This window comes from Rhodohalobacter sp. (genome assembly GCF_034521535.1).
Taxonomy (GTDB): domain Bacteria; phylum Bacteroidota; class Rhodothermia; order Balneolales; family Balneolaceae; genus Rhodohalobacter.
Genome location: NZ_JAXHMF010000006.1, coordinates 980,415 through 1,031,423 on the forward strand (window position 1 = coordinate 980,415; position 51,009 = coordinate 1,031,423).

Annotated in this window: 57 protein-coding genes and 2 pseudogenes (1 of these 59 cut by a window edge); 26 read left to right on the forward strand and 33 right to left on the reverse strand. The window is 41.5% G+C overall.

What is annotated here, in order from left to right; genetic code table 11:
- The 3 genes from U5K35_RS16540 to U5K35_RS16550 form a co-directional block, all read left to right on the forward strand.
- On the forward strand, positions 1 to 873 hold the 3' portion of the coding sequence (locus tag U5K35_RS16540; protein ID WP_322572612.1) for a Na(+)/H(+) antiporter subunit D. It extends 846 nt beyond the left edge of the window; the window shows 873 of its 1,719 coding nt (coding positions 847–1,719); its start codon lies beyond the left edge, outside the window; it ends in the stop codon at positions 871 to 873.
- A gap of 163 nt (positions 874 to 1,036) precedes the next feature.
- Positions 1,037 to 3,829, forward strand: coding sequence for a phosphoenolpyruvate carboxylase (ppc, locus tag U5K35_RS16545; protein WP_322572613.1), 2,793 nt, complete (start codon positions 1,037 to 1,039; stop codon positions 3,827 to 3,829).
- 206 nt (positions 3,830 to 4,035) lie between these two features.
- A complete protein-coding gene (locus U5K35_RS16550) occupies positions 4,036 to 4,254 on the forward strand; it encodes a cold shock domain-containing protein (RefSeq protein WP_322572614.1) in 219 nt (72 codons plus the stop codon).
- Positions 4,255 to 4,377: 123 nt separating this feature from the next.
- Here the strand turns inward: U5K35_RS16550 and U5K35_RS16555 are convergent, their stop codons facing one another.
- Together U5K35_RS16555 and dat are read right to left on the reverse strand one after the other, a co-directional pair.
- Positions 4,378 to 4,815, reverse strand: coding sequence for a TraR/DksA family transcriptional regulator (locus U5K35_RS16555; RefSeq protein ID WP_322572615.1), 438 nt, complete (start codon positions 4,813 to 4,815; stop codon positions 4,378 to 4,380).
- Between the two features lie 313 nt (positions 4,816 to 5,128).
- Positions 5,129 to 5,977: a D-amino-acid transaminase gene (gene dat, locus U5K35_RS16560; protein ID WP_322572616.1), complete on the reverse strand. Its 849-nt coding sequence runs from the start codon at positions 5,975 to 5,977 to the stop codon at positions 5,129 to 5,131.
- Between the two features lie 210 nt (positions 5,978 to 6,187).
- Here dat and U5K35_RS16565 point away from each other — a divergent pair, with 210 nt between their 5' ends.
- From U5K35_RS16565 to U5K35_RS16600, 8 genes and pseudogenes are all read left to right on the forward strand, one after another.
- The gene (locus tag U5K35_RS16565; RefSeq protein ID WP_322572617.1) at positions 6,188 to 6,640 is read left to right on the forward strand and encodes an SRPBCC domain-containing protein; all 453 of its coding nucleotides are present in this window, start codon (positions 6,188 to 6,190) and stop codon (positions 6,638 to 6,640) included.
- A 47-nt stretch (positions 6,641 to 6,687) separates the two neighbouring features.
- Positions 6,688 to 7,332, forward strand: coding sequence for a Crp/Fnr family transcriptional regulator (locus tag U5K35_RS16570; RefSeq protein ID WP_322572618.1), 645 nt, complete (start codon positions 6,688 to 6,690; stop codon positions 7,330 to 7,332).
- 139 nt (positions 7,333 to 7,471) lie between these two features.
- Positions 7,472 to 7,717 carry a hypothetical protein gene (locus tag U5K35_RS16575; RefSeq protein ID WP_322572619.1) on the forward strand — a complete coding sequence of 82 codons (246 nt, stop codon included), beginning with the start codon at positions 7,472 to 7,474 and terminating at the stop codon, positions 7,715 to 7,717.
- A 96-nt stretch (positions 7,718 to 7,813) separates the two neighbouring features.
- Positions 7,814 to 8,161: pseudogene (trxA, locus tag U5K35_RS16580) on the forward strand (thioredoxin); the annotation flags it as partial.
- The gene (locus U5K35_RS16585) at positions 8,148 to 8,603 is read left to right on the forward strand and encodes an OsmC family protein (RefSeq protein WP_322572621.1); all 456 of its coding nucleotides are present in this window, start codon (positions 8,148 to 8,150) and stop codon (positions 8,601 to 8,603) included. The pseudogene trxA and the gene U5K35_RS16585, both read left to right, overlap by 14 nt.
- A gap of 391 nt (positions 8,604 to 8,994) precedes the next feature.
- Positions 8,995 to 10,113 (forward strand): trans-sulfuration enzyme family protein, encoded by a 1,119-nt coding sequence (locus U5K35_RS16590; protein ID WP_322572622.1) that lies wholly within the window; start codon positions 8,995 to 8,997, stop codon positions 10,111 to 10,113.
- Between the two features lie 82 nt (positions 10,114 to 10,195).
- A complete protein-coding gene (locus tag U5K35_RS16595) occupies positions 10,196 to 10,639 on the forward strand; it encodes a hypothetical protein (RefSeq protein ID WP_322572623.1) in 444 nt (147 codons plus the stop codon).
- Positions 10,640 to 11,049: 410 nt separating this feature from the next.
- A complete protein-coding gene (locus U5K35_RS16600) occupies positions 11,050 to 11,211 on the forward strand; it encodes a hypothetical protein (protein WP_322572624.1) in 162 nt (53 codons plus the stop codon).
- 42 nt (positions 11,212 to 11,253) lie between these two features.
- Here the strand turns inward: U5K35_RS16600 and U5K35_RS16605 are convergent, their stop codons facing one another.
- On the reverse strand, positions 11,254 to 12,240 hold the full coding sequence (locus U5K35_RS16605) for an L-lactate dehydrogenase (protein WP_322572625.1): 987 nt from the start codon (positions 12,238 to 12,240) through the stop codon (positions 11,254 to 11,256).
- Positions 12,241 to 12,414: 174 nt separating this feature from the next.
- On the opposite strand from U5K35_RS16605, the gene U5K35_RS16610 reads away from it, so the two are divergent.
- Positions 12,415 to 12,579 carry a hypothetical protein gene (locus U5K35_RS16610; RefSeq protein WP_322572626.1) on the forward strand — a complete coding sequence of 55 codons (165 nt, stop codon included), beginning with the start codon at positions 12,415 to 12,417 and terminating at the stop codon, positions 12,577 to 12,579.
- Positions 12,580 to 12,712: 133 nt separating this feature from the next.
- On the forward strand, positions 12,713 to 13,063 hold the full coding sequence (locus tag U5K35_RS16615) for a DoxX family protein (RefSeq protein ID WP_322572627.1): 351 nt from the start codon (positions 12,713 to 12,715) through the stop codon (positions 13,061 to 13,063).
- Positions 13,064 to 13,481: 418 nt separating this feature from the next.
- On the opposite strand, the gene U5K35_RS16620 is transcribed toward U5K35_RS16615, so the two are convergent.
- Together U5K35_RS16620 and U5K35_RS16625 are read right to left on the reverse strand one after the other, a co-directional pair.
- Positions 13,482 to 13,844 carry a DoxX family protein gene (locus tag U5K35_RS16620; RefSeq protein ID WP_322572628.1) on the reverse strand — a complete coding sequence of 121 codons (363 nt, stop codon included), beginning with the start codon at positions 13,842 to 13,844 and terminating at the stop codon, positions 13,482 to 13,484.
- Between the two features lie 131 nt (positions 13,845 to 13,975).
- Positions 13,976 to 14,560: a pyridoxamine 5'-phosphate oxidase family protein gene (locus U5K35_RS16625; RefSeq protein ID WP_322572629.1), complete on the reverse strand. Its 585-nt coding sequence runs from the start codon at positions 14,558 to 14,560 to the stop codon at positions 13,976 to 13,978.
- 199 nt (positions 14,561 to 14,759) lie between these two features.
- Between U5K35_RS16625 and U5K35_RS16630 the strand changes: the two genes are divergently transcribed.
- The 5 genes from U5K35_RS16630 (at position 14,760) to U5K35_RS16650 (ending at position 18,476) form a co-directional block, all read left to right on the forward strand.
- The gene (locus U5K35_RS16630; RefSeq protein ID WP_322572630.1) at positions 14,760 to 15,275 is read left to right on the forward strand and encodes a DUF427 domain-containing protein; all 516 of its coding nucleotides are present in this window, start codon (positions 14,760 to 14,762) and stop codon (positions 15,273 to 15,275) included.
- 251 nt (positions 15,276 to 15,526) lie between these two features.
- Positions 15,527 to 15,919 (forward strand): hypothetical protein, encoded by a 393-nt coding sequence (locus U5K35_RS16635; RefSeq protein ID WP_322572631.1) that lies wholly within the window; start codon positions 15,527 to 15,529, stop codon positions 15,917 to 15,919.
- A 487-nt stretch (positions 15,920 to 16,406) separates the two neighbouring features.
- A complete protein-coding gene (locus U5K35_RS16640; RefSeq protein WP_322572632.1) occupies positions 16,407 to 17,495 on the forward strand; it encodes a PAS domain-containing sensor histidine kinase in 1,089 nt (362 codons plus the stop codon).
- Positions 17,496 to 17,967: 472 nt separating this feature from the next.
- Entirely contained in the window at positions 17,968 to 18,177 is a 210-nt protein-coding gene (locus U5K35_RS16645) for a hypothetical protein (protein ID WP_322572633.1), read from the forward strand.
- Entirely contained in the window at positions 18,177 to 18,476 is a 300-nt protein-coding gene (locus U5K35_RS16650; protein ID WP_322572634.1) for a type II toxin-antitoxin system RelE/ParE family toxin, read from the forward strand. The genes U5K35_RS16645 and U5K35_RS16650 overlap by 1 nt, the downstream gene beginning before the upstream one ends.
- A gap of 294 nt (positions 18,477 to 18,770) precedes the next feature.
- Here the strand turns inward: U5K35_RS16650 and U5K35_RS16655 are convergent, their stop codons facing one another.
- The 3 genes from U5K35_RS16655 to U5K35_RS16665 form a co-directional block, all read right to left on the reverse strand.
- A complete protein-coding gene (locus U5K35_RS16655) occupies positions 18,771 to 19,601 on the reverse strand; it encodes a nucleotidyl transferase AbiEii/AbiGii toxin family protein (protein WP_322572635.1) in 831 nt (276 codons plus the stop codon).
- The gene (locus U5K35_RS16660; protein WP_322572636.1) at positions 19,588 to 20,574 is read right to left on the reverse strand and encodes a type IV toxin-antitoxin system AbiEi family antitoxin; all 987 of its coding nucleotides are present in this window, start codon (positions 20,572 to 20,574) and stop codon (positions 19,588 to 19,590) included. The genes U5K35_RS16655 and U5K35_RS16660 overlap by 14 nt, the downstream gene beginning before the upstream one ends.
- A 341-nt stretch (positions 20,575 to 20,915) precedes the next feature.
- Positions 20,916 to 21,608 (reverse strand): hypothetical protein, encoded by a 693-nt coding sequence (locus tag U5K35_RS16665; RefSeq protein ID WP_322572637.1) that lies wholly within the window; start codon positions 21,606 to 21,608, stop codon positions 20,916 to 20,918.
- Positions 21,609 to 21,951: 343 nt separating this feature from the next.
- Here U5K35_RS16665 and U5K35_RS16670 point away from each other — a divergent pair, with 343 nt between their 5' ends.
- Genes U5K35_RS16670 through U5K35_RS16680 form a run of 3 tightly spaced genes read left to right on the forward strand, consistent with a single transcriptional unit; the run spans position 21,952 to position 23,430 of the window.
- Positions 21,952 to 22,173: a helix-turn-helix transcriptional regulator gene (locus U5K35_RS16670; protein WP_322572638.1), complete on the forward strand. Its 222-nt coding sequence runs from the start codon at positions 21,952 to 21,954 to the stop codon at positions 22,171 to 22,173.
- Positions 22,163 to 22,483, forward strand: a complete 321-nt coding sequence (locus tag U5K35_RS16675; RefSeq protein ID WP_322572639.1) for a HipA N-terminal domain-containing protein — start codon at positions 22,163 to 22,165, stop codon at positions 22,481 to 22,483. The genes U5K35_RS16670 and U5K35_RS16675 overlap by 11 nt, the downstream gene beginning before the upstream one ends.
- Entirely contained in the window at positions 22,480 to 23,430 is a 951-nt protein-coding gene (locus tag U5K35_RS16680) for a HipA domain-containing protein (RefSeq protein WP_322572640.1), read from the forward strand. Before U5K35_RS16675 ends, U5K35_RS16680 begins: the two co-directional genes overlap by 4 nt.
- A 234-nt stretch (positions 23,431 to 23,664) precedes the next feature.
- On the opposite strand, the gene U5K35_RS16685 is transcribed toward U5K35_RS16680, so the two are convergent.
- The gene (locus U5K35_RS16685; RefSeq protein WP_322572641.1) at positions 23,665 to 23,877 is read right to left on the reverse strand and encodes a hypothetical protein; all 213 of its coding nucleotides are present in this window, start codon (positions 23,875 to 23,877) and stop codon (positions 23,665 to 23,667) included.
- A gap of 44 nt (positions 23,878 to 23,921) precedes the next feature.
- Here U5K35_RS16685 and U5K35_RS16690 point away from each other — a divergent pair, with 44 nt between their 5' ends.
- Positions 23,922 to 24,380: a phosphatase PAP2 family protein gene (locus U5K35_RS16690; RefSeq protein ID WP_322572642.1), complete on the forward strand. Its 459-nt coding sequence runs from the start codon at positions 23,922 to 23,924 to the stop codon at positions 24,378 to 24,380.
- 212 nt (positions 24,381 to 24,592) lie between these two features.
- On the opposite strand, the gene U5K35_RS16695 is transcribed toward U5K35_RS16690, so the two are convergent.
- The 4 genes from U5K35_RS16695 to U5K35_RS16710 form a co-directional block, all read right to left on the reverse strand.
- On the reverse strand, positions 24,593 to 25,318 hold the full coding sequence (locus tag U5K35_RS16695; protein WP_322572643.1) for a hypothetical protein: 726 nt from the start codon (positions 25,316 to 25,318) through the stop codon (positions 24,593 to 24,595).
- Positions 25,275 to 25,517, reverse strand: coding sequence for a metallophosphoesterase (locus tag U5K35_RS16700; RefSeq protein WP_322572644.1), 243 nt, complete (start codon positions 25,515 to 25,517; stop codon positions 25,275 to 25,277). Before U5K35_RS16700 ends, U5K35_RS16695 begins: the two co-directional genes overlap by 44 nt.
- Before the next feature lie 96 nt (positions 25,518 to 25,613).
- On the reverse strand, positions 25,614 to 26,063 hold the full coding sequence (locus U5K35_RS16705; protein ID WP_322572645.1) for a type II toxin-antitoxin system VapC family toxin: 450 nt from the start codon (positions 26,061 to 26,063) through the stop codon (positions 25,614 to 25,616).
- Between the two features lie 8 nt (positions 26,064 to 26,071).
- Complete coding sequence (locus U5K35_RS16710) at positions 26,072 to 26,989, reverse strand: hypothetical protein (RefSeq protein WP_322572646.1); 918 nt, start codon at positions 26,987 to 26,989, stop codon at positions 26,072 to 26,074.
- Between the two features lie 785 nt (positions 26,990 to 27,774).
- On the opposite strand from U5K35_RS16710, the gene U5K35_RS16715 reads away from it, so the two are divergent.
- The gene (locus U5K35_RS16715; RefSeq protein ID WP_322572647.1) at positions 27,775 to 28,785 is read left to right on the forward strand and encodes a hypothetical protein; all 1,011 of its coding nucleotides are present in this window, start codon (positions 27,775 to 27,777) and stop codon (positions 28,783 to 28,785) included.
- A gap of 243 nt (positions 28,786 to 29,028) precedes the next feature.
- Here the strand turns inward: U5K35_RS16715 and U5K35_RS16720 are convergent, their stop codons facing one another.
- From U5K35_RS16720 to U5K35_RS16795, 16 genes and pseudogenes are all read right to left on the reverse strand, one after another.
- A complete protein-coding gene (locus tag U5K35_RS16720; RefSeq protein ID WP_322572648.1) occupies positions 29,029 to 29,712 on the reverse strand; it encodes a 50S ribosomal protein L7/L12 in 684 nt (227 codons plus the stop codon).
- A gap of 567 nt (positions 29,713 to 30,279) precedes the next feature.
- Positions 30,280 to 33,522, reverse strand: coding sequence for an SNF2-related protein (locus U5K35_RS16725; RefSeq protein WP_322572649.1), 3,243 nt, complete (start codon positions 33,520 to 33,522; stop codon positions 30,280 to 30,282).
- 64 nt (positions 33,523 to 33,586) lie between these two features.
- Positions 33,587 to 34,054 carry a Fic family protein gene (locus U5K35_RS16730; protein WP_322572650.1) on the reverse strand — a complete coding sequence of 156 codons (468 nt, stop codon included), beginning with the start codon at positions 34,052 to 34,054 and terminating at the stop codon, positions 33,587 to 33,589.
- A gap of 15 nt (positions 34,055 to 34,069) precedes the next feature.
- Positions 34,070 to 34,495, reverse strand: coding sequence for a helix-turn-helix domain-containing protein (locus U5K35_RS16735; RefSeq protein WP_322572651.1), 426 nt, complete (start codon positions 34,493 to 34,495; stop codon positions 34,070 to 34,072).
- 11 nt (positions 34,496 to 34,506) lie between these two features.
- Positions 34,507 to 34,851 carry a type II toxin-antitoxin system HigB family toxin gene (locus U5K35_RS16740; protein ID WP_322572652.1) on the reverse strand — a complete coding sequence of 115 codons (345 nt, stop codon included), beginning with the start codon at positions 34,849 to 34,851 and terminating at the stop codon, positions 34,507 to 34,509.
- 104 nt (positions 34,852 to 34,955) lie between these two features.
- Positions 34,956 to 36,539 carry a hypothetical protein gene (locus tag U5K35_RS16745; protein WP_322572653.1) on the reverse strand — a complete coding sequence of 528 codons (1,584 nt, stop codon included), beginning with the start codon at positions 36,537 to 36,539 and terminating at the stop codon, positions 34,956 to 34,958.
- Positions 36,479 to 36,859: a hypothetical protein gene (locus tag U5K35_RS16750; RefSeq protein WP_322572654.1), complete on the reverse strand. Its 381-nt coding sequence runs from the start codon at positions 36,857 to 36,859 to the stop codon at positions 36,479 to 36,481. The genes U5K35_RS16745 and U5K35_RS16750 overlap by 61 nt, the downstream gene beginning before the upstream one ends.
- A 21-nt stretch (positions 36,860 to 36,880) precedes the next feature.
- Positions 36,881 to 37,390 (reverse strand): ATP-binding protein, encoded by a 510-nt coding sequence (locus U5K35_RS16755; RefSeq protein WP_322572655.1) that lies wholly within the window; start codon positions 37,388 to 37,390, stop codon positions 36,881 to 36,883.
- The gene (locus tag U5K35_RS16760; RefSeq protein ID WP_322572656.1) at positions 37,387 to 37,824 is read right to left on the reverse strand and encodes a hypothetical protein; all 438 of its coding nucleotides are present in this window, start codon (positions 37,822 to 37,824) and stop codon (positions 37,387 to 37,389) included. The genes U5K35_RS16755 and U5K35_RS16760 overlap by 4 nt, the downstream gene beginning before the upstream one ends.
- Entirely contained in the window at positions 37,781 to 38,488 is a 708-nt protein-coding gene (locus tag U5K35_RS16765) for a DNA repair exonuclease (RefSeq protein ID WP_322572657.1), read from the reverse strand. The genes U5K35_RS16760 and U5K35_RS16765 overlap by 44 nt, the downstream gene beginning before the upstream one ends.
- A 1,668-nt stretch (positions 38,489 to 40,156) precedes the next feature.
- Positions 40,157 to 40,447, reverse strand: a complete 291-nt coding sequence (locus U5K35_RS16770) for a hypothetical protein (RefSeq protein ID WP_322572658.1) — start codon at positions 40,445 to 40,447, stop codon at positions 40,157 to 40,159.
- A gap of 298 nt (positions 40,448 to 40,745) precedes the next feature.
- Complete coding sequence (locus U5K35_RS16775; RefSeq protein ID WP_322572659.1) at positions 40,746 to 41,114, reverse strand: AAA family ATPase; 369 nt, start codon at positions 41,112 to 41,114, stop codon at positions 40,746 to 40,748.
- A 135-nt stretch (positions 41,115 to 41,249) separates the two neighbouring features.
- A complete protein-coding gene (locus tag U5K35_RS19830; protein WP_416221659.1) occupies positions 41,250 to 41,669 on the reverse strand; it encodes an ABC-three component system middle component 1 in 420 nt (139 codons plus the stop codon).
- A gap of 1,522 nt (positions 41,670 to 43,191) precedes the next feature.
- Positions 43,192 to 43,941 (reverse strand): DNA/RNA helicase domain-containing protein, encoded by a 750-nt coding sequence (locus U5K35_RS16780; RefSeq protein ID WP_322572660.1) that lies wholly within the window; start codon positions 43,939 to 43,941, stop codon positions 43,192 to 43,194.
- A gap of 53 nt (positions 43,942 to 43,994) precedes the next feature.
- Positions 43,995 to 45,071, reverse strand: a complete 1,077-nt coding sequence (locus U5K35_RS16785; protein WP_322572661.1) for a DNA/RNA helicase domain-containing protein — start codon at positions 45,069 to 45,071, stop codon at positions 43,995 to 43,997.
- A gap of 3 nt (positions 45,072 to 45,074) precedes the next feature.
- Positions 45,075 to 45,405 (reverse strand): annotated as a pseudogene (locus tag U5K35_RS16795) (nucleotide pyrophosphohydrolase).
- Between the two features lie 279 nt (positions 45,406 to 45,684).
- Between U5K35_RS16795 and U5K35_RS16800 the strand changes: the two are divergent.
- From U5K35_RS16800 to U5K35_RS16810, 3 genes are all read left to right on the forward strand, one after another.
- Positions 45,685 to 47,070, forward strand: a complete 1,386-nt coding sequence (locus tag U5K35_RS16800; protein ID WP_322572663.1) for a phage tail sheath family protein — start codon at positions 45,685 to 45,687, stop codon at positions 47,068 to 47,070.
- Positions 47,071 to 47,423: 353 nt separating this feature from the next.
- Positions 47,424 to 47,792: a hypothetical protein gene (locus tag U5K35_RS16805; protein ID WP_322572664.1), complete on the forward strand. Its 369-nt coding sequence runs from the start codon at positions 47,424 to 47,426 to the stop codon at positions 47,790 to 47,792.
- Between the two features lie 122 nt (positions 47,793 to 47,914).
- Entirely contained in the window at positions 47,915 to 48,391 is a 477-nt protein-coding gene (locus U5K35_RS16810; protein WP_322572665.1) for a DUF4174 domain-containing protein, read from the forward strand.
- A 133-nt stretch (positions 48,392 to 48,524) separates the two neighbouring features.
- Here U5K35_RS16810 and U5K35_RS16815 read toward each other — a convergent pair whose 3' ends face one another.
- From U5K35_RS16815 to U5K35_RS16830, 4 genes are all read right to left on the reverse strand, one after another.
- Positions 48,525 to 49,199, reverse strand: coding sequence for a Fic family protein (locus U5K35_RS16815; protein ID WP_322572666.1), 675 nt, complete (start codon positions 49,197 to 49,199; stop codon positions 48,525 to 48,527).
- Between the two features lie 2 nt (positions 49,200 to 49,201).
- Positions 49,202 to 49,747 carry a Panacea domain-containing protein gene (locus U5K35_RS16820; protein WP_322572667.1) on the reverse strand — a complete coding sequence of 182 codons (546 nt, stop codon included), beginning with the start codon at positions 49,745 to 49,747 and terminating at the stop codon, positions 49,202 to 49,204.
- Between the two features lie 382 nt (positions 49,748 to 50,129).
- Entirely contained in the window at positions 50,130 to 50,378 is a 249-nt protein-coding gene (locus tag U5K35_RS16825) for a GIY-YIG nuclease family protein (RefSeq protein WP_322572668.1), read from the reverse strand.
- Between the two features lie 230 nt (positions 50,379 to 50,608).
- The gene (locus U5K35_RS16830; protein WP_322572669.1) at positions 50,609 to 50,866 is read right to left on the reverse strand and encodes a GIY-YIG nuclease family protein; all 258 of its coding nucleotides are present in this window, start codon (positions 50,864 to 50,866) and stop codon (positions 50,609 to 50,611) included.
- Between the last annotated feature and the right edge of the window lie 143 nt (positions 50,867 to 51,009).

The following is a 51,009-nucleotide window of genomic DNA, read 5'->3' on the forward strand; positions in this document are numbered from 1 at the left end:
GGTGTAGGTATAGGTACTGAAATGGCGCTCAACGGAACCACGGCACACGCATTTAGTCACATACTCTATAAATCGCTGCTGTTTATGGGTGCCGGTGCCGTTCTTTATTCAACGGGTAAAAGCAAGCTCACAGAATTGGGAGGGTTTGCAAGTAAAATGAAGGTAGTTGTGTTCCTGTATATGATCGGGGCATTCTCTATTTCCGGATTCCCGCTTTTTAACGGATTTATCAGTAAATCGATGGTGATCAGTGCAGCGGGTGAAGCCCATTACGAGTGGGTATTGCTTCTTCTGCTTCTCGCCTCTGTAGGTACCTTCCTGCACACAGGCCTGAAACTTCCGTATTTTACATGGTTTGGTGAGTCAAAAAGTGAAATTACAGTGAAACCTGTTCCTTTCAACATGTTAATTGCCATGGGTATCGGGGCATTTTTCTGTACACTTTTCGGAGTATTTCCCGGACTTTTATACCAATATTTGCCTTACCCGGTAGACTACGATCCCTATACGGTTTATCACCTCGTAGAAACAGTTCAGATCTTGGTATTTACATTTATCGGATTCTGGATACTTCGGAAAAAACTGGAGGGAGATGCCAAAATCGCCCTTGACACTGATTGGTTTTACCGTAAACCGGCTACTTTAGTGAAAAAAGTTTTTGTCTATAATGTAGATAAAGCTTTCGGTGTTGCCGATACAATAATGTTGTCCATTTCAGAATATATAACCAAAAAATTCAAGAATCCGATGCTTTGGCTCAATCCGTTTACGGATCGGGAAAACCAGGCCTCTCGATACAGTCCTTCTATGGAAGTTGTTATGAGTTTTGTACTTTTTACAGTATTGGTGTTTTCGCTCTTCTACCTAACATGAGATTCATCGGTCCGGCACTGATCGTATAAATCAGTCGGACTGACAACAGTAAACAAATTGCTTTTTAAATTAAGACGATGAGAATTCTGATTTTTTGATCAGATCGTTGTGAAGGTTTAAAAAAAATCATTTAAATAATTAATCTGAAGGGAAGAGAATTTCTATGAGATGGAAAGAAACAATACATCACTACGCAAAAAAATCCAATATCAGTGAACCGCTTACGGACAAATTAACATCGCTGACGGCTCTCCTGGAAGATTACCTGGCTAATAATAATAAAGAACCGCTCCGCGAACTGGCTGCCAAACTACCGGATCAAGCCGCTTCCGCGCTCAATCAAAATGGAGGAAAAGAGAACAAGGAGCTGGTTGAAAAAATCAGCAGCCTATCTTCAGACGAAATCAGAGGTCTGCTCAGGCTTACCACTATCTTTTTCCACCTTGTCAACTCTCTTGAACAGCACGAGATTATCCGCATAAACCGGGAGCGATCCAAGACGATCGATATTGAAAATCCCAGATCTGAAAGCATAGCTGACGCCCTGCGGTATTTCAAGGAGAAAGAAATGAGCTACGAGGATGCCCTCGAGTTGTTTAAAAAGCTTGATATCCAGCCGACTGTTACAGCACATCCAACAGAGGCACGTCGCAGAAGTGTTCTCTACAAGCAGGAAAGTATTACTGCCAAGATTGACCAGCTTGAAAATGAAAACCTGACCCCGAACGAAAGAGATGCCTATCTGCATCAGGTAGTAAATGAGATTGCTCTTTTGATCTCAACCGATGAGGTTCGACCGGAACGCCTCACTGTAGAGGATGAAGTTGAAAACGGCTTGTTTTTCTTTTCAAATACTATTTGGGAAACCGTGCCAAGACTTTATGATGACATCCGTTCTGCTTTTTCCCAGCAATACGATAAAACCCCCGATCTTCCAATCGTTCTAAAGTATCGCTCCTGGATTGGCAGCGATCGTGACGGGAATCCGAACGTTACCCGCGATGTAACATGGAAAACATTAACCTACCATAGGCGTGTAGCGTTAAAGCTATATCTGAGAGATCTCAGAATGATTCGCCGATATTTATCAGTATCGAAAAACTTCGTTGAGGTACCGGATCAGCTGATAAAATCGCTTAAGAAAGATGAGAAAGAGGTTCCGCTAAGCGAGCAGTATAAACGGCCCTATAAGAACGAACCGTTTCGCAGAAAGATCACACACATCATGCACAGATTGCAAATCATGCTGGATGCACTGGATCAGCCTGAGCAAGAGGTACTGGAATCAGCAACGTACCAGGCTTCAGATTTTGTAAAAGATTTAGAGTTGATCGCCAATTCACTGAAAGAAGCCGGGCTTGAGGATGTTGCACGGTTTGGAGATTTCAATGATCTGATGATACGGGCTAAAACATTCGGGTTCCACATGGCCGCCCTGGATATTCGTCAGCACAGCGGCCGCCATGAGAGCGCCGTGAGTGAACTGCTTTCAGAGGCAAACGTTCATTCCGAGTACGCATCATTGGATGAGAAGGAAAAAGTTGATCTTCTTATGAGCGAGCTTCGAAATCCGCGACCGCTAGCTCCTGTGAATGCAAAACTGAGTGAACCTACCGAAGAGATTTTAAACGTCTTCCGGCTCATTACCACATTGAAAGAGCTGGACGAAAATGCGTTCGGCTGTTATATCATCAGTATGACGCACGGTGTGAGTGATATGCTGGAGGTGGTTCTTTTGGCCAAAGAGACCGGCCTCTGGAGAATGAAAAACGGCAAGATTGAAAGCGAAATTGATGTCGTACCTTTGTTTGAAACCATTGAGGATTTAGACATGGGCGCCGAGCAGATGCAGAACATTCTGTCAAATCCGATTTACAAAAAGCAGGTAAAAGCCAGAAACGATTTCCAGGAAATTATGCTCGGATATTCCGACAGTAACAAAGACGGCGGTTACTGGATGGCCAACTGGGCTCTGCAAAAAGCTCAATTGGAGCTGGGAGAAGTTCTTCGAAAGAATAACATAGACTTCAGGCTTTTCCACGGGCGCGGAGGCTCTGTGGGTCGTGGCGGTGGCCGATCCAATCGCGCAATATTGGGACTTCCATCCATCAGTAACAACGGACGCATCCGGTTTACCGAGCAGGGTGAAATTATCTCGTTCCGGTACTCTCTGCCGGAAATCACACGTCGCCACCTGGAACAGATTGTAAATGCAGTTGCCAGGGTTACAGCCGGTGAAGGTCAAAAGCCGATTGTTGAAGGTGATGAAACCGAGTCTATCATGAACAGGATAGCCGAAGGTTCAATGGAGGCGTATAGAGATTTAATCGACGACGAAGAGTTCTGGCCATGGTTTAAAAAAATCACACCGGTTGAGCACATCGGTAATTTGCCCATTGCATCCCGACCGGTTTCAAGGGGAGGTAAACAAGGCCTTCAGTTCGAAAACCTGAGAGCAATTCCCTGGGTATTCGGCTGGACTCAAGTCCGATACAACGTGCCGGGCTGGTACGGACTGGGTGCATCTCTAGAACCCATTCTGAAAGAAAAACCGGAAACCATTGATCTGCTTAAGAAGTGGTATAAAGAGTGGAGTTTTTTCGGAACTATCGTGGATAACGCACAGCGTGAAATTGCCCGCACGCACCCGCTCACTTCCCAGATGTACAGCGAGAGAGCTGATAAACGAATCCACGAACGGATTATCAAAGATTTTGAAAAGTCCAGGGAGATCATCCTTCAAATTACGGAACAGGATGAAATTCTTGACAGCAGAAAAGTGATACAAAACTCTATTGCTTTCAGAAATGTCTTTACCTACCCGTTGAACTTGATTCAGGTTGAGTTGCTGAACAGAAAAGATAAAGCCGATAGCGAAGAAGAACTGAATGAACTCAAACAGCTGCTGTTTCTAAGCATTAATGGCGTTGCAGCGGCCATGCAGAGCACGGGATGATCTAACTGTAAGGGAAGGCGTTAGAATGCCTTCCCTTATCCAAAAAATAATTTTCGCAGATAATAGACATTGGATAACAAAACTCTTATAATAGAGAACACAATATAACAACACCCGGTAAGCCTTTCTTAAGACTGACGCGTTAATTCAACTCTACTCTTCTGAAATACCCTTTATTGGGTGACTAATAATACCAATACAATACAATGACACAACAAGGAACAGTAAAGTGGTTTGATGCCGAAAAAGGATTTGGATTCATTAAGCCTAACGACGGAAGCAAAGATATTTTCGTACACAGAAACAACGTAAACAACCTAGCTCCTAACCAAGGTTTGGAAGATGGAGAAGAGGTCGAGTTTGACGTAGAAGAGACTCCTAAGGGACTCAGCGCTGTTGAAGTAAACAGCCTTACATACGAATAAGCGACAAATTTTCCGCTCAAACGGAAATAGTAAAAGCCCGTTCTGATTTTTCAGAACGGGCTTTTTTCTTTTGTACCCGGAACCCCTAACCGGGCACTTATCTCTCTAATCTTACCTTCTTAATTACGCAAAAGCGGCTCTCTTCTTATCCAATCCTTTTTTCTTAGCTTCAATCGTATATCTGGTATGCGGAGCAAACTCAAGGCGTCCCTTCTCGATTGGCTCTCCTGTAGCCCTGCAAATCCCATACGTTCCATTTTCGATACGCACCAGAGCTCTGTTCAGCTCATTGATGTATTTTCTATTTCTTTGAATCAGTCTGTACGTTAAGTCAAGACTCTCCTCTTTGCTGCCCAGGTCTCCCATGTGATGAGTCAGGGATGAGGCGTCATCATCATCTGATGAACGAATATCCTCTATCTGTCTTTGCAAATATTCCAGTTCGTCCTGTGATTCCTCTCTTTTTCTCAAAATAATCGCTTCAAAATATGAGAGTTCTTCAGGCGACAAAATGGTTTTAAGATCTTCAGTGGTTTGTGGGAATTTATTTAATGCTTCCATCGTCTCGAGGTTAATTTTTTCTGTTGTTATTTTGTTCTACCACAGAATAACCAGAAAACATATCCCCAAAAATAGGGGAACTCCCTATGGCTTATTGAGGAGATAGAGCACGGATCCCGGACTTTATGGGGAAGCGTACTACTCCAATTCATACAGTTTACTATAAATGATGAGACGATTATACCAAAAGCGGGGATAACGCAAAGAAATCGAGGTTTTCCTTGCTTCTTTATCGGTACCAGAAAATGTGTATTACACTTTTTGTAGCTACATTCGAAAGCTAACAAATTTATGAAAAGACGGATCCGTCAAATCATCCATAAAGACGGTTGTTGTACTCTTTTTGAATAGACCGCACTACTTCTCCCGGTTTACCGCTGCCTATTTTACGCCCGTCAACTTTTATGATCGGCTGAATATCAGTGGTGGTTCCCGTGAAAAAAAGTTCATCCATATCGTAGAGATCATCCTGCCGAACCGGTTCGGTAATCAGAGGTATGTTGTTTGAGTTTGCAATATCAATCACCACCCGGCGTGTAATTCCGTTCAGTATATAGTTTGATGCCGGAAAAGTGAAGAGTTTTCCATCTTTCACACCAAAAATATTCGCGTTTGGGCTCTCGGTTACCACTCCGTCCCGAATCATTATCGCACTGTTTGCCCCTGCCTCTTTTGCCTGCTGTTTGGCAAGTGTGTTCGGCAGCAGATTTATCGTTTTCAGATTGCATCGTGTCCATCGAACATCCGGAACCGTGATCACCTCCACTCCTCTTTCATGAAGTTCTTTGTGCGGTTTAAACGGTCCCGATGAAAGATAAATCGTTGGGGGCACTTCGGGATCCGGAAATGTGTGAGTTCGCGGAAAAGCGGCCCCGCGAGTGATCTGCAAGTATACCGTTGCCTCACCTTCTGTATGTCCGTTTCGTTTGATTAAATCGCGACTGATCTCAGGTATCGAGTGTCTGAGTTCATCATTCAGATTGATTTTCAATCCTTTCAATCCCTCATCCAGGCGGACCAGATGCTCTTCTTCCTGAAAAAATTTACCGTTTATAATACGAGTCACTTCATACACGCCATCACCAAATACAAATCCACGATCCGCAACAGAAACTGCCGCCTTTTTTTGTTCTAGAAATTCACCGTTTAAATATACCTGCATTTTCTGTTTTGATTGAGCTGTTAATATTTCCGGAGGATCGGGTTTTATGAATACGGTATGAGAGTAAGCCGTAAAATAAACTATTCACACCTCAATTCTGAAATGGAATTGTTAAAACGTGCTATCGATCTGTGATATCCTCGCAACAACTATCGATTCATCACGTAAATAGATGATGTTCTCATGAAATAATTTTTTACAAATTCACCCATGAAAGAGATTAAGACCATCATTCACATTCACGCCCCTGCCCATATTGTTTGGGATGTTTTGATGAATTTTCAAAACTACCCTCACTGGAATCCATTTATCCGGGAGATTGAAGGCCTCGCCGAAACCGGAAATCAGATCTCCGTAACCATGCTCCCACCCGATTTCGATAAACCGATGACCTTCAGCCCCAGTGTTCTTAAAAATGAGGATCAAAAAGAATTTCGGTGGAGTGGAAAACTTTTTATAAAGGGGTTATTTGACGGCGAACATTACTTTCTTCTTGAGAAACTTCCCAACGGCAGTACAGCTGTGGAGCATGGCGAATCATTTTCCGGCCTGATGGTCCCCTTTCTAAAAAGTACACTAAAGAAAACTGAACGGGGTTTTCAAGAGATGAATATTGCCTTAAAAGAGCAGTGTGAAGAAAAATTCCGCTCCGTTCAAAATTAGCTTAAGAATAGTGGTTGATGTTCGGATTCTCTGTTATCTTAGCAGGTATGATAAATGATACCCAATCCATCGATAAGCTAAAGAAAATTGCGGAGTTTGAAGCCTCTGAAGAATTTCTGACTGACCTGAGGCGCTATGGGCAAATCAGAAAAATGGAGCAGGGTGATGTTCTGTTTGAGGAGAACTCATCAATTCGCGCTATTCCCATCATACTCAAAGGAAGCGTGAAGATATATCAGTCCGACGATGATTTCAAAGAGCTTTTGCTTTACTACCTAAAAGAGGGCGACACCTGCATAATGTCTGTTTTGAACGGACTCTATAATGAGAACAATCAGCTTAAGGCAGTGGCAAACGAAAAAAGCGAGGTATTGCTGCTTCCTGTAGAAAAATTGGGGATTCTCACCAAAAAACATCCGGAGTGGATCGACTACATTTTCCGAATATATCACCAGCGATTTCAGGAGCTGCTGGATGTTGTAAATGCCGTAGCCTTCAAAAAAATGGACGAGCGTCTGCTTCGTTTTCTGAAAAAGAGATCTGAAGTAAGCGGAAAACGATCTATCAAAATTACGCATGAAGAGCTCGCCAACGAACTGGGAACAGCAAGGGTTGTCATCAGTCGCCTGCTAAAACAGATGGAGAGCAACAAACTGGTCAGGCTTAGTCGAAATAAAATCACACTTCTGTAACATTTGTAACTGAGTTTTGCATTTCTGCTCAGTAAATTTGTTTTGGATGACCCAGATACGGTTTACCCGGTAAGATTACCTTTACACGGCCGTTCTAATCTCTGTCTTCCAATTTCAAATAACCACAATATTACATTTTATGTTTTCAAATCTATCTGAGCAGTTATTTACAAACTGGCATCCGATGCGCTGGGTTGCCTTGGCATTTGGACTTGTATTGGGCTATAACTGGCTGATGCACGGTGCTTCACTTTCCGGCGTACTTTCAATCTTTTTTCTGTTTCAGGCCGTAACCAATACGGGATGCCTGGCCGGACAATGTGCGCCCCGTGCCGTCGCTTCGGATGAGGCGATTGAGGATGTAGAGTATGAAGAGATTAAGTAGCGTGATTTATAGTAAAGAGCTTAGACATTGACGTTCCCCTCCTTCGAAAGGAAGGGACTTTTATGGTAAACAAATTCAACTTACAGTAACCACAAAAAAAATAACAGAGACATGAGTACAGAAACAAAACAGATGACATTTAACGACATCATTAAAGGTGATACACCTGTTCTCGTAGATTTTTACGCCGACTGGTGCGGCCCTTGCAAAATGATGGGTCCGATTCTGAAGGATTTAAAGAAACGTCTTGGAGATAATATCAACATTATCAAAATTGATGCGGAGAAGAATCCACAGGCAGCTATCAAATACCAGGTACGCGGGGTTCCGTCACTGATCCTTTTCAAGAACGGACAAATTCTCTGGCAGCAATCCGGAGTGGTTCAGGCAGCTCAACTCGAACAAATTATCAACCAAAAAACAGCCGAGTATGAGCAGCAGTGAAGAGCATAGTTATGAGGTAAATATTGCCTGGAAAGAGGGACGAATCGGAACCATGGATTCCCCGGCACTTGATGACAAGCTGGACGTAGCCACACCTCCTGAGTTTCCCGGCGGCGTTGACGGAGTATGGTCGCCCGAGCATCTGTTTACCGCTTCGGTTAGCAGCTGTTTTCTAACATCCTTTACCGCTGTTGCTGAGTATTCAAAATTTGAGTTTGAGGATCTGAAGATCAACAGTTCAGGAAAAATGAGCCGGGATGAAAACGGCAAATTTGTGATGAGCGAGGTCACTATAAAAGCAACTCTGACGATCAGCGATGAGGCTAAAGAGAAAAAAGCGTATCGTTTATTGGAAAAAGCTGAAGAGATCTGTTTAATTACACGATCCATCAAGGCTGATGTGATAGTAGTGCCGGTTGTGAAGGTTGAAGTAGCTGCTTAGATATTATTCCCCTGACTATTCATCAAGAGGGTTGTGGTTATTGGATTGCAGGTTCATGACAGGGCCTGCAATTTTTTTATCCGTGGTTTATTATTTTAACAATAGATCTTTTGGGATTGCCACGGAAACACGGAATGGGATTTAATTTTCCGTGCTTCCGTGGCAACAGGGACAACTATTGACAGCACTGCTGACTTAATAATTGATTTGAAATACGGGATAAATATTTTCATTATCCCTGCTACTTCAAAGAGGAATTCATACATATTCACTATACTGATTTAAATAACGACACAAAAAATAATCATCCCCCTGTCCCCTTCTCCCTTCGCTAAAGCTATGGAAGACAGGTCAAAGGGGGAATTCATTTTCATTTTAAAAACTGATTACTATGCGATTCGAAACGAAAGCCATCCACGCGGGACTCGACATTCACAATCCTTCCAAATCGATTGTTCCGCCCATCTCTCCCAGTACCATTTATGAGATCAACGAGGAGGGCCGGGATGAATCGGATCTTCACTATACCAGGCTTGGAAATCCGAATCGGCTTCAGTTTGAACACCTAATCGCAACACTTGAAGGCGGCGAAGCCGCAGCGGCATTTTCATCCGGAATTGCGGCGGGTATGGCGGTTTTACAATCCTTGCATCCGGGCGATCACATCATCATTCCGGAAGACGTGTACGCGGGCAACCGAAAAATGGTCAATAAGATCATGACCGGATGGGGAATAGAATCGGACTTCATCGATATGACCGATTTAGAGAACATCGAAAAACATATCCGTTCCAACACAAAACTGATCTGGATTGAGACGCCATCCAATCCGCTGATGCGAATCACCGATATTGAGGCCGTTACTTCACTGGCTAAAGAGCACGGAATCCGAACCGTGGCCGATAATACCTGGCCCACACCGGTAAATCAACTGCCCCTTGAACTTGGAGTAGACTTAGTTCTGCACTCCACATCCAAATATTTTGGCGGACACAGCGATATCCTCGGCGGAGCTCTGGTTGCCAAAATAGACGATGATTGGTTCGAGCGTATCAAGCTGATTCAAAAAATGGGTGGGGCTGTTCCTTCGGCACAAGATTGCTGGATGCTGAGCCGCAGCACACGATCCCTTGCCTATAGAATGAAAGGCCATAATGAACACGCCGAAAAAGTAGCTCACTTTCTGAATGAACATCCAAAAGTTTCAAAAGTTATCTATCCGGGACTTCCCTCCCATCCGGGTCATGAAATTGCCAAGAAGCAGATGAAGGGTTTTGGCGGCATGGTTTCATTCCTGGTGGATGCAGACCAGAAAGAGAGCATTGCGGTAGTGGGACGATCCAAACTGATTAAGCGGGCAACAAGCCTGGGCGGTGTGGAAAGCACCTGGGAGCATCGTCAGAGCAGCGAAGGAGAAGGATCTGTGACTCCGGTAAACCTGATTCGAGTCAGCGTAGGACTGGAGCATCCTGATGATATTATTGAGGATATTGAGCAGGCGCTGGGATAAATTAAATTCTGATTCACTAAAGTGAATATTTAATTTATTTATAGACAACCAATTGGAATTATAACCATTCACCGCAATTGTCATGAACAAAGCATTAGCCGCACTTTGCGTCTTTCTTATCATACTCAGCGGTTTTCTCTGGGTAAAAATGACAACTCTTGAAAATCAGGTTAAAGAACTTCAGAAGCCTTCTCTTTACGAAACCATGACTTTGATGCAGTCTGTCGTACATAAAATTTCTTATGCCATCGATAATGAAAACGGAGAGCTGCTCGATTTCTATATTCATGAGCTGGAGGAGGCAACTGAAGAGATCATTGAAGCAAATTTGGTTTATCACGATCAGCCGGTTGGTCAGCTGACTGAGAAAATGCTTGAACCGACAATCGAAGTGTTGGAAGATGCCGTGGAATCAGGTGACTGGGATCGTGTTCAGGAAAGAAACCAGGTTATGATTCGGGCCTGCAATAACTGCCACACTTCAACCGGTTATTCATGGAGAGTAAAGAATCAGCTGCGGAAATAAGGGGAGAAATCAGAAATCCAGTTCTAATCAGGACGTTTTCAAATAGCACGAGACTAATTTCTGCTCTCAGATTTTTGCCACATGCTCAATTTCATCTAAAATTAATTGAAGCCAGTAATTTATAAATCCTCTTAATCGACTACGATTCAATAATTTAGCGACTGCAAAAAATTATAAATTATTTTCTGTGTATCTGTAAGGGTTCCTGTTTTCTCGTGCCTTATATGCAGAGAACCACGATACACAAATAATAAACAAGAGTACTTTTGAGAAGTGCTTGAGCACACTTCTCGACAACCATTTAGGGATTAAGGCTGAAAACCTTAATCCCTTTTTTTATTGTAATTGCATCCTATTTTTATCAGATAAAACTTGGACATACATCTCAATCGGGAAGTCGGAATTTGTCCATGGGCACATACAAGGCTGCATATCTTACGCTGATTCGCGAAAAGTTCGAAAGAGCAAAAATCGACATCTACTCTGTTCAAAGTGAAGACGGCAAAATTTCATATCGAAACAGAATCACGCTATATCAACTGAATTGGAGGAATTTTGTCCAAAAAATTTAGCAGTTTCCCTTTTACTTACGGGAAGCCTGATGTTGTAAGTGATTAATTTTTCAAGGCAGAATATTCTTTTTTCAATACATCAGCTGAATGGACCAATTTTTTCTGTTCTTCATCGGTCAGTTCCGTACCAATAATAGAGGCCACTCCGTCTTGTGAGATCAGGCATGGCGTAGCCAGACAGATGTCATTGATCTCGTACTCTCCCTCCAGATGATACGAAACCGTGAGTACCCGTCTCTGATTTTTCAGGATCGCACTGACGATCTGTACCAGTGCCAGACCAACACCAAAATTAGTGGCACCTTTGTAATCAATAATATGATACGCGGAGTCCCGAACTTCCAGTTCAATCTCCTTTTTCTTTTCCTGCCAGTTCTTAATGCCAAGCTGTTTGCTATATTCATCGAGTTGCACACCCGAAATGTTTGCCATCGACCAGGCGGCAAACTCACTGTCGCCATGCTCTCCCAGGATATAGGCGTGAATACTCCCTACGTAGACATCAAAGAATTCACTCAGCAGATATTTAAATCGTGAGCTGTCCAGTACCGTCCCGGACCCGATTACCCTGCTGCGATCCCAGCCCGAACGTTCCAGCGCAATTTTTGTCAAAATATCTACCGGATTGGTCACCACTACAATGGTAGCTTTAGAATTTTGGGCAGTAATCTGATCTACAATACCCTCAATTATGGCGCCGTTCTTTTTAAGCAAATCCAGGCGTGTTTCCCCTTTCTTCTGAGCAGCACCGGCTGTAATTACAATCACGTCGGCATCCGCATAATCCTCTTCAGTACCGGCGTATATATTTATGGTTGGATAAAACGGTAGACCGTGGGAAAGGTCCAGAACCTGTCCTTTACAAAGATCTTGATTGAGATCAACCAGGCATATCTCATCTGCCGAACCGTTTTGCGCCATTGCATATGCAAACGTTGCCCCTACTGCACCTGCTCCTACAATAACCACTTTTCGCGATCTCCAGGCTGTACTCTCTGTCTGATGGTCTCGATTATTTTGCTTTTTCATGATATAAATTCCACTAAAAAATTGTTCCTTAACATGTTATTAAAACTCTTTGTGCTGAGCCATCGTTCAAGCCTGTAAAGTCGGTTTTGTGTAAGGCATCATCTTACGCAGGCACTCCACAGCAAGTATGAATGTTGCCCCTTTCTAAACTGTTAATATAAATGAGCTGAAACATTGATAAAACACGAAATTGTCATGGAAGAGAAGAAAAAAGACAAGAACGAACAAGAGACTAAAAAAACTGAGCTCGATAAAGAACTTGATAAAACATTTCCGGCAAGCGATCCTCCGGCACATACCCGTCCCGGCCACAATCGCGATAAAGATGACAAAAAATAACCGAACGAAATCAACCCAAAGAAGCTTCTGCTGTCAACATCCGGCAACCTGCAAAAGAACATTGAATTCAGATTTTTAAAGGCCGGGACATAAAAAACATCACGCTTATCCAAACCTTCAAATCAAAAGACGCTTGACCGCTACATTCCAATTCGGAGTAATCCTGAACGCCATCTTTTTTCTGTTTTACGGATTTCAATCCCTGAACTCGCAGATGATGATTGATGAGTTTAAGCGATTCGGCATGACTGATTCGCAGCGAAAGCTTACAGGGACTTTGCAAATTGCAGGATCGGCGGGGCTGTTCGCTGGTTTGATGATGCCTGTCATCGGACTCTTGGCTGCAGCCGGATTTACCGCCATGATGCTGGTAGCCTTTATCGTTCGCATCAAAATCAAAGACAGCGTTCTTCAATCCCTTCCATCCATTATTTTCATGCTGATCAATGCGTGGCTGACGGTTGGGTTTTATAATCTTTGGTGAATTGGATTGTGTGCTAATTGACTGCTATTGATTTTCTCTTCCTGGTTTTTCGCGGGGATAAATCCCGCGCTCGTGTGTTGAACCCATGAATGGGTTTTATGGAGTCTAAAACAGAAACAGCACCTACTAAATCTGGTGTTGATAAGTGTTTAGATTCTGAGTATTTGTTTCTCGCAGATTTGCGCTGATTGAAACGCAGAGTTTCGCAGAGAAACTTTGTACAGCTTTGAGGCTTTGCGGTTTCGTGGAAATGATATCAGCAGCAAATACTTTTCATTCTTTTCAAACACATACTATCTCTCTACCTGTCTACCTGTGCGAGGCTAAGAAAGACAAGCCAATTTTGTCCCCTCCTTTGTAAGAAGGGGAAATCTTATAGCTTCCAAAAAAATTTTAGCTGTGCTTTTCTATTGCCAAATTATAGGAGAGCTATGACCAGAGAAAGTACCAGGAAGCTAAAAGCCGGGAGTGATTTTTTGAGCGGATCGCTGATTTTTATATGCATGGTTACGGCACCCAGCATCAGAAATGCGATTCCATAGGCGGCTACGGCCTCAAACTGCGGATAGTAGATGGAGGCTATGAGCAAAAGAGCCAGGGCAACTTTGGCTGTGCCAATCACATACATAAACCAAACCGGAAGACCGTAGTTTTTGAACTCTTCCCTAATATTATTCGCATCACCGCCTCTCCAATCCGTCGATTTTTTCGAACGAACAAGCCATACGTTGAGGATACTTAATCCAACAATGAGTTTTAACGCTATCATTAAATATTCCATGGTAAATGTCTTTTAAAATACATGGCGGTATTCAGTTACATTGGGCCCGACCAACCTATTTGTATTATATAACCTTTCTTCTTTCAAGACAACATCGATATTTGCCTGCAACCAATCTCTTCAACAATTTGCTAAGGTGCTATCCACCGGTTTTTCTCTTCTCCTTCACCAACAATTTTCTCTGCCCTGATATGTTCGACTCCATTCAGCTGCAGAAATTCCATCCGTTCTGCTTTGATTTTGATCAAACAAAAGTTAGGAGTACCCTCCAGATGCCAGTCAAAAGCCTTTTCCGGGCTCTCAATCTCAGTCCCCGGCGGAATAACGGAGGTATAAGAATGCGGACTCTTACTTCCCCGGTTTTCCCAGTTCCGCTTATACTCATCTCCCGCTTTTATGATTGAAGCACTTCCGTTGACCCTGAGCTGCAGCTTCTTTTTATCATCGTAGAACAGAAGACTCACGGAACCATTTTCCATCATCTCACTCACCTTTTCAGACCTGCTATCTGTATAAACGGTAAACTCTGATTCATCCGAAAAATCACGAAGCACAACCGTTCTCTGCTGTGGTAAATTCGTTTTATCGACGGTGGCCAGTGTCACATACCGATAAGAGTGACCGCCTCCCGATACAGCCTCCTTTACCTGCTCCATTACACGATCCCAGGCTTCTTTTAACGACATCTTTTCTGTTACGACTTCTTGTTTACTCAATGGTTTTCCGTTTTGATGAATTGGCTTTTAAAAATTTGAAACCAACAGATGATCTAGCTCTATTACAATAGAATCGTATACTAAGTTCAAAAAAATTGTTTCCTGATTCCGGACTTCAATATAATGCAGGTTTTTTTAAAACGCTTGATCGCTGATTGGGGTTTTAGAAATGAAATCCCAATCAATAATTTATTTAACTATGTGGAAATACGATGGAAGTGAGCGTCCCGATTTTGCAAAAGAACCCGGCCCCGGTGAAGAATCCGTTTGGGATTATCCCCGGCCTCCCGAACCGGCTAAGGACAGCAGACTCGTGGAAGTAAAATGGATGGATCAAACAATTGCGAAAACGACAGAGTCCGTAAGAGTTTTGGAAACGGCGAGTCCGCCCACATTTTACCTTCCGCCAAAAGATGTAAAAACAGAGTTTTTTGAAAAAGCATCCGGCTCCTCTTTCTGTGAGTGGAAAGGAAAGGCTACCTACTGGAATATTTCAGTTGACGGCAATACGCTTGAAAAAGCTGCCTGGAGCTACGAAAATCCCACACCTCCCTTTAAAGAGATTGCCGGTTACTTCTCTTTTTATCCCGGCAAATTGGAATGCTATGTTGACAACATTCGCGTAGAACCCCAGCCCGGCGGATTTTATGGCGGCTGGATGACTCCCGAGATCGTAGGGCCCGTAAAAGGCGAGTCCGGTACCGGCGGATGGTAGCGGCCTATTTTATTTTAGTAATTGAAACAGAATATTGATTCATTCCAACTATGCGTAAGCTGTTAGAAGTCTTAATTCATGAATACGCCCCTCATTGATTTTTCTTATTGAATCAGAATTTCGACAGATAGAGTAATCAAATTATATCCTTACCGATAGATATATGTAACGGCTATATTTTGCTGTTGTAAAGACTTTATCGAAACCCTTTAATACTGAATTAGATTGTATAAGAATCTCAAATTTATTCCATGATTCGCAAACTCTTCGTCGACCGTTTATTACCGGCCTTTATCATTCTGTTTCTTATCATGCTTGCATGGTGGGCCATCGCCGGAGGGGTTCATCAATTCTCTCATTCCAACACCATCGGGCAGATAATGGAGACCATTGTACAACTCTTATGCGGGATTCTGAGTCTGTTAACCGTGTTTACAAACTTCCGATTGCGCAAATGGGCCAGGCCCATTCGTTTGGCGTGGGCTATTTCCCTGGTCATAACTGCAGCACTTTCATCGCTGGTGTGGGGTCCGCCGATGCCATTCATTGCACTGGGTTTCGCCGCGGTCGCCCTCTTGGTATCAATGGGTGTCTTATGGACACTGAACCGTCTGTCAAAAAGTACCGTCAACACTGTTGATTGACCCATTTCAGCGTGATATGGTTCTACTTTGTACATAGGCAGAAAGCCTAAATGAATCAGACGAGGTGGATGTCAGGGCACAAAGCATCACCAAGGCTGAGATAATATTATCAACAGGCAGGGACTTAATTTGCGATATAGTTGTTTCGCGGGGATAAATCCCGCACTCGTGTGTTTAACCCATGAATGGGTTTTGGGGTGCATAGCAAAATCAGCACCTACTAAATCTGAAGGTGTTACATATTGAAATTCTGAGTGTTTAGTTCTCGCAGAGTGGCGTACCAGATTTTCGCGGAGAATTCTTTGTACACTTTTGAGCCTTCTGTAAATATTCATTGACAAACTCATTAATCAGGGATTTTTACAGAATCAAAATCAAAATGTTCATGTCGAACTCACGTAATGATTAGGTTATAATTCACCCATTCGTTAGATTCTTCTAACTATATTCAACCGGCTTTATGATGCAATAGCTAAAAAATATGTCTTTGAATAACGGCAACAAGCCGGGCGTCCGGACGGACTACTCGCTCTCCCCATTTTTCGATCTTTCACACGACCTGCTCTGTATTGCCGGCTTCGACGGATATTTCAAACGGGTAAATCCCGCTGTCTGCAACGTATTGGGATACAGTGAGGAAGAGCTCCTTTCAAAGCCTATCCATCATTTTCAACATCCTGATGATAAAGAGATCACCCGAAGAACCCGGGAACCGATCCTGTATGGAAAGCCTCTCACAAATTTTGAAAACCGGTATATAACCAAACAAGGAAGTGTTGTCTGGTTTGCCTGGACCTCCATACCTGTTGGAGATGACGAATTGATCTACGCCATTGCCAAAAACATCACCCATAAAAAGAAGCATGAAGAAGAGCGGAATCAGCTGCTTTCGGAGTTGAGCAGAAACAACAGCCGGTTAAAGCAACTCAATTATACAACGTCCCATGATCTCAGGGCACCTGTTGGCAATCTGATTTCAATATTTAGTTTGATGGACGTTTCGCATATCCGTGATGAGGAAACCCGACTGTTTATCAAAATGCTGAAGGAGTCTGCAGAAAATCTAAAGATGACGCTGGATGACTATCTGGATGGCCTTAAAAACCAGGACTCAGGAGCCATTGAACTGGTTGATACAGGCATTATTAACGTGATCGACTCCATCAGATACACGCTGGATTCACTGATCAAGGAATCCAGTACAACGTTTCGAATCGACCTGAGTGATTTCGAATCCGTTATGTTCAATCCAAAATACTTAGAGAGTATTTTCCTGAACCTGATCACCAATTCGATTAAGTATGCCCATCCTGAGCGCAATCCTGTTATTACCATTAAAACAGAGATCACAAATGGAAAAAAGAGGCTTACCTTTTCAGATAACGGCATCGGGTTTGACAGTGATAAAGAGAAAGAGAATGTGTTTGGGCTCAATCAAACCTTTCACGAAAACCGGGACAGCAAGGGGATCGGGCTCTACCTGGTCTACAACCACATCACCAATCTGGGTGGAAGGATTACGGTGGACAGTAAGGTGGATGAGGGCACGACGTTTGTAATTACGTTTGCAGATTAGGCCGGTAAGTCAGTAAGAAATAACCGGCTCTTGTATGCCTGCCTTTGAATCGATTCTTATCCTGTATACTCTTTGTAAACTCATAGATCATTGTGAGAGTATGAATCACGACGAACACAAAGAACAGCACAATGAACCACAATGTGCACGAAGGATTGCACAACGCCCACTATGTGTCGTAAACCCACACATCATTCTTAGTGACCTCTGTGCAAACCATAGCGACCTTTGTGGTTATTTCTTACGTACAGATCTGTGTATACTCAACAAAAGCGGGAAAAATGAGTAAAAATTATCATCAGACTTTATATTCTATCTTGAACAACCCCTAAGGATGGGTTTTTAAATCCGCATAGCTGAAATAATAACTGTGTTAAAACACCAATCACGACAGCCTCATCTCAAAATCAAATGTAATAAGTAGCGTTTATTTAGTATAATTAAACAACGTTATTAAAAAGAATTCAACGCTATGAAAGAGATAACCCTGAAAGTACCGGACCATAAAATCGATTTCGTACTGGAGCTGTTTGAACAGCTTGGAATCGAGGTCTCAGATGATATTGAGATACCTGAAGAGCATAAAGAGATTGTTCGTGAGCGCATAAGAACTTCAGATCCTGAAAAAATGATTCCGTGGAACGAAGCTCGAAAACAGTTTAAATTTAAAACCAATAAATAATGGCCTTTACTGCTGTAATTGACCCCAGGGCAATGCAGGATGTACAAGAAGCTATTGAGTATTATGATGAGCAGCAATCAGGCCTTGGTGAAGAGTTCGAACATCACTTGAATGAACATCTATTACTGCTTGAAAATAACCCCTTTTTTCAGGTTCGATACGACGCTATTCACTGCCTGCCGCTGAAGCGATTCCCCTTCATGATTCACTATTCCATCCAGGAAGATCAGCAGATCGTTACCGTTCTGGCTGTTCTGAACACTTTTAGGAGTCCGCGCATTTGGAAAAGCCGAAAGTAATTAATATTGCTGAAACAAGGCATAAATCATATATACTTTTGTTCGCTTAATAACTTTCGTGATTAAAGGAACCACAATGTCCACGAAGGATAGGCACAACGTCCACTATGTGTCGTAAACCTACATATCATTCTTAGTGACCCTTGCGCAAACCGTTGTGATCTTTGTGGTTAAAGAAACCACGGATCGCACCAAGGGTAGGGCATAATCTTCCAATCTCGTAGAATTAGATTTCAAAACCCAAAGGTCATCTGATTTGCCTTCCTGATCCCGTTGTAGAACTGATTTTTCTTCTTAAACAGCTTCTCGAAGTAGCTGAAACCATCTTTCTACTTGATCCAATGTAATATCTTTTCGCGCCATTGCTTCAGCCATCTTTTTTTGTGTTCTTTCTTCAAGAGACAGTATTCGTAATACGCGATCACGCAATACTTTATTAACCTTTAAAATTTCGCTCATCTCCCGGCCAATTACCACAGCCGCAATCTCATGAAGCTCCAAATCCCGGTCAAACAAATCATTGTGATCCTCATAAATAACTTCCGACTCTATATCGAAAAAGTGCAGAATAATGTCGGAAATATCAGCCGGATCTGTATTCCTCCTTTCAGGCCTGTCATCATATGCAATCAATTTTAGCAGAACAATAGATGCAAGAGAGGCCACTCTGAACGTAAGCGATGAATCGTCTTCAACTTCCACGGGTACCAATGCATGTTCAAATATTTCCTTAAATCCATTGACAAATATCGGTCGATCCCATGTTTCGTCAGGTAATATGGCTTCATCTATGCCAATCTCGCCAAAAGGGATTAGATCAATGGTATAATCGAAAGGAGTTTGCAGCCGAAACGGAATACCTTTTATTTCTGAAAACCCGTGTTTATTGATCAATTGCTTTATAATTTCGTCATATTGCTCCTGTGAAGATACATAGAGAGCAAAATCTACATCACGGGTGGTTCGCGAACCGATTTGCCTCTTCGCATACCATGCATCACGAGCCATGGCACCTAAAATGTAGAACTCTACCTCAAATTCAGTAAATACACTTTCGACAATTTTGAATAGCTCTTTTAGATTCTGTTGCCGTAAATCTTCAAGTTTTATGTTAAGCTTTTTCATACAGGGTTTTAGCGATGTTTGCATTTCGGGGATCACCCGTCAGCATCAGGTCTGTGTAAATTGTTAACAGTGGCGCTACATTTTGATGCTCCGGATCAATATTCCAATAGGGTGTACGCACTTCAACTATTCCTTCACGGTCCGGAGCCAACTTTAGCTCCTTCATAAGCTCTGCTCTGTTCTCATTTGTATAGAGAATAAACTCTTTTGGCTTCAGGTTATGTGTAATTAAATCTGCGGCAGGCTCACCTCCCCATACTGTTTCATCAGGCAGCTGTAATTCATTCCACTTATACATGTCGTCATGGTTTACAAAACGATATCTGCCTTTTGTAATCTTTGGCTTCAGTTCATCTGCAAAAGCGATTAGCCACTGATCTAAAAGCTTCTCTCTATTCTTTAATTTCAGCTCCTTATCATTTTTGGCCAATATGAAATCGTGATCTTTCAGACCATCTAATACATATTTAATACCGCCAATTGCCACACCGGCAGCTTCTGCAATATCCCTATAGGTTCGGTTTAACCAGACTTCATCATGAAGAATAAGAAACAATACTTTTAACCCCGTTTTTGTAAATGCACGATTCTTGATCTGCTTGTCGGGAGTTGTGGTATGATGATCAATCCAGATAATGGTATCACCTTCCTTCAGGTAGATATTTCCGGCACCATCCAGCCAATCTACCCCGGCTTCAATCAGCTTTTCTTTTATGGCCGGATATAGTTTTTCTGCTACAAGCATAACCGGCCCTATCTCTTTTGCCAGCTCTCCAAGTTGAGGGACATTATGCTTGCGAATCTCCTTTCTGACTTCTGCATATCTTTCAATTTGTTGATTTGCCGTAGTTTTGAATATTAACTTTCCGTCGGTCTTCCCTTCTTTTTTTTGATCATTATTCACCCATTCCACATCTATTCCGGTGTGTTGTCTTACAAGTTGCAGAGGTTGTTCGATATTATTCTTGTCCATTTGTTCACTATTTATTAGTGTTCACGATTCGTGAACACTTGTAATTAATGAACAAATAAGGCGAATAGCAAGGTCTATATATCATTTTTGGTTTATAAAATAGAACATCTGTCAAACATTCCTTTACAAATCCGGCATTTCATAAACTCATCTTTGGTTTAGCAATAAGTAACTTTGATGGATTTAACGCTTTAAATATTTGAAATGCGAGAACTGTTAATCCATTTTCTGTAAATCTGTTCATAAAGTAATCACCGGCCGTAAGATCAAAATTTCTTACGTACAGATCTGTGTATACTCAACACAAGTGGGAAACGATAAGCTACCATTTTCAACAGCTATTATATCCTATCGTGAACAACCCCTAAGGATGGGTCTTCAGTTTTACATAGGTTGATAAGCAAATTGTATCGCTTGAGATGTACTCTTTCATCAAACTCATCAAGTTTGTCAACGTTTTTGAGGATTTGCAAAGCATCTTTAAAACGGGTCAGCCATCGAAAAATATCCGCTTTATCCATCGCTTTATCCGGGTTGCCCTCATAAAGCCATTTAGCGATCATTTTGCAGTTTTCGATCATCTTCTTTTGCTGCGGAACTTCAATGCGTTTCTCCGCCCACATTTCTGTTGGAAGTCCATCGGTTTTAATATCGTGTAACTCTTTATTCTGCTTGATCAGTTTTTTTCGATATCTGTCATTATATCGTCGCCAGGCCAGCAGGCGAATGGATGTTTCCCAATCCGGATAGGGTTCCAGACGTGTTTTCCACTGCGTAACACCATCAAGGTATTCTCTCCAGCCGGGCTCTTTAATATCCGATGCCTGTTTCCACCTGGGATCTGTCTCTGTATCTACCCTCTGGTAGACCTCCATTTCATCTACTATTTTCATATCTGATACACTTTGGAAGGTATTGCATTCAGTGCAATACCAATAGGGAAGGCTAAATCGTCTCGGCATCATGGGCATCTCAAGACGTCCATCCGTCCACTCTACGGCCCCAAAACCGTTCCCCGATTCTAACGTCTCCATCTTTACATGCTTCTCGCAATGGATGCATTTGAGTAAATATATAGGTCCCTGGAGCATATTGGTTTGTGGATTTCGTTTATTGATTTATATGAATATAGGTTTATAGGATTATAGATAAGCCGGGTTAGAAGTTTTAATGCCATTTATTTCGATTCTCTTCGGCCTGCTCCCCAATCACATAAAAAAAGTGGTTATACAAAGCTCACTTCCAAAGTGAAGATTTAATAGGATAAATCACAGAACTATACCCGAAAAGGTATAATCTACTCAACTATTGCTTTTTTATACCCGATCAGGTATAATATAGTTAAATAGTTTAATTTTATACCCGATCAGGTATACTATGAGCGCAACACGTGAACTTATCGATTTTGTTAAAACCCGCCGTGAACAGCTGGGGCTTACCCAACAGGACCTGTCTGACCGGGCCGGGGTTGGACTGCGTTTTGTCCGCGATTTGGAACAGGGCAAAGAGAGTCTCCGGCTGGATAAGGTGAACCAGGTTCTTGCACTGTTCGGCCACAAATTGGGTCCTATCAAAATAGAGGAGCGTGATGAGCTATAGAAGCGCAGACATCTTTGTTCACGAATCCAAAGCCGGAGTTCTCGAAGAGACCGAAACCGGTTACCGCTTTCAGTATGATCCCGACTACCTTTCTATAAAAAAGGCTGAACCGGTGAGCCTGACCCTGCCGCTGCAAAATGAGCCGTATGAGTCACCGGTTCTCTTTCCATTTTTTGATGGACTCATACCGGAAGGATGGCTACTGGATGTGGTGGAAGAAACCTGGAAAGTAAACCCGAAGGATCGAATGGGGCTTCTGTTGGTTAGCTGTCGTGATACCATTGGCCATGTAAGCGTGAGGGAAGCATGAATAAGTGCCTGATCTGCGCCAATCCGTTAAGAAATGAGGGGAACTACCATCAAAAATGTGCACGAAAACTATTTGGCAGTAAAGACATCCCGAAGCTGGCTGTCCGAATGGACGAGCTTTCAAAACTGGCTAAAAAGTCTGTTCACGCACGTGTTACAGTACCGGGTGTTCAGACCAAGCTCTCACTGGATGTCGAAAAGAAAACCGGGGAAGCTGACAAGCTGACCATTGTTGGGTTATGGGGACGATACATTCTAAAACCGCCATCCAATCGATGGCCTGAGCTGCCGGAAAACGAGCACTGCACCATGATGCTTGCAGAAGCAGCCGGACTCGAAACCGTGCCCTATGGATTGATATATCTCGCCTCGGGAGAGCTCGCCTATATTACAAAACGTATAGACCGTGATGCACAGGGGAATAAATTTGCCATGGAGGACATGTGCCAGCTTACCGGGCGGCTAACGGAAGACAAATACAAAGGATCGCATGAGCAGATTGCGAAGACCATTAAACAGTACTCGACAAACCCGATCTTTGACATTACGCGCTTCTACGAGCTGGTGCTGTTTTCATATTTATCGGGAAACAATGATATGCACCTGAAAAATTATTCACTCTTTAAGGATCCTGCAGTGGGCTGGAAACTCTCGCCGAGCTACGATCTTCTAAACACCCGGTTGGTCATCCCTGAAAAAACAGACTCCGATGAACTGGCTCTTACACTTACCGGCAAAAAGAGCAACTTTAATTCAAGTTCTTTTAATGATTTTGGGAAAAGCATCGGTTTGAATGACAAACAGATCAAAAATATTATAAAAAAACTGCTTGAAAGCCGTAAAACGTTTAACAAAACCATCGATCAATCCTTCTTATCTGGCCAAATGAAAGATTCTTATAAAGAAATCGTCTCAAAAAGGTTTAAACGTTTTGAATCTTTTGAATGAATTTGAGATGTAACAACTGACCTATTGGTCGATCTATAGGTTTATAGTTTTATACAGATGTAGTTTTGTATTTTTGTACCGTGACAAACCCCTTTCGCTATGCAATATCCTTGCAGTATTTTTGTTATTAAAGTTTTTGTCTGATTGCTTAATCAACAAGAGCTGACTAAGCAGCAAATGATAGCACCGTATACGGATCCTTAAGCCGGGTAGTGCGATTGGACAGTCAGTAGCCTACCGGTTTATGTTGCCAATATGAAACCGTAAGGGGGCTCGATGACTTTTGGATTTAATCAGCTCTTCACTCTCAAGCTGACTGGTTAACTCCCTGGCCGTGCGTTCACCAAGCCCGGAGATTCTTTTCACCTCTCCGCGTTTAATCTCCCCTCTCATCACAATTTCAGCCAGTACGTATTTCGCTGCTTCGCGAACGAACTGGGCCTTCACCTAGATCACATTGTCTGACCTCCGCAGCACTGTTTGGAACATCATTGCTTACTGATAATGACAAATTTCAGGATGCCGCCTTCACCTCATTACAGTCTGTTTTGTATACATATATTTCTGTTAACATACTTAAATATACCTTTGCCCGTGAGCGGCCTTTACAAAACAGCTCTCCCTACGTTTTCAACTTCTTTGACACAAATGCAACGTCCTTTCCGTCCGGACACGCATCGAACGCATTCGCAGTAATTGTGCCTTGGGTCGTCTACTACCCGGGCATATACACCTACAGCATGCTTGCTCTTCCTGTCGGCACGGCTATCGCAAGAATTTCAAAAGGCAAGCACTGGATGTCTGACGTCTATGCGGGAGCTTTAATCGGGGCATTCTGGGGATACCGGCTTTCCAAACGGCACCTTGACCCTACAAGGTCTGAAAACATTGCGATAACTCCCTTTTACGGAAGAAACGGCGGTGGAGTCTCCCTGAAGGTGAGTTTCTAAGAGATTTATGCCGTTTATTTTCCGATTCAAAATTTACCTTAAATGTCTGAATTACATGTAAATATAATATTTTAATTCAATATATATTCACGATATTTTGCCGGTTCAGTTGCCGGTTCATCATTCGACTAAATCGATTTCATATTCAGAAACATAGTTCTGAAATTTCATGAGTATGAATTACCTAACAGCTCAATTATTATAACCCCACGTTAAACAAACACCAGTTTCTCATCCGTCAGATCTTTCTCCCCGTCAAACCGGTAGGCGACCAGCTTTCCACCCTTGGCCACGCTGTAGTCGAGGCAGCAGATGTTATTTCTGTAGAGCGATGGATTTCCCCTGAGCCAGTAGTGTCCGAAAAAGACCGGCTTCTCATCCTCCCGGTAGCGTGAATCTTTAAACGATTCGGCATTTTCGACCGGATGATCCGGCAGATGGTCCGATTTTCCAACAGCAAACGACCGAAGCGTATGACCGTTTGGATCTTCCCACCATTTGATGCGCACTTCCCTCCGCTCATGACCGTCTTTATCCGAAAAAGTTAGATCTTTTGGCAGCTCCATCTCCTTTCCCTTCAGGGTTTCGTCAAACGCCCGGTACAGTTCTGTCCCTTTTTGGGTCGATTCTTCTAACGTTTCGCCATTAAGCGGACGGTTTTCATTCACTTCCGGTAAACGTTTAATGTTTTCATCATCCCAGCTGGCGTGGATCGCCCTGAAGTGATCGGTTTCGTAATAGAGCGGCAACGTTTTAAACCATTCAATGAATTCGTTATACTTTTTCTGCCGGTTGTGGAACTGTTTTAAAGTTTCGTGGTGCTGCAGTACATTTTTGATGGAGTGCTCCCTCAGATGACCTCCCCGTTCATCCTCCTCATGAAAACAGATCGCATTATACTCGTGATTGCCCATGATCGCCTTTGCATGTCCCCGCATCCACCATTCGTCTGACAATCTCCAGCGTCTCCGGGATCTGCGGACCGCGATCGATGTAATCTCCCACAAAAATGGCTAAACGATTAGAGTGACTCCAGGCCTTGCCCCTCTTTGAATACCCCATTTTTTCTAATAATTTTTCCAGATCGTCTGCGTGCCCGTGAATATCTCCGATGAAATCGATGTTGTTGTGATTCATAAAAACTGCTTGCTAGTATTCTACGATTATTAAACTACCCTTGAGATCTATTTCCCGGTTTACATTGAAAAAGTAAAGATTGGCGTCGGGCATCGATTAGATCTTTGGTTTTATAATATCAACAAAGACTCCATCCAGATGATCGAAATCTCCATCAGTTGTAACCAACTTTGATTTGGTGATATGAGCCGTCGCCGCGATCCAGAGATCATTTTTCCCTACTGTAACAGACGAATAACCGGAAGGATATGTTCTCACCGGATCTTTGTGCTTACTGTACGCATCAATCTCGGCATAAACCTTAATTTGCCGGTCAGTTTGTATGGGTACTTTCAAAAAATGTCCGAGCAATTTATCCAGCTGTTTCTTTTTCTTGACTCCCCAGCCAAATTGAATGGCTAAAGATTTCATTTCAGCTTCTGTAACAATGGATATCAAAGCTACATTCTGATTACTGAACGGCTGATATTTGGTTTCAAAATCAGATAATAATTCCGGATTCCTGATATAGTGAACAAGGATATTTGTATCTAAAAGAAAGTTCATTCACCAAATCATTCTTTCAAAAGTTCAAGCATTTCCTCAAGAGATTCCTCAATCTTCATGTCCTTTATTTCTTGCTTGAATTTTTTTTTATTAAATCCATGCCAATCTTGCTCTTTGGCCAGCCGTTTTAAATCAATATCCTCAAAAATGGGAAGCGTAAATTCTTCTGCAACCCGGTCTTCGGCCCCTACTGATTGAATATCAAGGATCTCTATATATTTGAGATTTCCATCGGTTTTAAAATGAGCCATTCCGGTTACTTTTACTTTCTCTCCAAAGAATGATTTTAAATTTTTGATATTTAGGTTACTTCCCGGAAACGCACGATACATTTTAGCTTCATCCGTCAAAATCTCCAGCTGCTCTTTCCTGTTCCGCAATACATCTATGGTTCCGCTGACGGCTGTTTTAACACTCTCTCTCGTTTTCTCTTCGGTTATGGACACCTTATCAAGCGTCTCTTTTTTTATAGAAACAGACTTCATTTTAATCCGTCCCTTTGAAATTAAATTGATCTCAGAGTTTTCGTTGTCTAATATTTTATAGAATTCTGTTATCTGTTTAAGCAGGTATTTATCCAGAAAAGATGTCGATTCAGGTTCATATACAGCTTTGTTGATCACATATCCCGCTAAACCAAAAGCACTCTCCTTCAGTAGCAATTCAGCCTCGGGATCATCAAAAAAGCCAAGCTGCTTATCTTTATAGATGTGGCCAATTTCAGGAGCTTCTACTTTCAGTACCGTTGATCCTTTTTCTAATCCTGACAGTTGAAAGTTCAGAACATCCCGCAGCCATTTGGGTTTTTGCCCACTGCCGGGTTTACTCCGCCCTTCTACCAAATTCAATACTGCACCTTCGGCAAGTGCTGTCAGCTTTTGCTGAAGCTTGTGCAACTTGGAAAATGAAATCTTTCCATCCTCCAAATCAAAATTCTTTAATATTATACGGTGTTGGTGCATAAAAGCTTTAAAACTGTATTTTACTTTCTTATCAATATATCAAAAAGTTTCTCATTGTTTTAAAACTCATGCCTTTAATCAGTTTTTCTATGTTAACGTGTAATGGCATTCTATTCAACTCCCCTCATAAACATTTTGAATCAACGGCTTGGCATTTACAAACCCTTTCCGACTGCGAATGGTGATGACGGAATCACCGATATGGGTTAAGTTTTCATGCATTCCGAACCGGGATTAAAAAATAGCATGATACTGATATATCTATTTTACTCTGTACTTTTGGCTTGACCCAAAAGTACCATCCCGAGGCCTCGGGACAAGGCGGTGAATTCCCGAAACATTCGCTTCGGCTGCGCAGAACGAATCCAAGGCCACTCCTTAATAATTACACATGGTGTTGTCATATCCTTGGTGGCTTAGGATTCGTAAAACACTGCTTCACCTTACGAACCGGGAATTCAAGGCCGGGTAAGCCTAATCCGAAGTTGGGCATCCTTATTAAATTACAGACTCTAAATCAGTGTCTCAGCTTGTGTAATAAAGATCTCATGATGTTTTCAGATAGCTAGTATTTCCTAAGTTTATTATTTTAAATAAGAGAGTAACATATCTAAATATCTTTATCTGCAAAATTTAAATCCTGATCTATTCATGTTGTCCGCTTGATTCTGACAAGTCCGGAAAAACCGTGAATGTGAATATAGTTTAGCGGCACTCACAAATAATTTTAACAACAAAATTATTGACGTATGAAGACTTTAAAAGCTTTAACTGCCCTGCTTGGTGTTCTTATTTTGATAAGCTGTTCTACGAATAACAACAAAACAGTAGATGATATTCTCAACTCAACGTATAGGGTTTATCATATATCCGGATACGAAGGCCCCAATATCGACATCAATCAGGATAGCCTTGCCCGGTTTCTGGTTGCCCTGCACTACAATATTCCGCTTTCTGAAATTGAAAGTGCACTGGAATGGAGTCCGGAGACAACGCAGAGGAACATAGATGCCCTTATTGAAAATAAAGTGCTCACAAAAACGGATGACTACTATCAGCCAACTCTTGCGATATTCACGCTGGAGCGAGGGAATGTATTGGAAGAAAAAGCCCAAAAAGTAGCCAATGAAATTGCCGACAGCATAGTCAACCGGTTACCGGAAATAAAAGAAATACACAACGAATCGAACATTTCCCAGAGGCATGATTTCCGTGAACTGTCCTTCTTTTATCTGTGCAATGTCGTCCTCGATAATTTTCAAATCCAGCGGGTGGAAGAAGAATTTTTAAACCAGGAGCGGCCTTTAAGAAATGGAGTCCGGTATTACCTTGGCATTCTTGAAGATGATCTTGCCGGCAATACCGAACCCTATGGAATCTATGGCAACCGGGGGCTTTACTGGGATGATTCAATAGGCATTTCCGTGTTTGGGAATAGGCGAACGGAGTCGAATGTAGGCTGGGATAATTATGAAGACAAGAATATACATCTGTTTGATGAACATGATACGCAGCTGATCACACAAAAAATGCCTGATCTGTTTTTCCCAACCCTGCTCGATATCCTGGAGAAAAACAGACCGGGTTTTGAAGCCACCTACCGGGAGCTGAATTTTGATGAAGAAACTTCTTTTGAAGAGTTTTTCATCTTCTGGTACCATTGGATCTATACGGAAGCTACGGACGTTCTCATTAAAAGAGACATCATTCAAAAACCGGAAAATGACATGTTTTACTACCAGATTGCGGTTTTAGAATGAACTTCTAAGCAGGAAATGCATAATAGCCTAATTGTATTTTTAGGATATAAAGCAGCCTGAAACAAAAGTCCACGAAGCGGACACCATGGGCTAAATGATGGGGAGTACTTCAGACGTTGTGTTTATGGTTTGCGAGCAAGTTCATACGCGTGCATAAAACCTGATCGGATCGTACTTTTCAATTGCTGTTAACAATTGATAATTCACAAAGTTTTTTAATGGTACGCCAACTAATACAATGATTTAAAACTTGTATTTCACAGTCATCATTAATCCTTCCAGTTTAGACATATCAGCATCTGAAACTGAAACTGTGAACAATGTATTCGTTTTAATATCAGAATCGATTTCTTTACCAAATTTAATTTCATTAACTCTATCAAAATCAGTAACATCACCATCTAAGTTTATTACAAATTTAGTAGGATTACCATTAATTTTGGCAACGAACACCACACTCTCAGTTAGCTCAGGCTTCTTATTATTAATTTCCTCAATGTTCACTTTAGCACCGGCGGCAGTGAGAGTTATTTTAACTTCTTCCGCCTCATTTTTAGTGTTATAAATACCTACTTCCCCAAGAGTATCAACCAGCTCTTTAGCTTCTTTCAGCCCCAGTCCTGTAATTTCCCGAATCTCCTTAATTACAGCTATTTTCTTATTTCCTGCATCCTGAAGGGTAATTTTGTATCCATTCTTTGGTTCAGACTCTCTCATTTCTATGATCTCAACATGAACACCTAATTCTCTCAGTTGGTCAGCAAGATGATTAGCCATTATTTCATTCAGTCCTTGGTATACAACCCCTCCATTTTGCGTCAACCTCCGTGCCTTATCAGATTCTTCAGGGCCAAGTAATCGTGTAAGAAGTCTTGTAACTGCAGATTGATTTCTTAATACGGGCGATATTTTGATTGAGTATAACATGATTCAAATTTCATTTATGTAAGTTTTTTCTCAACTTTTTGACAATTCTTATTTCTCTCCTGGAACTGCATCTTAGTTGCTTTTTTTGCATTTACTAATAATCCAATCCAGATCAGCTATTAGTAATTTTGGAAAATGTACTTATCGGCAACACTTCTTGCACTCTGAATAACCGATATTAATCTAATCTTGCCGTTAACGCAAAAGATATCAATACTTTGAGCAAATATAACGCCGAAAAGCATGAAGATTACTTATTTCATTGAGAGGAGTTGAGGCTGTATCTAAATAAAAAAGGGCAGCAAGTATCAGTTGCCACCCCCTTTATCAAGAGAGATCTGAAATAATTATTCAGAGAAAAAATGTTTGAATTAATAAAAATTAAACGCTAATTCCGCTCACGGAAAGTGGCACCATTTGACCGAAATAGCCTCCCCGCCTTCCCCCTCTTCGAATACCAATTTTTTTCTAAAAATTTCTCAAATTCGTCCGCATAACCGTGAATATCTCCTATAAAATCGATGCTAGTATGGTTCATTAATTGTTTGAATCGTCTTTAGTATTATCTCAGATCTGTTCATCTGAAACCGCTATAATCGCAGATGCAATTTGCTTGTCTAAAGGCTCATCAGTAGGAAGATTTCCCCATAACTGCTCCAGGTCTTCTTTAGCAACCGGATGATCCTTTAACCACTTTTTTAAGTCTCTGAGACTACTGATGTTTTTTGCCCGACGGTTTGTTTGGGCTTCTTCAGCTTTAGAAAAGTATGGGTGAAGCAGATCAAGCCAAAGCTGACTGAACTCATAGCAGTCAATAGAGCTTCCCATCAAACTGAAATGATCCTTAAAGAGATCTTGAAAGTTCTTGTAGATCGTTATTAGACTTTTATCCGGGTCATCTTTCTGCTGCTCAATTTTGATCCAGTTTTGCAGTAATTCTTTGAAAATTACTAACGACAATCTTTTCTTATTCGGAAGTAATTGAAGCTGACCTTCATTGAGAAGTTGCACCAATTTATTGACAGATTTGTCAACATGTTTTGACCTGGTTTTAATGTTGGAACAGGTTGGCAGCTTGGATCGCAAAAATGAACAAATTTCAGGCAGGTCTCTGATTAGTTCACGTTCACTCTTAATCAATACCCATTTAGGAGCTCTTTTTTCCGTTCCTTTGATTGCAAAAAAGCCCCAACTTTCATCGGAACCAACGATACTTATTCGGGACAACACCTTTGCAGTAACGTCCTTGTATTGCTCGTAAAGCTCCGGATCAATTAATCCGTCTGCTTCTACAAACTTCCTCACCGGCTTAAACGCATCATCAACACCTCCCCACTCTTTATCCTCTTTTTGCCGTTCTTCATAGAGTTTCTTCATCTCTTCCGGGGCAATCTTATCACTGCCATTCGTATAGAATGATTCGGGAACTGAAATATTGGAACCGATTACAGTACTTACCAGATCATGACGATTTATGAACTTTTGATCTGCTTCCAGCTTGAATACATCGTGATCATCAGGCCAAAATATGTCGATTTTCTCGTGTGGGCTATCCAGCCTGTCTACCCTTCCGGCTCTCTGCTCGGCTTTTCGAATAACGGTTGGCATGTCCAGGAATACTACTGCTGACGATTTCTGCAGGTTCACGCCTTCCGATAAGGCATCGGTACACAAACCTATGACTGATTTACTTTCAGATGCAAGATGAAAATATTCCTGAATTTCATCTTTCCCGCTATTACTCTGGCTGCCTGTAGCGATAGCTAACGTGACTTTTTCAGACATATAATCTTGTAAGATTCGCTCTATCACATAATGTGTGATAACAATACCGTCAAAAGCTAATATGTGACTTTGATCCGATACCAAATCGGTCAAGAATTGTGCCTTCGATCGTTCCCGGCGATCACTCATTTGTTTTGCACAATCAACGATTTCTTCCAGTAATCTAATTTCCTCATCAACAGCATTACGATACAACGCTTTATCTCTTAGCCAATCCGGTAAATGACTATCATCAATATTTTTGATTTTAGGTAGTCCATCTATCTCCTTTAGTGTTGACAGTATATTGCCTGATGCTGTTTTAGGAATGGACCCGATTCCGGCCCACTTACAGGCCTTTTTCGTGCCCAAAATATGTTCAATCAGTGCCGCTCTTGATGAACGTAAACAGTTTTTGATATTATAGCGTGATAGTGCTGGAGCAGATTTTATTTGACCATTTACATAGCTTTGAGGATCAGTTCCTTCTCTAATTTGTCTTTTGGTCAATGTTATTTTCTGTAAATAAAGTATCCCCTTCAATTGTCGACATAATTGATCGATTCTTTTTCCAATTTCAACATCTTGATCTTCCTGCTTTACCTGATAAATATTGCATACATGTTTTGGAAATCGACAGAGCTTGCCAAACTGATCCTTAAATGCCTCAGGTCTTCGGTCAATAATATCATTAATCTCCCGCTTTGTTCTTCTGACAATAAATTTTTGAGAATACGATTTGAGATGTTCCAGTACTTCCTGGCTGGGCTGAGAGCCGCTGCGAGATCTTTTTAGCTTTTTATAAGCCTTGTAGGCCGTCTCCGATAGATTATCGAGGCCTAACAGCTCAACCATTCGAAGCAGATCATTCCATTTCCGGTTAATCGGGGTGGCGGTAAATAAAACCACATGGTCAGCCTTATTATTTTTAATCGTCTGAGATCGATTGGACATCATATTCAGGTAGTTATGTGCTTCATCTACCAGCAATACTGTAGCTTCCTGAATATCTTTAAGGTGGGATTGATTCTTTGGACTTGTTAAATGGCTCAAGATCCCGTGGGATATCGGGCTTGCCACAGTAAAGTAAAGCCTGTCCAGCTCGTCCTGCCAATTGTCAAGGACAAGTGGAGGAGCAATAATTTTGTATTTACTCCTGTTTCCGCGCCCCTGTTGCCAAAAACGGTTCAAAAGGGCAGCAAGCAGGTGTGCCCCAACCCTGGTCTTTCCGGAGCCTGTTGGCTCCGCAATCAACACACTTCCTTCATTGTCCAATATGAACAAAGCCTGGCCGATTGCCTGACGTTGAGTAGGCCATAAGTTAAATGCCATGCCGGGATGCAAATCCTTAAAATATTTTTCAACCCATCCACCCTCTAACAACTCTGCAATGGCACGGGCTAAGGCCTCATCCCAATCTACCAGTCGAAGTAATTTTCTAAGCAAGGCCAGCAGGTCTTCGTTGTACTCCTTTGCTTCTGTCTCATAATGACGGGCTATCCCACTTAATTCATCGTATTCAGGATCACTTTTTTCATAACGCACATTTATTTCAGCCTGCTTCATCATCCCTGAATAGGAATAATTGCTTGACCCCATCGTAAGATGGTGATCACCCACATAAACTTTTCCGTGTAAGTCCGGATGAATCTTAAAATTTAATTTACCGTCTTCAATTCCTTTGATCAGGGAAAGAAGCGGGCCATTCAGCTTTATGGAGATCCCTTTTTCAAGCCAATAATCTGCAATATGATAGGAGAAGTTATTCTTCTTTTTGGAGAGTCTTTTTTTAAACAACTCCTCCCTGATGATAGGCTCATTACCCAAAACAATGGATACCGATCGATTCATCCATTTTTCCTCGTCCCCGATTTGCTCAATCAGGTATTCAAGTGAACTAAAACCGGTTAGAATCAGGAATTCATCTGAAGACTCCAGATCTTTCTCGATCCAATCACCAACCCTGCCAAGTTCATTATTTAGAGGGTATTTTCCGGAAGGTGGCCATTGCCATGTAAATAGTTCTCTTTGATCGTCACTACTCATTGAAAATAATTATGTGAATATTCTGAACCACATTATCCCGACGGTTTCTATTCAAGAGGGCTGATTAATATGATTTGTTCAACTCATACTTTTGATCAGGATGCTTTGGGTTATCCGGGTATGTATATTCAATCAACCCATTCTCCATTAGGTTTTTTAAGTTTCTTCTAAAAGCACCCGTTCTGCTTTCTAAACCCAAGTTTTCGAGTAGTTCGGACGTTGAGCATGGCCCCCCTTCCAATATTTCCAAAATTGCCTTTTCAGTATCATTAAGGCTAATTTCTGTAGCACGGCCTCCAGCTTGGCCCCTAGCATGGCCCCTAGCTTCGCCCCTGTCTTTTACTTCCGGATGAACCGGCAACACCGCCAGGAAATAGGTTCGCTCGTCATCGGTTTCGAACCTTGGTTCCGGAGAACCGTTTCGATTCACGGCATCATAAATTTTTGGAAAACCGGTTGCACGGCCTTCGGTGAGCTGGAGTTCTTTCAGGAAATCACCAATGCGCCGGTTTCTGTATTCTCTGGAAAACATTTTTTTTAACCATACTTATTTAGCAATTGAGTATGCATGATCATTTTCAACTTCGGTACCTTCGCCTTCCAACCGGTAATGCTTGTTCAGAGCTTCTTGCTGAATTTTGAAATGGTTGGCCAGATTTCGAATGACATTCTTAGACATCCGTTTTTTATAATTCAGGATTTCAGAGATATAACTTTTTCCTACCCCAGCAATTTCTGCGAGGTTGTTCTGAGATAATTCGTGATCTTGTTTCAAGGATTTAATCAGTTCAACTGGGTCCATTTCCTTAGCTAATCGATGCTCATCATCCCAGGTTCTGATAAGCAAAGTCAGAAGTTCAATTTCATCTTCACGTTCTTCGACCTCATCACCGAATACCAGCTCTTCGAGGATTTCACAATACTCATAGTACTGTTCTTCATTTTTTATGACGGTATATGTTAAGTCAGCCATTGTTTCTATAATTAGGCGTAGTCTTTAAAATTTTCTGCGGTGTATTGTTCGTCTTTATCACATATTTCGGTGTATTCCGCGTGTGTTCCTATCCAAACCACGAACAGAAATACGATATTATCTCCAAATAGATATTTACAAATAACCCGGTAGTCATTCCCACTTACATTAAATTTAACTCTGCTACTACTCTTACCGAGCAATTTTACACTGCTGAAAGTATTTTTCATATCATCAGGTTTCTTCCAATCTGCTTTTCTTATTTCATCTATCCAATTTTCAAACGAAGAAATGGAAGCAGCATGCTTTTGGGCGAAATTTCTGACTGTATGTTCCTTTATAAGGTTAACTTTCATTTAGTAAACGTTTCTAAACTACAAAAAAGTTCGCAAATAGCGAACATATGGTTTATAATTATGAGTATGTAAAAATATAGATTTTATGAAATAACTAAGACAATCTAAATCCTTTTTGATTTTTCAGCGCCTAACATCTCCCCATGCTCCGGATGACATGTCATCACCAAAACCTGCTGCTTTTTAGCAAACTCTTCAATCGCCTCTGAAGCCATCTTTCTCCGTTTCGGGTCCATATCAACCATCGGATCATCCAGTACAATGAACCCGGTTTGATCTTTCAGAAAATACTCGGTTAGGGCAAACCGCCAGGCAAGAGCCACGATATCTTTGGTACCATGAGACAGGATTTCATAGGTGAGCGGTCGGCCGTCATCGGTTTGAAAGGTCTGCGGTAAATCCCCGTTCATTTGGATGGCATCAAATCGATTACCTGCCATCTGCTGCAGCCATTTCAGGAAGCTCTCTTCCAGGCCGCTGTAGGTATTGGCATCCATCGATTCAAGTAGATCAAACGTTCGTTCCCTGACCTTGGCCAGCGTTTCCGCTTCGTGGTAAATCCGTTCAAAATCAGTTTCCGCTTCTTCCAGCATCTTTTCAAGCTCCTCAGAGGATGTATCGGGTGCTTCTTTTTCAAGATTCGCTTTCTCAATTTTTTGATTACTAATCTTCGCTTCAAGGGCACGGATATCCTGATCCAGTGCCTCAACTTTTTCAATAAACTCGTCGGCCGACTCAAACCCTTCGGGAAGCTCCGGCAATTGTTCTATTTCTGCACTGATATCCTTGATCGATTTCGATTGATCCGCCAGTTCCAGGATCACATCCTCTACCGATTCATAGGTCTCTTTCCACTTCTCTAATTTCTCCCCGGCTTCATCCGCTTCTCTGGAAAGGCTGTTAAGATCTGTTTGCGCATCCACGAGGTCATCACTGATCTCGTCCAGCGAACGAACCTTGTCAAGGTCGCCAAGCTCTTCCAACTCCTTCTTCAATGCGTCTTCACTTTTCCCGTCCAGTTCAGAGTTATAGAGTTTCTCTGCACTTTCAAGATCTGATTTCTTTTGGCGATATATTTCGGCAAATGATTCAGCGCTTTGCACCGAATCTACGTCCAGTTTCTTCAGCAATTTCTGCAGTTCTTTCTCCTTTGAAGAAAGCTCTTTTACCGTGTTTTCCAGGTCCCCTTCACCGGAAAACACCTCTACGTTGACGCCATCTATGTTTAGTGAAAATCCACCTGAAGCCGTTTTCTCAATCGATTTGCCGGACGCAAGTTCAACCTGCTCCTCCTCTTTTCCGCTTTCCGTGAACTCTATTGTTTTATCTGAGCCGGATGTAATTCGCAATGATAGTCTTGCGCCTTCAATTTGCGCTTTCAGGGTTTTGATCTCCGAGCGAAGTTCTCTCAGCTGATCTATATCACCTGACTCAATTTTCTTTGCCTCTTTTACGTCCTTTTGAGCCGCTTCAACCTTAGCACTTAAACCTTCAAGCTTTTTCAGTTTTGCCTGAAGCTGTTCCGCCTTCTGCTTGTTTTGAGCAAGTGTCTGCTCTTTTTTTAGCTTTTCAATCTTTTCCCGGAGCTTTTCCTGTTTGGGCTTCAGCTGTTTGATACGATCTTCCATCACCGGCCACTGCTGACTAATCTCAAGCAGGTTTTTCCGCTTCGCTTTAGCCGTTTCCAATGTCTGTTCAAGCAGTTGCCGCTGGCTGATCCCTTTTTCAGCGGCTGGAGTTTGTCGAACTCTTCCTTCTTCTCTTTTTGACGGTTGATCAACACCGAAAGCTGTTCATTCAGCTGATCCAGTTCATCTTCGAACCTCTTGGCCTCTTCAAGGTCCAGCCGGAGCTGTTCTTTCTGGTAATAAGCGTCCAGAACTTTCCCTGTTCCCGTTTTATATGGATTATCTGATACCCCTGTTATTCTCAGGATAGTCCTGATCCCGGTCCCATTTTTTGAAATACTCTTCGTACCGATTGTCCAGCAGTTCACGGAACCGGTCAACCGACACGCCACCTGTTTCCATCAAATTTTGACGCAGGATATCTCCCAGCTCTTTGCGGACCCCATCTTCTTGTTCCATTTCGCGAATGGTGCGGTGCAGGCCGGACTGATCCGCAAGCAAGATCGTTCGAAGTGTGGCCGCAGATACCGGGAGCAGTTCTTCGATTTTCTGCTGAACCTTATCCTCGTCTGTGATCTCTGTATCGTCAGCGAGGTGAAGAGAAGCACTCCCCTGTCGATTTCCTTTTTCCAGGCTTTTCGAATGCGAATGGTATTTTTATCCTCATCCAGCAGTTCCAGATCCACACGAATGACGTCCCCTCCGGTAGCAGGGAAAAACCGTCCCATTTCACTTTCCACTTTGGTGGTTGTCAATGAGGTGGTTGTCAGCAGTCCGTTAAGGATAGCATGGTAGATGGTAGATTTACCCGCTTCATTCGGTCCAAGCAGAACATTTAATCCGTCTTCAAACTCAATAATTTTATCACGGATACCGGCAAACGGATGCAGTTTGATCGATTTCAGCTTCATTGCTTCACCTCACGGATCAGTTCGTAGGCCATCTGCAGTTCGTCCTCATTTTCGTCCGGAATAGAGGAGAGCAACTGTTCTGGGAAAGACCCTTCAGTAAACTCTTTACGGATCTGCTCTTCGGTAACTTTTCGTCGAAGTTCTGAATCGTCCAGCTTCAGTTCAAGAACCGCCTCCCGGATGCTGTGCCTCTTTTCCCGCCATTTCTCATACAGTTCAGGCTCCAGACGGCCGGAGACTGCAAGCTTAAGCATGGTTTGGTTATAGTCGTCATCTTCGAACTCGTCCAAAAGCTTATCTACATCAGAGGCACTATTTAGACTTCTTTCCATTTTACGGAACCGGTACGTTCCGGTGCTCAAAATCTCCGTTGAGATGGTTTTGTTGTCATCAATCAGTGTGCAGAAACGCCCGGCCTTCATGGCTGCAATCAAAACCGTCCGGTTCCGGAGTGCCCGGATTGAATACGATATCTTTCTTCCCCGGCTTCTCCGGCCAGGTAATGTGGGTATGGCCCATCAGCCAGATATCTACGCCGGAACTGTTCAGCTCCCGAACAGTCATCGGAAAGTACTGCTGATTAAAATCCGGCGATACACCTTCGATACTTCCGTGGGCGATACCGATATGAATCTTATCCGGGTCTTTCTCTTCATCTTTTACCCAGCCCACCGCATTTTCTGCCGAATGCTTGGCGTGGCAGGGAGCAGGCCACACCACTGCGTTCAGGTCATACTCACTCAGATCCACAGGTTCCTTTTCATCCAGAACCAGTACGTTTTCGCCCGCCTCTTTTTTGAACCGGTCCCAAAGCTGACTGTCTTCGGTGATATAGTCGTGATTGCCCGGCAGTACCAAGGCCACACTTCCCTCAAATTTATTGATCGCCTGAACGGCTCTTTGAATGTCGGACACCTTCATGCTTGTTCGGTCAAACAGGTCTCCGGCAATGGCAAGTATCTCTGAATTCTGCTCATTAGCCATGCCAACCAGTTTTCCAAGAGTATCATACCGGGCCTGGGCCAGTGTTTCGCTGGCTTCTGGATGGTTTTTGAATCGGAGACCTAAATGTGAATCTGATATATGTAGAATTTTCAAAATCGTCTTCGGAACTTTATCGAATCGAGTATGTTATTCAATATTGAGATATTAATCTCTTATTTCAGTTAGCGTCCAATACTCTTACGACCATAGATTTAAAATTCGTATTGGGACAATTAAGCTAAATAATAGATAGATCATTTATGAACTGTATCTGTAATTGATCCAAAATCACTATTGAATATGAGCTATATTAGTGTCTTGTATTAGAGATGTGAAAATTTTTACAGCTTAGGAATAAAACTGCTCTTGAACATTTATACGATTCACATCAAAATTGAACTTCTTGAATTTGTAATCTAATATATCTGCGATACATCATCCTCATGAGTTGACATCAATATTTGATAATCTCTAAAACTATGCCTCATTAATTCAATCAATGGAATGGATATTAATGTCATCCATTGTTTGAACAGGATCATCAATTGCTAAGAAATCGAAATTGCTTACTTATGTCATAGACTTTATTAAGCGCTAGAACAGAAAGCAATTGATAACAACAGCTAATTGGCCTGAGCTTAGATGATGTACCACATCATGATCTGGACTCATTATTTGCAAGAAACCGAATACTATTATTACCCTCGTTAAAATTGATAAATATCCCCATGCCTTGAGGATAGTGTTTTAAAATTTTACCACTAATCAGATGAAAAGGAAACCTTAACCTTTTCTAACCATTCGTTTTTTGAAGTTCCTAATTTCAACATCATATAATATTCTTTATAACTTCATATCATTCAATTATTGAATTGAATAGAATGTAAACCGTTCTTCTAGCTTTTCTGAAAAGCTAAGTCTTCTTGTATAGTATTCACTTTCGAGGTACTTCCTTTTTTTATCAATTCTATCTCTATCAAATTCTTCTAAGAAGCTCCTCATTTCTGATTAAAATAATCTGCAAATAATCGGCTATTCTTTAATTTAGCTTGGTCTATTGTTATATCCTCAATTAGATCCAGAAAACATAGCTTTAAGACGTTCCAGGATAGCTTCAAGCTCATCATTAGTTTTTAATTCCGAGATTTTGAAATTCTCTAAATCAATATCATTGCTATACTAGAAATGATTTAAGCTCAATCAATAAACCTCTCGTATTCCTTTGATTCTTTAATTGTGATATATAGCTCTTCTTCTAACTTATGCTCAGATTTTGATAGAAATTCTTCTATCTCTTCACTTACCGGTTGAACGTATTTTTTTATGATGTCATCTTTAAGCGAAGTGATTCTGGAAATTTTTCCTTTATGGGCTGCAACCAAATTTTCTTTTTTCTAGATCAATCGATTCTTCCAGAATAGAAATTGATTCAAAGTCAGTTCCACATAAGGGGCAACTTGCTAATTCATCCTCATCTTCATGTTCGATGATCTCTAAGTTTTAGATATTGATCGAATAAACGATCCCTTAGATCATTAAGGTCAGTAATTATTGATACCAGTTCTCCTGCTTCAGACTGTAATGATTCAATTAGGTCTCTGTTCGTTTTGAAGTCTTCGACTAAATCTTCATCGAATTCAAATTCTTCTAAAAAGTCGCCTACTTTGCTTACTTTTTCCTCAGATTCTAAGAAAGCAGAATATCTATCAATCTTCTTTTTTGAGTTCTTCTATTTTTTCAAACTCTCTCAGGATCTAATATATTTAGATAAAATAAAAGCATTTAATAATGCTTCGTTTTGATGATACTCCTGAAGCTGTCTCTCTTCTCTTTGAATTTTTTAAATTCCTCCAAATCAAAGTTTTGAATAAAATCTTTTAAGTCCTCTAGTTTTTTAAGAAGTCTTTCATGTAGTCCATCAATTTCACCAAGCGAGCTATTTTTGTACGGGTTTTCTTTGTCAAAGTCCAACTCCTGTGAAGTAAATAGAACTTCATGTTCGATATTTTCAATATTCTCTTGCTGACTTTTTAGCTTTTCTAGTTGTTCTGTTAGGTTTTCTCTTGATTCCATCTGAAGGTTCTTAAAAAGCTTTTTAACATCTTCAAGCTTTTTATTTTCTTGATCTGTCTTGAATAAAAAATTAAGCTCATCTCCTTTTTCATGTTCTGATTTCTTTAGAAAAGAATATGTTCTCCTCTTGCTGTAGATAATTAAACAACAAGTAAGTTCTTGCTAGATTAATTGACTCATCATTCGGATAAAAAAACTGATTGATTTCTTGTTGGCTTAGTCGTGGCAATGATTCAAAATCTTCATCTTGAGTCAAAGTTTTCAACTTGTCCCTTGTAGGTATTAAAAATTCCATCTTTTAGAGAATCATAAGGTTTAAAAGCTCTTTCAGTTTAGATATTCTTCCTTCACTTTCAGAAGGTAAATGCCGGATGATTATTAAATCCTGACCGTCTTCTCTTTGAAAGTGAACTTTTAAAATTACATCCTCTTGGTCATCATTTTGGAAAAAGGCTTTGCTATAATCTGACCGATCTGCTGTAACATCACTTCGCTGTTTTGTTTTATTAAGTTGACCTGTTAAGCACAATTCAATGGTATCAAAAATCGTAGTTTTACCATATCCATTAGGTCCATCAAATAAAGTTAATCCTGTTCCTTCAAAATCGATGATTTGTTTAGAATCTATACCTTTAAAATTTTCTATATAGCACTTAATCAGTCTCATTATCTTGGGGAAATTTTTTTAAAGAATTCATCAACACTTTCATTATCAGTATCTAAAAATGCTTTCTTTTATCTCTGAAAGCTCATTTTGAAACGGACCTGTCCAAAAGATTACGTAAGATTTTTTGATTTTCATTTAACCTATCATCAATGATGGAATGCAAGTCTGTAAACTCTTCAGGTTTAACATTGGTGACTCTAAAAAAGGAACTTTGACAAATAACTGTAGACAAAAGAAATGATGCTTGTCGTCAAAATTATTTTTCAAAAAAGCGTCTAATTTCCCCTCCTCCAATACAGTATTCTTAAGTTGGTCTTTTAATGAACTGTTCCCTTGAAACAGGTTTTTAGAAGCTTCATCATACAGAATTACACTCTTATTAAAGAAATATTCATCCTCTTCGACTCTCCAAATATGACGCTTAACTAAATCGTGGTTTTCTTTATCCAAATTTTCAACCTGAGCAAAAACAAGAAGGGAGGTATTTTTTTCTATATCTGAAGATTTAGTTTTTTGTTCATTAAAAAAGCTCAGTAGATTCTTCGATATTTTCAGTTTCTAAATAGCCATTTCAGATAATTAGAATTTACATGTATGAACTAAATAGTACTCAACTTGTTCATCATCAGGCCTCTGAAAAAAAGGAAGCCTCCATTCAGTAATTGGATCAATCAAATCCATATTCATTGAATAATTTTCGAATCAGCTCTTCCATATCAATTATTTAACCTTATCAATGGCTTCATGTTTTAGGTATAAAAGGTCATTTCCTTAGGTACTAGTATATTTATTGGAGTCACTTAATTCACCTTCATCTGGCTGAACTTGTTCATTTGGTTTTACGAGCTCAACCAGTTTACCTGAAAAATTTTCTGTTATTAAATAATCAGTTTCAAATTCAGAGAAAGTCAATTTCTCTATTATTCCATTATTCTTCTTGCGTGTCCTAATTATTCTTCTTTCATCATCATTAATTGTTGTAAGTACAGTATTTTTTAGACTTGTGATAGTATGGGACACTACTAGTGTTGATATTTAATTCCTCATCAATTAACATCCTGTAGAACAACCAAAAAAACACTCGAAAAACTATTGCTACTGAAAAATTGATCAATATTTGACGTTCCTACTTTCATATCCTCCTGTTGTATGTGAGATTGATATTTCTTAAAAATTGCTCGAATTCTTTATCAGGTAAACAGTAGATTGATTCAATTTTATCTATCTAATAATACCTAATAACTCTTCTTCTATTCAGGATCATTATTGAGATCAATATCATAGATATATTGTTCAAACTTTCATAAGAGCTCTTCTTAGACTAAATATTTCAATTCTGTATTTCATACGGGTTATCTGTTATTAATCTGTAGTAATTCATTTAATGAAATTCAATGGATTGTAAGTCTTGATTATGGTGGGCTTTCCTAACTAATTCATCAATTTTTGCCAATAAGTATCATAAATTCGATACTGATAATCCTGATTGTCCGCATCTTCGGCTTCGACTGGTCTGTAGAATTCAGATGAATTTCGGCAACTATTTTCTCTTGGATGTCAGCACAATGGGCAATACAGTTGTCCGTCTCCATAATCGTATAGCTCAAACCCCATGTTCGTTTTGTTCTTCAGTTAGGTTATCCCAATTTCGGATTTCTACAATTGTATGTAAATAATTATTCTCCATCACAAGGTATCAAATTCCCTAAAGCATTTGTATAGGTTCCTATCGCAATTTCCAGAAATTCGTGCTTTAACTTGATGGACTTCAATTGACTTCACCAACCAATAAAATTCTAACATCTTCCTGTTTGCTCGTAATCAAGTATGTAGTTCATCATCGAATTCAAGATTCAATTCATTGATCTTTTTCAACGCCACAAGAATGCCAACTTTACCCTGATGGCTGAACCCGCTCCAAGGTGCTGTTGCGTTACGATTAGACATTAACACTACCCTCAATACTCCCAATTTCCTTTTCAATTAGTCCATTGACTCATACACCAGTCCGACTGTCGACTCCTAGGCTAAAGGTTTCTGAGTTTCCTCTTAGTATTTAGTTTTAAAAACATATGACTTAAGTTTTTGTATCGTTCATATTTACAACCATTTTCCTAAAATACTCCTCAGTCTCTTTATCCGTACAATAGATATAACACCCTTTCATCCCACGGCTCATCAGGGTTCGGTAGGTGTTCTTGATAATCGTTTCTGCAAGATCTTTGGCTTTTTCCGGCTCCTCTTTCATCATTTTCTTAATCCCGAATATTGACCGGTCATTGCTTGATCGTTCATAGGCATCTGTTACTGCTTCACCATCCCGAATCTTGAAGTCCGGGCCGATAATTACACCTACGTAATCCAGCTCAAGTCCCTGGCAGGTGTGAATGCAACCAATTTCGTTGATAGACTCCTCCTTGATCAGCCACAACATGCCATCATCCGCAAGATTCCACTTTTTGGCAAAGTCATGCTCCGGGATGACAATGTCCATCTCATCCGGGTTTTTCTTGCTGTTCCAGTCCCAGCAGTACCCAGCCACCATCCTGGATTTATTCGTTTCCCTGTTCTTTACTTTTATTAAATCAAAAACTTCATTGGGTGATGACAGTACACGAAAATCAAAATCAATTCCTTCCAGATCGGTATTGGCGGTCTCCCGGATTTGCAGGGCGTGATCAAGCCACGCCATATATCCGTCTGATCCGTTGCATCGAAACTGTGAGCTGAGTTCTGTCTCAATAATTTCAGCTCCGGCCTTTTCAGCCCATTTCCGGATTCTCCCGTTCTCCCCTATATCATGAATATGAACCCTTTGGCTCTTCATCAATAAAAAAGACCGATGTTTTGGAAGCCGAGATCAGCTCTTTGATCTGGTTTTCACCCTTGTTCCGAAACATTCCCGCACTTCTCGTTCAGTCGGTGCGCTTCATCCACGATCAAGGCGTCAAACAGGTTAGGTTCCGTATCCGTAAATGAACCTGAGCTTTTAAACAGATTGTTGATATGACTCTTTTTCATGTCACCGGTCAGAAGAGAAGCGTAGACTGTTCGGGGAGCGGAGTTTTTTGTAATGTAGCTGACAAACCTGTTTTCAGCCGTCAGCTTCACCAGCAAATTAATAGCCACCACCGACTTTCCGGTTCCGGGTCCTCCCTCAATAATGACAACCCGCTTCTCCCCTTTTTTACGATTCAGAACAGCGTCCATCACATACTCAAAGGCGAGTTTCTGTTCATCGATCATGATGAACTCCTCATTGCCTTTCAGCATCGAGCTCAGGCTGTCAGCAAGCATCTTGGAGGGACGAATACGGCCATGTTCAATGCGATAGATTATTTTATCGCTGTCGCCATATTTTATAAAACCCTTGATGTACTCCCTCAACTTCGTAATATCGCGCTTCATAAAAACCGGTGCCTTCTCTGTATGATCCTCGTAAAACGGATCATCCAATACACCGTTGGAATTGTAATTATGAAGATATGCACAGGCTTTCAGATGGATATCTCCATCATAAACCGCTTCATTAAAATCATTCAGAAGCGCAGCATATGACCACGCCTGGTATGACGGATGGCTGACCTCTCTTTTCCCGCCCCCGATAAAGGTTCTTACAATGCCATCCAGCCGGGTCTTCTCAGCCGTTTCCCACTGTTTCAACTCAACAATTACAGCATGATCTCTTTTGGATTCATTCTTACCTGTAATGATAAAATCAATTCTTTTCGATGTTTGCGGAATCTGCATCTCAATGGTAACCCCGGCATCAAGAGGAATTTCATAATCTGTCAGAACCGTATTCATATACATCATTGAGTTCTGCCAGGAGCGCTTTTCATTTGCTGAGACTCCACGGTTCAGTGCAGCATTATATTTTGCCTCAATGACCTCTTCTACGGCACCTGTTTCAACATCAGCGGTAAAACTCTCTTTTGTAGATTTATATACAATCATAGATCAGAGTTCAGAGTACTTTTTTGCTGAGCCTTTTGCTTTATCCGCAGGGTATTTTTCTGCATTGGACTTTATTTTTTCGAGCATGATCTTTTCAATATCCAATCCATACTTTTCAGCAATCAGAATGGCAGTAGTTCAGCACATCCGCCAGCTCTTCACGGACTTTATCCGGATCAGCTCTCCTCTGCGTCTTTCCACAAAAAAGCTCCAGCAACTCTCCCGCCTCAACATTCAAAGCTACAGCCAGATCTTTCTCATTGTGAAACTGCTCCCAGTCCCGTTCATCCCGAAATTTCAGAATTGCTTTCGTGATCTTTTCGATTTGGTTCATTCTTGATAGACATATGTTTTTTTAATCAGCCAATAGAAAAATAATATTATACACTTAGAATGCTAATTATTAATGGGAAAAAGCTAAATTTTTCCATCTAGATGACTGAGAAGCTGCACGGTATATCTGAAGAGTTATTTCCATCATTGACCTGTTTTGTAGGTAAAGTACAAGATTTTGATATATTCATATTGTCTTTCCATTACAGAGTGAGACTGTAGCAGTTCGGACAGGTTTAAAAAGCACCTTAAAGAAAAATCAAGATAACGGAGATTCATTATGTCAAAATATAGAACACCGGGGGTTTATATTGGAGAGAGCTCCTCCTTCCCGCCATCCGTCAAACAGGTGGAAACCGCGATTCCCGCATTTATCGGCTATACAGAGAAGGGTCCGTCCGAGCCGATGCGAATTCGCTCGATGGTGGAGTACCAAAATCTATTTGGCGGGGCCGCCGGTGAAATCGGCAGGTTCAAAATAAATCATGACGGATCCATTGATTCGCCGGTTATCCCCGACACGCCAAAATACCGTCTCTACTACAGTCTCCAACTGTTTTTCAACAACGGCGGCATTGACTGCTATATCATTTCGGCCGGGAATTACGATGACCCCATTCAGAACAGCGACCTGGAAAAAGGGCTGAAATTATTGGGCAAATTGGACGAGCCTACGCTTATTCTTCTCCCCGACGGTTATGAAAACCCGTACGATCTTTATACACAAGCCCTCGCACAGTGCGCCGCCCGAAAAGACCGTTTTTTGATCTGCGATGTGAAGCATGCGGCCGGAGCAAACAATCCCATTCAAAAGTCAGCCGAAGAGTTCCGGTTTGGCATCGGCTCGAACAACCTGATGTTTGGCGCGGCCTACTATCCCAATCTGAAAACCATAATGACTTATCAATACAGTCAGGATCAGATCGACGTGGAGGTTGAGGATGCCCCTCATGTAAAGGTTTTGCGCCATTCCGATGAAACGATCTCCGCCAACGGTGAGAAAAAGGAAGAATCCCTCTATCACGCCAGTGACGGTACATATATGATGAAGTACAATCAGATCAAAAAAGAGATCGACTCCGTAAAGTTGACCCTGCCGCCGAGCGGTGCCATTGCCGGCGTGTATGCGATGGTGGATCACTCCAGGGGAGTCTGGAAAGCCCCGGCCAATGTATCGCTAAACGGTGTAGTGGCTCCGCAGGTGGTCATTAGCAATGTTGATCAGAACGATCTGAATGTAACAGCGTCCGGCAAGTCGATCAACGCCATTCGCAGTTTCCCGGGCAGGGGCGTGATGGTTTGGGGTGCGCGGACCCTGGCCGGAAACGATAATGAGTGGCGGTACATACCGGCGCGCCGTTTTTTCAACATGGTGGAGGAGTCGGTCAAAAAAGCTACCGAGCGGTTTGTGACTGAACCCAACGATGCCAATACATGGACGAAAATAAAAGCCATGATTGAGAACTACCTCAATACGCTCTGGAGAGCAGGTGCGCTGGCGGGCGCCAAACCCGACGATGCCTACTTTGTGAAACTGGGTCTGGGCGAAACGATGTCTGCCCAAGATATTCAGCAAGGCAAGATGATCATCGTAATCGGGATGTCAGTACTGAAGCCCGCCGAATTCACCATTCTGCGGTATTCTCACAAGATGGCGGAAGCCTAAGTTAAACAGTTAAGCAGTCCTTTTCAAGCCTCTTTTTAACGCAGCAGAATATTGAATGATCTGCGTATCCATGTAGTCGCGGAGTACTTTGGACCGCCAAAAGTACTCAGAAGCTCCCCGGCAGCGATTGCTGTTCGTGTACACTTCGCGCGGGCAAACCGTGCCCAGGAAGCGATCATTTCGGCTGGGCAAATTATGCTAATCCTTCCACCAATCAAGGCCGGAGAGTTCAGTTCTTGAAAAATTGAATCCCTTAGTCACCTAATTGCAAATCCTGCATCATAAATGTTGAGAATTCGTTTGGACAGTATCAGCGGACGAAATTGGGTAAAAAAGTTCGAACTCAAAAGAAGATGACATCATGCTGTCATGTACGCGATCTATGTTTGAAGCAATCCATGAACGAACAGATCGACCCTATGATTGCAGACCGCCACGAACCGATAAACGTACTCATCCTAATGACCGGAGAACCGTCCGGTGATGTGCTTCGAAGAATCCGGCCGATTCGATTCAAACGGAAAAATGGAAAGGTCTATAAAGTGCGGGAGATCCGGATGATGCACCAGGAGAGGCACGGCAAATCCCTGCAGTTTCACTATACCGTCAGAACCAGGAAGAGTGAATACTGCCGGCTGATGCTCGACCGCCACACCCTCAGCTGGAGGCTGGTGGAGATTATGAGGGAAGGGGTTAAAACTGACATGACCTTAGAGTCTTAAAATGATTAAATATAGTTTCCGCTATTAATCGAAAAACACACATAAGGAACGGGTTGATATCTCCTGCTTGTTTTTACTCGTAACCGGACAAGTAATTTTCAAACCTTCAAAACCGGGCCGTCATGATACAGCTGCTCCTTCTCACTTTACTACCTTTTTTCACAATGGCACAGACAAACACCGGCGATTCGCAGAAGGAAGGTTCTTCCACGTGTAAGGGAAAAGACATTTCACTCGATCAGTTCCGGTGGGAAAACAGAATACTCGTACTCTTTTCGCCCGATTCAGATGATGAATCCTATCAAACCCAAATGGAGAAGTTTTCTAATCTTGAGGACGAACTACGCGACCGGGACCTGATTCTAATCTCCGTTTTCGATGAGGAGTGCTCAAAACTGAATGATGAAGTGATATCGGACACCTCAGCCGAAAGTATTCGCGAGAGGCTTAGTCCGCAGGATAACGGTTACTCCATCTTCCTGATCGGAAAAGACGGCGGCGTGAAACTTAACAAGGATGAGGTTCTGGAACCCGAAGAACTCTTTCGCGTCATCGACCGGATGCCGATGCGCCGGCGGGAGATGAGAGAAGGTGGGTAGTTTTGTTGTGATGATTTAGCGATGGTGGTGTTTGGGGCTTGTGCAGAATTCACCCGGTTCGTTTACAATGAGTAAATGGGAATTAAGCCTTTTTTTATTTAAAAAAATATAGGAGGTAATATAAAGACAGAATTTACCTCTCATCCTCGTCCGAAATATCGTAGACAAATTTGTAGCAAACCTTTGCCCACCATGTAAAGTGCTCCTCTTTGCCGGTTTCGTGGTAGTAGTTCAGTTTACTTAGAAATTTTCCTTTGTCTTGCAGGTTCTTCCAGTCAATGAACTTTCCGTAAGCAAGCAGGTAGAGATTAACGAAAAGTCTTGCAACCCTGCCGTTGCCGTCGTAGAAAGGGTGTGTAAACACAAACTTTTGGTAGAATCGAAGAGCATCATCTACCGGCGTGTCACTTTCAAAAGCCAAAAGGTGCTTAAACGCTTCTTTTAGATCAGCTTCAATATTTTCAGGATTAGAACCGGTAAACCTTGACCTAAGCTCCTGACGTTTCTGGCCGCCAAAGTAAACTGATCCGGAACCATCGTGGTCACTGCTTCGGAATTCTCCATTGATGGATATGATGTCTTTGAAAATAATAGAATGGAAAGACCGGCAAAAACTGATGTACTCCTTAATTCCAAATTCTGAAGTAGTTTGTGCCATCTTCGATATCAATGGGACAAGTTCATTATCCATCGCATCGAAACGAGTACGGGCAACTCTGTTTGCTTCTTCTAGTGCATCCAATGCATAATTGGCAGGGAACAGCTCAATTAACTCTCTTAATTGCTCTAATTCAGTACTATCACCCAAAATTAGCTCATCTGATTGATGAGGAATTTGTAGTCTTCAGAAGCTTTAGAGAAGAGACTTTTATATTCCTCAATAGAATCAAACATGATTTCCGAAGCTTTATCTGTTTTATCCATATCAAAGATAAATGCATAATGCGAAATCGTATTGGGTGGATAGTAACCCTGATTCTGGTTCAAAGGGAAGTTTTTCGCAAATGACTCATGAACGTAATAATCCAGAATTTCCTGATCAGTAATTCTTCCGTTTACTTCTCTCTTGTTGATCCAGGGATCTTCAGCATGAGTGGCTTTAGAAAGCGTAATGGCATTGTAAAACCCGTAGCTATCCAGTATAAAATCGACCATATCTCGTTCTTCGTTTGAGAGAGGTATGTAATTTGGAGTATCTTGAATGGGGTTATTTTTATACTGCTTATACATGTGGTAGATGGATGGATTTACCGGCCCATGCTTCCAGGCATAAAACGCATCTGAGGATTTAATCATCTTCTTATCCGCAACAAGTGTCCATACCTTTACATAGTATAGAAGCTTTTGGAGCTTCATTGGTGTGATTTCCCCTTTGTACTTATTGAGGATGTAAGACGCTATGTTGTTCAAAGAATGCATGATTCTGATTTTTTTTGAACACTTAATATAACAAATGTAAGTGTGTCTTATACTCAGAACGTATTAAAAAAGTTCTTCATTTCCATATCAAGCAAATAATTAGGCTTTTGAGAGTTTATCCGAGGATATGCCAATGAAATTTAACTTTTCGGGTTTTAAGAGGATGAAAATTTAAACTTTTGGGCTTTAAGAAATGGATAGTTTAAATTTTTGGGGTTTAATACGGCAATCTGCGCCTCATTCTCGCGATTTCCTTATCTACCTCATCTTTCTTTTCCACCAAGTGAGCCAATCGCTTCGTTCTGAAGTTTTTTTAGGTTTATAAGTGCATAAAGGGGCAATTTTGCCCTGAATTCATCCCGGTTTTAAAGTACTTCTCAAGCTCAAGAGCGGTTGTCTTCTCCTGAACAGCTATGTAGCTTTCAATAGTATATGGACGACGGTGATTTCTTGTAGATGCAACCTTGCCATTATTGTGATCCTTCAAACGCGCTCTCAAAGGTCGGATGTAATATCCAACATATTGCCAATCCTCTGCATCACTTTTTATGATATAGACATAATACATTGGTTTTCTCTCTCTGTTTCTTGATCGAAGTACAAAACATATCAATTGAAGACGAAGGAAGTGCTCGCATCATTACTTACAGCTACAAATGCATTACAATGAAGTTGCAATGCAAGTAGTGCGCACATCGAAGCCTTCTTGATCTGCGAAGCAGATGGCGAAGTAGAGCGTGTCCTTCGTAGCTTCAGCGAAGTAGGAGGCCCGGATCTCCTCCGCTAAAGCTTCGGAGATCAGGCAGGACTTGAACTACTCAGCAATCTCTTATTCATCCAGGCTATTCCTGAACCGGTTTTAAAATACCTCTCAAGCTCAAGAGCGGTTTTCTTCTCCTGAACAGCTATGTAGCTTGCCAATTTAAATGGCCGGTGATTTCTTGTGGATGCAACTTTGCCATTATTGTGATCTTCAAAACGATTTCGAAGGTCAGATGTAAATCCAACATAACGCCAATCTTCTGCCTCACTTTTTATGATATAGACATAATACATTTTTCTCTCTCTGTTTTTTGATCGAAGTAAAAAACATGTCAATTGAAAGCGAAGGAAGTGCTCACATTCTTACACTACTTACAGAGTGCACACACAACGAAGTTGAAAGAAAAAGAGCGCGCACACGAAGCCTTGGCGAAGGT

What these genes read in the sequence shown, in the direction of transcription:
- U5K35_RS16570 (WP_322572618.1), top strand. Translation starts at nt 6,688, where the DNA reads ATGATAAATGATACCCAATCCATCGATAAGCTAAAGAAAATTGCGGAG.
- U5K35_RS16810 (WP_322572665.1), top strand. Translation starts at nt 47,915, where the DNA reads ATGATACAGCTGCTCCTTCTCACTTTACTACCTTTTTTCACAATGGCA.
- U5K35_RS16720 (WP_322572648.1), bottom strand. Translation starts at nt 29,712, where the DNA reads ATGTTATACTCAATCAAAATATCGCCCGTATTAAGAAATCAATCTGCA.
- dat (WP_322572616.1), bottom strand. Translation starts at nt 5,977, where the DNA reads ATGCAGGTATATTTAAACGGTGAATTTCTAGAACAAAAAAAGGCGGCA.
- U5K35_RS16730 (WP_322572650.1), bottom strand. Translation starts at nt 34,054, where the DNA reads ATGTTTTCCAGAGAATACAGAAACCGGCGCATTGGTGATTTCCTGAAA.
- U5K35_RS16755 (WP_322572655.1), bottom strand. Translation starts at nt 37,390, where the DNA reads ATGAAGCTGAAATCGATCAAACTGCATCCGTTTGCCGGTATCCGTGAT.
- U5K35_RS16645 (WP_322572633.1), top strand. Translation starts at nt 17,968, where the DNA reads ATGAAAGAGATAACCCTGAAAGTACCGGACCATAAAATCGATTTCGTA.
- U5K35_RS16705 (WP_322572645.1), bottom strand. Translation starts at nt 26,063, where the DNA reads ATGAACTTTCTTTTAGATACAAATATCCTTGTTCACTATATCAGGAAT.
- U5K35_RS16800 (WP_322572663.1), top strand. Translation starts at nt 45,685, where the DNA reads ATGTCAAAATATAGAACACCGGGGGTTTATATTGGAGAGAGCTCCTCC.
- U5K35_RS16670 (WP_322572638.1), top strand. Translation starts at nt 21,952, where the DNA reads ATGAGCGCAACACGTGAACTTATCGATTTTGTTAAAACCCGCCGTGAA.
- U5K35_RS16635 (WP_322572631.1), top strand. Translation starts at nt 15,527, where the DNA reads ATGATTCGCAAACTCTTCGTCGACCGTTTATTACCGGCCTTTATCATT.
- U5K35_RS16630 (WP_322572630.1), top strand. Translation starts at nt 14,760, where the DNA reads ATGTGGAAATACGATGGAAGTGAGCGTCCCGATTTTGCAAAAGAACCC.
- U5K35_RS16700 (WP_322572644.1), bottom strand. Translation starts at nt 25,517, where the DNA reads ATGAATCACAACAACATCGATTTCATCGGAGATATTCACGGGCACGCA.
- U5K35_RS16680 (WP_322572640.1), top strand. Translation starts at nt 22,480, where the DNA reads ATGAATAAGTGCCTGATCTGCGCCAATCCGTTAAGAAATGAGGGGAAC.
- U5K35_RS16555 (WP_322572615.1), bottom strand. Translation starts at nt 4,815, where the DNA reads ATGGAAGCATTAAATAAATTCCCACAAACCACTGAAGATCTTAAAACC.
- U5K35_RS16780 (WP_322572660.1), bottom strand. Translation starts at nt 43,941, where the DNA reads ATGAAGAGCCAAAGGGTTCATATTCATGATATAGGGGAGAACGGGAGA.
- U5K35_RS16695 (WP_322572643.1), bottom strand. Translation starts at nt 25,318, where the DNA reads ATGCGGGGACATGCAAAGGCGATCATGGGCAATCACGAGTATAATGCG.
- U5K35_RS16725 (WP_322572649.1), bottom strand. Translation starts at nt 33,522, where the DNA reads ATGAGTAGTGACGATCAAAGAGAACTATTTACATGGCAATGGCCACCT.
- U5K35_RS16660 (WP_322572636.1), bottom strand. Translation starts at nt 20,574, where the DNA reads ATGGACAAGAATAATATCGAACAACCTCTGCAACTTGTAAGACAACAC.
- U5K35_RS16585 (WP_322572621.1), top strand. Translation starts at nt 8,148, where the DNA reads ATGAGCAGCAGTGAAGAGCATAGTTATGAGGTAAATATTGCCTGGAAA.
- U5K35_RS16770 (WP_322572658.1), bottom strand. Translation starts at nt 40,447, where the DNA reads ATGGAATCAAGAGAAAACCTAACAGAACAACTAGAAAAGCTAAAAAGT.
- U5K35_RS16605 (WP_322572625.1), bottom strand. Translation starts at nt 12,240, where the DNA reads ATGAAAAAGCAAAATAATCGAGACCATCAGACAGAGAGTACAGCCTGG.
- U5K35_RS16565 (WP_322572617.1), top strand. Translation starts at nt 6,188, where the DNA reads ATGAAAGAGATTAAGACCATCATTCACATTCACGCCCCTGCCCATATT.
- U5K35_RS16620 (WP_322572628.1), bottom strand. Translation starts at nt 13,844, where the DNA reads ATGGAATATTTAATGATAGCGTTAAAACTCATTGTTGGATTAAGTATC.
- U5K35_RS16785 (WP_322572661.1), bottom strand. Translation starts at nt 45,071, where the DNA reads ATGATTGTATATAAATCTACAAAAGAGAGTTTTACCGCTGATGTTGAA.
- U5K35_RS16675 (WP_322572639.1), top strand. Translation starts at nt 22,163, where the DNA reads ATGAGCTATAGAAGCGCAGACATCTTTGTTCACGAATCCAAAGCCGGA.
- U5K35_RS16735 (WP_322572651.1), bottom strand. Translation starts at nt 34,495, where the DNA reads ATGGCTGACTTAACATATACCGTCATAAAAAATGAAGAACAGTACTAT.
- U5K35_RS16805 (WP_322572664.1), top strand. Translation starts at nt 47,424, where the DNA reads ATGACATCATGCTGTCATGTACGCGATCTATGTTTGAAGCAATCCATG.
- U5K35_RS16600 (WP_322572624.1), top strand. Translation starts at nt 11,050, where the DNA reads ATGGGCACATACAAGGCTGCATATCTTACGCTGATTCGCGAAAAGTTC.
- U5K35_RS16820 (WP_322572667.1), bottom strand. Translation starts at nt 49,747, where the DNA reads ATGAAGCTCCAAAAGCTTCTATACTATGTAAAGGTATGGACACTTGTT.
- U5K35_RS16665 (WP_322572637.1), bottom strand. Translation starts at nt 21,608, where the DNA reads ATGGAGACGTTAGAATCGGGGAACGGTTTTGGGGCCGTAGAGTGGACG.
- U5K35_RS16825 (WP_322572668.1), bottom strand. Translation starts at nt 50,378, where the DNA reads ATGTATTATGTCTATATCATAAAAAGTGATGCAGAGGATTGGCAATAT.
- U5K35_RS16590 (WP_322572622.1), top strand. Translation starts at nt 8,995, where the DNA reads ATGCGATTCGAAACGAAAGCCATCCACGCGGGACTCGACATTCACAAT.
- U5K35_RS16550 (WP_322572614.1), top strand. Translation starts at nt 4,036, where the DNA reads ATGACACAACAAGGAACAGTAAAGTGGTTTGATGCCGAAAAAGGATTT.
- U5K35_RS16715 (WP_322572647.1), top strand. Translation starts at nt 27,775, where the DNA reads ATGAAGACTTTAAAAGCTTTAACTGCCCTGCTTGGTGTTCTTATTTTG.
- U5K35_RS16740 (WP_322572652.1), bottom strand. Translation starts at nt 34,851, where the DNA reads ATGAAAGTTAACCTTATAAAGGAACATACAGTCAGAAATTTCGCCCAA.
- U5K35_RS16775 (WP_322572659.1), bottom strand. Translation starts at nt 41,114, where the DNA reads ATGAGACTGATTAAGTGCTATATAGAAAATTTTAAAGGTATAGATTCT.
- U5K35_RS16650 (WP_322572634.1), top strand. Translation starts at nt 18,177, where the DNA reads ATGGCCTTTACTGCTGTAATTGACCCCAGGGCAATGCAGGATGTACAA.
- U5K35_RS16595 (WP_322572623.1), top strand. Translation starts at nt 10,196, where the DNA reads ATGAACAAAGCATTAGCCGCACTTTGCGTCTTTCTTATCATACTCAGC.
- U5K35_RS16830 (WP_322572669.1), bottom strand. Translation starts at nt 50,866, where the DNA reads ATGTATTATGTCTATATCATAAAAAGTGAGGCAGAAGATTGGCGTTAT.
- U5K35_RS16655 (WP_322572635.1), bottom strand. Translation starts at nt 19,601, where the DNA reads ATGAAAAAGCTTAACATAAAACTTGAAGATTTACGGCAACAGAATCTA.
- U5K35_RS16575 (WP_322572619.1), top strand. Translation starts at nt 7,472, where the DNA reads ATGTTTTCAAATCTATCTGAGCAGTTATTTACAAACTGGCATCCGATG.
- ppc (WP_322572613.1), top strand. Translation starts at nt 1,037, where the DNA reads ATGAGATGGAAAGAAACAATACATCACTACGCAAAAAAATCCAATATC.